We start from the raw sequence: 56,416 nt of genomic DNA, 5'->3' as shown, positions 1-56,416 counted from the left end.
ATAAGCGCCCATGATGCCCGGGATGGTGGCTGAAGTGGGCTATTTTGGGCCAATTCGGTACCTTTGCGCCGGGGCCTTGGGTTGTATTGTCGCAACTGTTGTTTCAGGTCCCGGCCGGGCGGGAGGAGACCACCGGCAGGTCATGACACGAACGCTCAATTTCGGCGCCGCGACATGCTGCGCCAGTCCAGGGAGGATCATATGAAAACATTCTTGCGCGCCACGGCTCTGTCGGCGGCCATGGCAATCGGCGTCGCGGGCGTTGCCCATGCAGAAGCCAAGTATACGTTCTACCACGTCCTGTGGAGCATGACCGATGCCAACGTGCAGTTCCACATCAAGGCCGGCGAGGCCTATATGGAAGCGCATCCGGACGTAGAGATCAAATATGTCGGTCCGGAAGCCTACGACCCGGCGGAACATGCGAAGTTTCTCGACACGGTGCTGAACGCCAATCCCGACGGGATCGCGATGCACATCTCTTCGGTAGACGCCATGCTGCCCGGCCTCAAGGCCGCCAAGGAAAAGGGCATTCCCTTCGTCTCGGTCACCTCGCACCCGCCAGGTGCAGAAGACAACGCCAAGCTGGAAGGCCTATATCTCACCTCCGTCGATGCCAATGAGAACGTCATCGGCCAGGTGATGGGCAAACGCATTCTGGAGGACGGCACGCCTACGCGCGTGGCCTATCTGATGGCGCATCTCGGTCATGCCGGGCACGAGCAGCGGGCGAAGGGCTTTTTCGAAACGATGCCCGAGGGCGTGGTGGCCGACAAGCTGGCCATTGGCGACGAGCCGCTGAAGGCGATGGACATCATCCGCTCCTACATCGTCAGCAACCCCGATGTCAGCGTCATCTGGGCAACCTCGCTGGCGAACAAGTGGATCACCGACGTGGTCCGGGAACTGGGGCGTGAAGACATCGCAATCCTGACCGACTCCGACTCGCCCTCGTCGCTGGAATGCGTGCTGGCGGAGCTCTGCACCGCGACCTTCTCCACCCTGTTCCCGCTTCAAGCGCCTTTCGCCTACGATGTCTTGCTGCATTACAACGAAACGCAAATGGCGCCGACGGCTCCCATCGTCACCGGGCCCCTGGTGGTCGATGCCGACAATGCCGAGCAGTTCAAGACGGTGGTCATGAACATCCTCGGTGAAGACGCCTATTACGATCTCTCGCCGTTCTGAGGGGTGCTCTAGGCGCTTTCAACTCCCCGGAGACGGCCCGTTCCTCCCGGCCGTCTCCACCCCGGGCGAGGCGCTCAGCCTCGCCCGATGACTTACTTTCAAGGGGCACGTCCATGGACATCACGAAGCTGATCCTCGGTCGCATAGAAACCGGCGTCGTCATCGGCGCGGTGCTGATCATCGCCTTCTTCATCATCTCGACCGGCGGGCTTTGGCTCGGTTCCATTCCCAGCGTGCTCCGGATCACGGCCGGGGTCGGCATCATCGCCATCGGGCAGGCTATTCTGATGACCTCCGGCGAGGTCGATCTTTCGGTTGGGTCGGTCTTTGCTTTCGTTGGCGTGGTGTTCATCTGGTGCATGGACACCATGGCCATCGGCGTCATCCCGTCGGCCCTTCTTGCGCTGGTCGTGGCCTGCGCCATCGGGTTTCTGAACGGGGTGCTGACAACGCGCTTCGGCGTGCCCTCGATGATTGTCACGCTGGGCGGGCTCTTCGTGTATCGCGGGATCACCTACATCGCCACGCGGGGCTTCAGCATGTCGATCCCGCGGGAGTATCGCCGCGACGGGGTGGTGGAGCTGCTCAAGAGCCGCATAGGCGATGTGAACGTCACCGTCATCTTTCTTCTCGTGCTGACGGCCTTTTTCGTCTTCGTCCTTGCCAAGACCCGCTTCGGCAACCACTTGCTGGCCGTGGGCGGCAACCCGCGGGCCGCACTGGCAAATGGAATTTCGCCGGCGGCGACAAAGATCAAATCTTTCATGGTCTGCTCCGGCCTCGCCGGTCTGGCGGGTGTTCTCGTCGTCTGTCAGGAGGGGTCGGTCTATTCCACCTCCGGCGTGAAGATGGAGCTTGAAACCATCGCGGCGGCTGTCATCGGCGGGTGCACGCTGCGCGGCGGCGTGGGCTCAATCTGGGGCCCGGTGCTGGGCGTCTTCGTGCTGTCCTCGCTCAAGGGCGGGCTGATGATGATGGGCGCGCCAACCTCATGGTATATCGCGCTGGTCGGGGCGATCCTGATTGGCTTCCTGATGTTCTCGCGTCTGCTCGACACCCGGCTGGGAGCACGCGCATGACCCGTTTCAGCTTTACCGGACGCCTCGAAGCTATCGCGATGGTCGCCGTGCTCGCCCTGTTCTTCCTGTTCTGGGCCCTGATCGGGAACGGCTGGATTGCAAACCTGCCGAGCCTGCTGCGAGACGCATCCTGGCTGGGCATCGTGGCAATCGGAACCGCGATGGTCATCGTCTCCGGCGAGTTCGATCTCTCGGTCGGGTCGGTCTATGCCTTTGTCAGCATGGTCTTCCTGCTGCTGATCACCGCCGGCACCGGGCCGGAGCTGGCCTTCGTGCTCTCGATGCTGCTCGCCGCCGCAATCGGATGGCTGAACGGTTTTCTGGTCTGGCGCTTCCAGCTGCCCTCGCTGCTGGTCACGCTGGGGTTCCTGTTCATCTACAGGGGCCTCGTGGAATGGGTCACGGGCGGCTTCACGCTGGTCACGCCGGAAGAGGTCCAGTCCAACTGGCTGCTCGGGGTGCTGGGCGGCAAGGTGCTCGGGCTGCACACGGCGGTTCTTATCTGCGCGCTGCTCATCGCCATATTCACCTTCGTCATGGCCAAGACCCGCTTCGGCAACCACGTGTACGCGGTTGGCGGCGACATAGCCGCCGCAACCGCCACCGGCGTTCCGGTCGGCCGGGTCAAGACCAGAACCTTCATGCTCGGCGCGATGCTGGCAGGCTTCGCGGGCATCATCACCGCCGCCAACCTGTCATCCGTCTCCACCACGACCGCAACCAACATGGAATTCGAGGCCATCGCCGCAACCGTCATTGGCGGGGTGCTGCTGCTGGGAGGGGCCGGCACCGTCTGGGGCGCGCTTCTGGGCGTCATCACCCTTCTGTCGCTGAAGCACGGGCTGATCCTGATGGGGATCAACATCTTCGCCTACCAGATCCTGCTCGGCACGGTGCTGGTGGGGCTCGTCGCGTTCCGCGGCGCCTTTCCCCGGCTGTTCGCCGCGCGTTGATCACAGAGGATAATCGCATGAAACCGATCGTAGAACTGAGAAACGTCGTGAAGACCTTCGGCGCGTTTTCCGCGCTCCGGGGGGTCAGCCTCGAGGTCTACCCCGGCGAGGTCCACGCGCTGCTGGGAGACAACGGCGCCGGAAAGTCGACGCTCATCAAGATACTGTCCGGCGTGTTCCGCCCCACCTCGGGCGATATCGTGGTGGAGGGCGCGCCCGTGCAATTCGCCTCGCCACGGGATTCCGCGGCCTGCGGGATCGGCACGGTCTATCAGGACCTTGCGCTTGCCCCGCTGATGTCGGTCAGCCGCAACTTCTTTATGGGGCGCGAGCTCTACAAGGGCCCGAAATGGTTGGGCATCCTCGACGATGCCGAGATGGAGCGCATCTCGCTTGAGCAGATGCACAAGATCGGCATCAACGCAGAAGACCCGCGCCAGCCGGTCGGCACGATGTCTGGCGGCCAGCGCCAGACACTCGCCATCGCGCGGGCCATCTACTTCGGCGCCAAGGTGCTGATCCTCGACGAGCCGACCTCGGCGCTTGGTCAGAAGCAGCAGATGGAGGTGCTGAAAACCATCATGCGGGTGCGGGCGCGCGGCGACATCGCGATCATCTTCATCACCCATAACGAGGTGCATGCCCAGCTCACCGCCGACCGCTTCACCTTCCTCGCGCTGGGCGAGGTCATCGGGCAGGGCACCACCGCCGACATCGCCCATGACCAGATCCGCCACCTGATGGCGGGCGGCGCTGAAATGGCGGATCTCGAACAAGAAATCCGCGCGATCGCAGCGGCATAGGAGGCAAGGATGCAGGCCAAACGAACACTTGCCGCGCTGCGCAAGCTCAAAGGCGTCCGGCAGTTTCTCACCGTTCATGTCGATACCGCCGCCGAAGCCGCCGCCGCGGCCGAGGCTGGCGTGGAGATGTTCACCTTCGAGGTCGATGACCGGCTCGACGCCGTGCGCGCCGCGGCGCCGGGCGTGTTCATTCAGGCGGGCTATCCGCAGGGCCACATGACCTCGGAAGAGATCGCCATCCGTGACGGCTTCGCGGCCATGGAACGCGGGGTCGATGCGATTTACTTCGCCGGGTCCCTGCGGATCGTCGAAGCCATGGCCAAGGAGGGCATCCCGGTGTGCGGCCACGTGGGCTACGTGCCGCGCTGGGGAACATGGACAGGCGTTCGCGCCGTGGGAAAGACCGCAGAGGAGGCCCTCGCCGTCTATCAGCGCGCCAAGGACCTCGAGAACGCGGGCGCCGTCTTCGTCGAGATGGAACTGGTGCCGGTGGAGCTGGCCGATTTCATCACCCGGAACACCTCCATGATCACCGAAGGCATGGGCTGCGGGGCCGTCTGTGACACCCAGTATCTGTTCTCCTGCGATCTGCTGGGCACGCACACCGGGCACTATCCGCGGCATTCCAAGAAATATGCCGACTTCGTCACCCTCGAGGGCGAGTTGCACGCCAAGCGCGTCGAGGCATTCCGGGCCTTCAGCGCCGATGTGAACGCCGGGGCCTACCCGGAAGCGGCGCATGAAATCAGGATGCCCGAGGCGGCCCTCGAAGACTTCATGACACGCGCGACACGAACCGGGAGCTGAACATGGACGACCTACGCCACGGAAGCCGCGACAAGCGCGGCCACTGGACCCCGAAAGACCCGCTGGAGGTGGCACCTATCTTCGTCTGGCCCTGGAGCATCGTGCGTTTTCTGCGTTGGCTGCCGAGCTACTTTCTGCCCTATAACGTGATCTTTCTCGCGCTGGGGGCGCTGTTCTGGTATCTGCTGACGCCCTCCCGAGAGACCATGCAGACCCTCTCATGGGGCTGGGTGCTCTGGATTCTCGCGCGCAATTCGCTGGCGATCCTGCTGCTCTACGGCGCCCTCGAGCTCAGGCTCTACGTGCGCCGCCGGCAGGGGACCGGCTTCAAATACAACCCGAAGTTTCCGGCCGACACCCCTTCGGACGTGTTCCTGTTCAAGAGCCAGAACATCGACAACGCGCTGCGCACCTTCGGCACCGGCCTGCCGATCTGGTCGGCCTATGAGGTGCTCCTGCTTCATGCCTGGGCCTCGGGCTGGGGCCCCTGGACGACCTTCGGCGAAAGCCCGCTGTGGCTGCTCGCCTTCGGACTGGTGATCCCGGTCTTTCATGAGGTGCACTTCTATTTCATCCACCGGCTGATCCATGTGCCGGTTCTCTACAAATACATCCACTCGGTGCATCACAACTCGGTCAACCCCTCGCCATGGTCCTCTCTGTCGATGCACCCGGTGGAGCACCTTCTTTACTGGTCCGGCGCCCTGATCCACATCATCCTGCCCTCGCATCCGCTCTTGCTGCTGTATCACCTGCAAGTCACCGGCACGGGCGCGGTCATCGGGCATGTGGGCTTCGACAAGGTCGAGACCGGCAAAGACACCGGCGTCGATACCCATGCCTTCACCCATTACCTGCACCACAAGTACTTCGAGGTGAACTATGCCGACGGCACCATCCCGATCGACAAGTGGTGCGGCACCTGGCACGACGGCACCTCCGCCGGCGACGCGCAGATGAAGGAACGCTTCCGCGCCAAGAAGTCGCGGCTGGCGGCAAAATCGGAACGCGATCCCGGTTCCACGCCATAGGTCTACATCCCAATTGCGAGGCGCTCCGACCGGTTCGCGGATGTCCGTGCAGTCCGGCTCGGAGCTGCGGGTCCCCAGCGCCACCCTCGCTTTTTTGTGTTGTTGCAACCGTCAAAAACCCGGCCAGACCGCAGACCAAGAAGGAGAAAAGACTATGGCGACTTGGGTAAATGCCTGCGCGACCACTGATATCGAAGCCGAAGATGTCATCCGTTTCGATCACGACGACCGCACCTTCATCGTCGTGAGAGACCACGAGGATAACTTCTATTGCAGCGACGGACTTTGCACCCATGAGGAAATTCATCTCGCTGACGGGCTAGTCGTAGAAGCCACCATCGAGTGCCCCAAGCACTCTTCCATTTTTGACTGCCGCACGGGCGAGGTAGAGACTCCGCCCGCATGCGAGAATCTGAGGAGTTACTCCGTCCGGGTCGAGAACGGCCGCGTCTGGGTGGAAATCTAGGTCCACCAAAATTGCGGCCAATCGGCCCTTCGGTACCAATGCGGCAGACACGCCTCGCCATCTGAATTCGTTTGGATATGAATGTGCAAGCTCTTCATGCTTGTTTTAAGAGTGTCAGCTTTTGCGCTCGGGATATAGCGACGCCCAATCACGGCGAACGACGGCTTTCCGCCCATCTTTTCCAACTCGCGTCTCAGCAGTAGCCGGCTCGCCTGATCCGCGACCGGGCCGCAGGTGTTTCCAGATGGGCATACCGCCCTCCGGAGTACCTGCGACAGTCGAGCGCATGACCGGCCGCAATGAGCGCAGCGCCGATGTCTTTTCCATCGACGAAACAGACGCCGACCCATCGATCATGGGTGCGCTCGCCATTAAGCTCGCAATCGACCTCACGCCCGGCGAGGAAGTTCACCATCCATCGACGAGCATCCCGGCCTGCCCGCGTCCCAAGCTCCGGCGCGTCTACGCCGTTCAGCCGCACAGGGGTTCCCGCGACGACGATGGTATCCCCATCGCGCACCTGGACCTGGGCGGCCAAGGGTGCTGTGTGCAGGATCACGGCAAACGGGATCAGATATCTTGTAGCCAGTTTCATTCTCAACCCGTCTCGTTGTTGTCGCCAGCCTGGTACCACACCTTTGTGGCCCGAGTTGGCCCGACCCGCACTCAGTGCCTGATCGCCTCTCCAGCTCAGCTACGCGTATCACAGGGAAGATATCGGCCCCTGGCCGATCGCGCATTCGGCCCTGCGGCCTCACCGCGGCGTTGTGCCCGGCCTCCCGGTTTGCCCGTCTCGCGAGCAGGTCGCGCCTCGGCCGCTCCGCCGGATTGCGCTCTGGTCTGTTTTGGCCGGGGGCCAAAACGATCCCGCCACTTCATCCGTCTTCCGCGTCCGGTCGCGCCCCTTGCCTGCTCGCGGCGGGCAAACCTGCTGTAGTTCACACACACATGAGCGTGGCAGCATATCCTCCGGATGGCCCCCAAATCCGCCCGCGTCAAGGATCGCAAAACTTTTCGGCGCGGGGGGTGCGCGCGGCAGCGTTGGTCCAGTGCGGACCGTTGCGCCCGTCTCGACAGACGCGCACGGAAAATTTTTGCGCCCGGCGGAGCCGGCGGCTGCGCCGTCCCTGACCCGACCGCATTTGGACACCGGACATTCGGCCATGCCACCACACTCACGTGGTGGTCCCCGAACATCTGGAGAAACGACCATGGCTTACGACCAGGCTTCCGCCTACGACACCATCGAACTTTTCGGGCTGACCGAGAAAGATGCCGACCTGCCGATCCCTGACGATGCCGTTCTGAAGGACGCCATCATTCGCGAGACCTTCGAGGCCCTGCTGGGTCAGCTGCACAGCACCGGCCTCGAGATCGAGATCGAACCGCTCGCGCATGGGCTCGCCACGCTCCTGCAGCGGCGCAAGGTTGCTCTCACGAAGGAGCTGGACCGGACCGCCGACAAGATCGGGGCGCTGGCCAAGTGCCACGACGGATCGGAGATCGCGGAAACATCGCTGGAGGAGGCGCAGGCCCGCTTCCTGCATCTGCGGGAGATCGTGGCCGCCATCGAGGTGATGAGCGACGCGGCGGCGGAGTGCTACGAGGTCGAGACCGGGCATGCCTTCATCCCGGCCGCGGGATCCCGGGCAAGCCTTCGCGCCCAGGAGACGGGTGCCGTCTTCGAGGCCCGGCAACTCCTTGAGCAGCATGACCGGGAGACAGCCGCCCGATCGAAGGTTGAGGGGCTTCCCCTGATCGTCTCGGGCGCCACCGACTGGACCGATATCGATCTCGTCTTCTCGTCGCTCGACAAGGTTCGGGAGCGGATCCGCCAGAGCCGCAACCAGGAGATCTTCCTCTGCCACAAGGGCGGCAAGCATGGCGCCGAGATGATCGCGGCCCGCTGGGCCCGGGCGCGCGGCGTCGCGCAGGCGCGGTTCGATCCCCGCTGGTCCGCCCATGGCCGCGCCGCACCCTTCAAGTGCAACGACGAGATGCTGGACGATCGCTTCGCCGCCGCAGGCGTCGTGCTCTTCGGCGGAAACGGGGTGGCGCTGAACCTCGGGCAGAAGGCCGAGGCGAAGGGGCTGACGGTGATGCGGGTCGCGGATCCGGCGAAGAGGTCAGCGGACAAGTAACACAGAGGAGGCCGCCTTCGGGCGGCCATTTCCTCATTTCCATCCGGTAGGTGCTCCCAGTCGTTCGGGAGCGCCTTCCTGGGCGCCCAACCTCCGCCGATCGGCCCTTGCGGGTGTAGATTGCTGGGGCGGGGAGGGCGCACCGACCAGGTCGCCAGCTAACGACCGTACGTCCCGGCGGAAGGACCTGGGCCCCCGGACAGGCAGCCATCGCTGTCCCTGATCGCGGTACGAGATCGTGCGCGGCTAACGACCACAACCTTTCCGCTCGAGTGACGACGAAGCCTCTGGCCAGGTCGTTGGAGGGTAGCGGCTCAAGGCACATCAGGTGGGACAGACCTCGACAGGACCGATGGCGTCTTGGGTGCAAGAGGTACATCCTGGTCTCCCCTCCTTGCGCAGAGATGTGGATCGCACGGGGTCGGGCCGCCCGTTCCCTCGGCGTTGCCTCGGCAAGGACAAATACGGCTTCCACGTGGGCGCGGACCCTCCGTGTATGGACGCCCCCAGGGATGCAAGCGATTTCTTCCGGTTGGACATGGTGGAGCGGTCGAGTTCTTCCGTGTATCCGGCCTCCTTATGCAGCAGTTTTCGCTGCGGGCCCTCATGGTGAGTTCGAGGAACGGGTCCAAAACGCATTTGCGGGGTCTAAGCCTCCGGGAGGGTCACTGGTTTTCCTATTCCTGATCTCGTCGACGCTTTGCCATGACCTCCGCTCAGAACTGCCGCTTCCCTTTGGGCCCCACCGCACTCAGGCGCGCGCCGGGGTTTCGTAAGCGCCGCCTCGGGTCATCAGGACCCAGGCGATGCGCGCCATCTTGTTCGCCAAGGCAACAGCCACGAGCATCTTCGGTTTGCGGGCGAGCATGCGGGCAAGCCATGATCCTTCGGGCGCCCCGCCCCGCCGCGCGGCGGATTGGATCGTAGACATCGCGCCGATAATCAGCAGCCTCCTGAGATCGCGCTGTCCCATCTTCGACGTTCTTCCCAGCTTGGTCTTGCCTCCGGTTGAGTGCTGGCGCGGGGCGAGACCTACCCAGGCGGCGAAATCTCGCCCTTTCGAGAAGGTTCCGGGCGGCGGTGCCAGAACGGACAGCGAAACTGCCGTCACAGGGCCAATCCCCGGCATGGTCATTAGACGTTTTGCGACATCGTCTTGCTTGGAGACCTGCCTCAGCTGCAACGATAGAGCTTCTATGCGCTCGGAAAGAGAGCCGATAAGCTCGAAGAGCACGCGGCAAACCGAGATGACCGTGTGCGGCAAGTCATCTTCGCAAGCATTCATCTCGTCTTCCAGGCGCGGCAAATGCTGTGGGCCTTTTGGCGAGACAATCCCGTGCTCCGAAAGATGTCCGCGGAGCGCGTTGATCGTTTGAGTGCGCTGCGCCGTCAATAGGTCGCGCACCTTCAGCACCATCGCTTGCCCCTGTTGTTCAGGGCTTTTCACGGCGACAAAGCGCATGGAAGGGCGAGAGGCTGCTTCTGCGATGGCTTCGGCATCAGAGGCATCGTTCTTTTGTCGCTTCACATACGGTTTGACATATTGTGGTGGGATTAGCCGAACGTCATGGCCGAGGGCCGTGATCTCCCGGCCCCAATGATGCGCCCCGGCACAAGCTTCGAGGGCAACGATGCAAGGCTGCAGCTTGCCGAGCACTTTCAATACCCGACCCCTCGGAAGAGCTTTGCTAAAAAGCGCAGTTCCGTCGACTGCGGCAGCATGTGCATGAAATGAGTTTTTCGCGATATCCAGTCCAATGATATGAACGTCTTGCATGGTTTCCTCCTAACCCAGTTCGACTTCTGACATCGCCACCTTGGCACATTGCGATGCCGGGCGGGGGCGTCCACACCATCGCATTTGCCCTTGCGGCTGGCCCTTGTCCCCCGAGCCGGTCGATCCCCATCGCAAAAAGGAGAGACCCAAATGACCAACCACTACGTCGCCACCGTTCCCGTCAAGTTCACCGACAGCGACGGCAAGGAACGCACCCGTTTCCAGCGCGTCGGCGCGATGTTCCGCAACACTCGCAACGGGGACGGCTCGGAGTTCTTCAGCCTCAAGCTGGACTTCCCCGTCGCAGTCCAGGAGCTGGTGATGTTCCCGCCGAGCTCGAAGGAACCGCAGGAGTAATCCTCTGATGAGGATGGGCCGCCCCCGGGCGGCCCTTTCCCCGTTCCAGGGAAGGCTGCGCCAAGATCGGGAACCCCTCCCTTCGGCCGGCGTCCCCGGGAAGGTGTCAGGACCGCAAGCGGTCCTGAAGGGAATATGAGAGGGCCTCTGAAACAGGTCTGACGGCCAGCCTCAAGGGGGCCATCCGGAATAACAGTCGGGCTGCGCCCGCCGGTTTTTCCGGCAGAGATTTGGCGGGACAAATCTGGCCGCCCTTGACCCTGACCGCCCGCCCCGTCGGGGAGATCATGCGCCGCCCCTCGCTTCCGTCCGAACACATGCGTGTTCGACCTGAACCTCGGGCGCGGGCATGACAAAAGGTGGCCGGTGTGCGGTTGGAGATGGCCGATTTTCCTGGGCCCTTTGGGCCGGACCTCGCCCCTGCGGTGCTCGGCGAGATGCGGAATTCAAGGTCGCCTGGCGGCTGTCTACGATAATATTGCATTGACCGTAACATATAGTTTCGTATGATGAGGGCGACCTTGAATGAAGGTGGCAGGAAATAGGGGTGCTTTCTTCGTATGAGCCGGACCAAGAGACTGACACAGACGGAGCGAGCGGAGATTGTCCGTGAGGCCGGAGAAGGTGTAGGGACTTCCGTGCTCGCGGAGCGGTTCGGGGTCACGCCGCGGACCATCCAGTACACGTTGAAGGCGGACGAAGAACGCCAGAAGGATGCGGCCATGGCGACGGCCGCGGTGACGGTGAAGCTGACACCAGAAGAGCTCGCGGCGCTCGATGAGGTGCTGTCCGCGGCGGGGATCGAGACCCGCACGGAGGGGGTCCGGCGGCTGATCCAGGCGGCGGGCGGAACCTTCGTTCCGGACGCGCAGCTGGCGGCTGAGATGGCGCGTTACCGGGCCTCCCTGCACGAGGTCGGCAACGGCGTCGTGCAGATCGCCAAGCAGATGATGAAAGCCAGCCGCACGGGGCAGGGGGAAGGCTCCGCACCGAACGCCGAGTTGTCCGAACTGCGCCTCGCGCAGATGCGCGGTCTGGCCCGTTTCATCCTTGATTCCGCTGATGAGATCGACCTGCTGCTGCGCCGCCGCCGGGATGCCATGCAGCTATCTGCGACCGCCGCGCTGAGGGAGTTCGCCCATGCGGCTGAATGATGCCGTCCATGACGTCACCGGAGAGATCTTCCGGGACGGATGGAGCCGCATCCGGGGCTCTATGCAGGGGCTGCAGGCGTCCCGGCAGAGGCAGCTCGTGCGGGCGGCGGCGGGGCATCGTGCAGCGGTCTTCAAGGCGATCCGGGGCGGGGGCACGCATACCAAATCGCAGCTCATGAACCAGCTCGATTACCTCACCACCAAGTCCTCGCATATCGTGGACAGCAGCGGCTTCCTGGACGGGAAGACGAAACTCGAAGGGTCGGAGATCAAGGACCTGACCGACCGCTTCGCCAAGCGCTGGAGTGCGGGGTTCAAGCCCAAGCTCGGACAGACGACGCATATGCTCATGTCCTATCCGATCGGCACCCGGGGCGAGGATGTGCGCGACATCACCGCCAATGTCGCGGAGCGGTTCTTCCAGTCGGACGAGGGGCATTTCGACTACATCATCGCGGTCCATGAGGATCGCGATCACCCCCACGCACATATAGTTTTGAATCGCCGGTCGCAGGAAGGTGAGTTCTTCTTTCTGGGCCGGGACCACCGCTTCAACTACGACGATTTCCGCCTCGCCATGGTCGAGGAAGCCGAGAAATTCGGCGTGCGTCTGGAGGCCACGCGGCGGCTGGATCGGGGCGTTGTGCATTATCCGCCGCGCACCCGCGAGGTCTATGCGGCCAAGGTTGAGGGGCGGGTTGCGGAGACGCGGCCACGGGTCGGGGCCGATCTCGACCGGGCGCTCGCAGAGATTGCCAATACCCGGATCATCTATCACTCGCTTGCCGCTGAGGCCTCCTCGGACAATCGCGAAGACATCGCCGATGCGCTGTTCCGCTCGGGAGAGCTACTGGCCAAGGGCGGCAAGCTGAATTTGGAAGGAGGCGTCTACATGGCAGAAGAGCAATCGTTCGAGGATTTGCGCACCCGCTATGCCGATCAGGTCGCGCGCGTCCAGGGCATGATTGATGCGAAGCCGGAGGCCGAACGGCCGAGGCTCGAGCGCAGCCTCAACGAGATCCAGTCGCGGCTCGCGCATATGCAGCCCTTGGGGCTGCGCTCCATGACATTGACCGAGAAGCCCTCGGAGGGCGGGGTCTATTCCGAGACGAATATCGATGCGGCCCGGCTCGACCGGTTGCGCGACCCCGAGGTGCGGGCGCAGGTCGATACCGCGCTGCGCGGGACCGGGATAAGTTCGTCCGTGGTGGTCGCCCGGATGGAAACCGGCGCGCAGAACGCCGCGCTCGAGCAGCAATGGATCGCCGACGATCTGGCGCGGGTGGCCGAGAGGGACGGTCTCAACCTCGAGCGTCGCGCGGACTTGGAGACGGCGCGCGAGAGCCTCAACCGGGCCCATGTCCAGCTCGGCGTCGCATTGGAGCGGGCGGGGGTCTTGCGTGAGGACGGTGTCGTGGAAGATCGCACGGTGATGGAGCGGGTCCATTATCATCGGGACGCCACTGAGGACATGGGGCGCGCGATCCGCCAGGACATGCGTTCGGAAGGCTTGACCGAGGACCAGATCGAGGCGCGGGAGTGGGAGATCGCCTCCCGGGCGGAGCGGCGGATCGAGGAGGAGCAGCGCGACTACCTCGATGCGCATCCGGAACTGCTCGCGCGCCCGGGCGACGTGATCGACCGGTCCGAACCCTACCGGGAGCGGATCACCGACGAGGCCCGGGCCCGCGAGATCACGCGCGAGGTTGACCGGATCATGGAAGGTCGCGACGCACGGACCCCCGTTGCGGATGCCGTCACGGAAGAGTTCCGCGCGCGCTATCCCGATATGCCGTCGCATCTAGCCCGCGGGCTTGGCGCGACCTATGCTTCCGTCATCGAGCGGCGCGACAGCGAGGCCATCGACCAGGTCCGCCGCGAAAGCGAGCTCCGGAAGGTGGCGCTCGACCTGCGCGACGGGCGGCTTTCGGGCGCACGCGAGGGGGAAGCTGTCGAGGGCGCACCGATTGCCGATCCGGACATCCGGCGGGTCGTCGACCATGAACGGGCCGGCAACCTGCACTCGCCGCTCCAGGATGAGGGTCAACGCCTGGCCTACCGTGAAGCGGTCGAGAGGGATCTCGACGCGGCGCAGATCGAGCGGCTGCGGGACGGGGATGCGGACGTGCTGGAGACGCAAATCGAGGACCGCCTCGACCGGCTCTACGCCGCCAAGACCTATCTGCAGTCGGATGCGGCGACCGCCAACAGCGAGGCGACCCGCGCCGTGGTCGAAGAGATCGCCGAACGCGAGTTCGAACTCCACCGCGCCGATCTTGTCGATGGCGAGAGCGAGCGTGGGGAGACCCACTGATGGGAGGGATGGGGAAAGGCCGCCTCGCCGTCGGTGTGGTGCTGGTCACGCTCGTCGCCATCGCGATCGGCTATGTCATCGCCTCGGCCGTGATCACCTTCCGCAATCTGGGCTTCCGGGCCGAGATCGACTTCTTCCACATCGCCGAGAACTATCTCGTGATACGGGCCGCCCGTCCCGATGATTTCCGCCTGATCAACCTGATCATGGGCGGGGCGGGGGTGGCGGGCCTCATGATGAGCCTTGCCATGTCCGGCTCGGCGCTCACCCGGTTCGGCTACACCCATTGGCAGACCCGCCGCGAGATGAAGAGGAATGGCTTTTTCGGCACACCGGGCACGGGTTTCATCATCGGCAAGCTGGGAAAGCCCACATCCCGCGCCCCGTTCCTCTGCTCCCGGACCTTCCCACACGCGCTGATCGTGGCCCCGACCGGGCGTGGCAAGACCACCGGATTCGTCATCCCGAACCTGCTGACCTGGCAAGGTTCTGCGGTCGTCCTGGACGTGAAAGGCGAATGTTTCGAGGCTTCGGCCCGCCACAGGGCGGCGCAGGGCGACGCGATGTTCCGGTTCGCGCCGACGGATTGGGAGGACAGGCGGACGCATCGCTACAATCCGCTCTTGCGTATCTTCGAGCTCAAGGACCCGGCCCGCCAGCAGATGGAGCTGCAGCTTCTGGCCACGCTCTTCCTTCAGAACGACAACGACCGGGTGCAGGGCCTCCTCAAAGGCGGGATCGATCTTTTCGTGGCCGCCGGCCTTCTGGCCTTTCAACGCCGCCGACCGACCCTCGGCGAGATTTATCGCATCGCCGCCTCGGGTGGTCAGAAGCAGAAGGAATATCTGGCGCGCGCCCACGAGGTCCAGAACGCCGCGGCGCGGCTGATCTTCACGCGGCTGGCCTCGACCAACAACGACACGCTGACCTCCTATGTCTCGCTCCTGATGACCTCGGGTCTCGATCAATGGCAGAACCCGGCCATTGATGATGCGACGGCCGTGTCGGATTTCGACTTCCGGACGATCCGCAAGAAGCCCTTCAGCGTCTATCTCGTCGTTCAACCCCTCATGGTGAAGCCGCTGGCTCCGCTGATCCGGCTCTTCTTCTCGGACCTGCTTTCGGCTCTGCAGGACAAGGAGCCGGGTCCGGACGAGCCCTGGCCGGTGATGATCATGCTCGACGAGTTCAACCGGCTCGGAAAGATGCCGATCGTGGCCGAGAGCATCGAGGTGCTGCGCGCCTATCGCGGGCACCTCGCGGTGGTCACCCAGACCATCCCGGCCATCGATGAAATCTACGGCGAAAACACGCGACGGGCCTTGCAGGGCAACGCCGGGATCAAGCTCTACCTCACGCCTTCGGACGAGAAGACCGTCGAGGAGCTGAGCAAGGCCGTGGGCAAGACCACCAAAACCGTCGTCACGCGCTCCCGCGCGGTCGGCAAGAACCCCTTCGAAGGCCGCAGCCAGTCTGAGAGGACGGAAGAGGTCTCGCTCTTGCCCGAGGACGAGGCGCGGCGCTTGCCTCTTGACGATATCGTCGTCGTCGTGGACGCGCAGATGCCGGTCCGGGCCAAGCGGGTGGTGTATTTCGAGGATCCGTTCTTCAAGGGCATTCACGCGGCGCAGGAGGGGGATCTGCCCTTCCCGACGGGGCCGGTCCCTCCGATGGGGGAATTGCCTCTGAGTGTCCGGGCAATGCCCACGGCGCCGCGGGGGTCAGGTCTGTCGGAACGCGATTTCGAGGCCAGGATGGGACTTACGGAAACCGGAGGAAATGCACCCATTGAGCCCGGCCCGGCTCAAGCGCCTCGGCGCGGTCGTGCCGCAGTCCTCGCGGACGATCAGCGGCAGTTCGAGATGGATTTCGGGCGGCAAGCAGACCTCGAGGTGAACGTTCCGACCGAAAACGACGTCGTCCGGGTTCAGGACGCGGTGAGTGATCTTGAGCGGCTGGAGGCGGAGATGTCCGGTTCGGAACAACATGTCGGTGAGGCGGGCGAGAAGGGTGGGCTTGGCTAAGCCGTTATTCGATCGGCCGATAGTGCGAAGTGAACTCGTACCTTGAGCGCAGCGCGTTCACCTGAACAGCCAGGAGTGTTTGGCCTGCCCAATTTCCGATGGGCCATGCCGCGTCCCCCGACGGCAGGGCCATGTAGCTTGCCGCCGAGGTGGTCCCCACGTTGGCCCGTGGCAGGTAGGGGTAGACGTCGAGGTCAAGCTTCGGTGGTCGCCTCTCGACGTCGCAAAGCACAAGGTGTTCGTCAGCGTCGAAGCTGACAGCTCCCAGCTTCAGGGCCTTCTTCAAGGCGGTATGCTCGTCGGCAAGCTCGAAGGTCTCCAGCAGGCGCAGCACCTGCGCATACTCGCGGCGGCCCATATTCTGCATCCGCGCTTCCGTAACTCACCTAGGCACATCGATGCCTTCGGGGGCGGTCACATCATTAACACCTGACAGCTGTAAGGTCACCGGAGCAGACAACCTGCACTTATCGAAAACGAGCCGACCATGGAAGCGAGCGGCCGAAATGCGTTCATAAATGGAAATTTCTATTCAACTTACGGAACAATCCTGCTATTCGCGCTCTGCGATCAATCGCCACTGATTTGAGGGAGGGTGCGGTGTTATTTGAACTGAGAATATACGAGGCGATGCCGGGGCGGCTGGGCGATGTGCTGGCGCGGTTCAGGGACCATACCGTTCCGATCTGGGAGAGCATGGGGATTGAACCGGTCGGATTCTGGACGACGCAAATCGGCGCTTCGACGAACAACCTTTACTACATGCTGCGTTGGGAGTCGCTTGCTGCAAGAGAGCAGCTTTGGGCGACATTCGCAAAAAGCCCCGAATACGCCGAGGCAAAAGCGGCATCTGAAGCGAACGGACCCATTGTCGCCTCGGTCAGCAATCAGATCCTGTCGCCGACAGCATTCTCGAAGCTGAAGTAGCGGGAGTTTCTCATGCGGATGCTGATAACCGGTGCGGCCAGCGGGATCGGTCGTGCTGTCGCGTTGCGGGCTGCGGAATTGTTTCCAGATGCAGCGCTGTTTGTGACCGATGCGAATGCGTCGGCTCTGGAGGAGACCGTCGAGGCCATTTCGAAGGCGGGCACAAAAGTCTGGAGTTCCGCTTCCGATCTGTCCGATCCGGCAGTACCGGAGCGGATCGTCCGGGAGGCCGTTGGCGTCTTGGGCGGGCTGGACAGTCTCGTCAGCAATGCGGGTCTCTTGCGGCCGTCGTCGCTGTTGGCGTTGGACATGGAAGAGTATCAGCTCGCTTTTGACGTCAACACGCGCCCGACCTGGCTTCTTGGGAAGGCGGCGCATGCCGCGCTGTCGGCTTCGGGTGGGACGATTGTCGCAACGGCTTCAATTTCAAGCGATCAGCCGTCTTCCGGTCTAGGGGCCTACAGTCCCAGCAAGGCTGCGTTGGTCATGCTTGTACGGCAGATGGCGCTGGAATGGGGATCCGACGGCATTCGTTGCAACTGTGTCTCTCCTGGTCCGACCTTCACCGGTATGACCGCGTCTGCGTTCAACGACGAAACCGACCCCGTCCAGATGGAGAACCGCCGACGCCGCGAGGCCTTCATTCCTCTGCGTAAGATCGGCCTGCCCGAAGAGGTCGCGAATACTATTCTCTTCCTTGCTGGGCCGTTGTCCTCACAGATCACCGGTGTGAACGTGAATGTCGATGGTGGGCAGACCTTGTCGCTTATGCCCGCCACCGGCGGGGGGAGCGGGCATCGCTGAGGGATCAGTCATTGCCAAAGACCGGCGGGCGCTTTTCACGGAATGCAGCCTGCGCTTCGGCAAAATCAGGGCCGGCCGACAGGGCCTCGGTAAGGGTCTGCTCATGGCGATAGGCTTCGTTCAGTGGCAAGTCTTCACCAAGGATGAACGACTCTTTCGCGGCGCGCACGGCAGAGGGGCTTTTTGAGGCAATTTCGGAGGCCAGTCCTGCTGCGTAGTCGGAAAGCTCATCCTTGCTGACGCAGGCGGAGATGACGTTCATCCGATAGAGATCCGGCGCTGAGATTCGTCGGGCCGTGTACATCATCAGCCGGGCGTCTGACTGGTGGAAGTGGCGCATCATGTGGCGCGGCCCGCCAGCCAGCCCGACTTCCACCTCCGGCATAGAGACCCAGGCGCCTTCCTGCGCAACGATGATGTCGCAGCAGGTTGCCAGAACAAGGCCCGCGCCTATGGCGGCACCGTTCAGGGCGGCGATGATCGGTTTCGGGCATTCGATAGCGCTGTTGAAGCAGGTGCGGACGCTCAGGTTGTGGTCGGTATAGGCGCCAGGATGCGAAGTGTCGGGCCGGTCCTTGAGGTCGGCTCCGGCACAAAACATCTTGCCGTTGCCTGACAGGACAATCGCGCGGACTGCCGTGTCGCCGCCCAGGGTTGCAAATGCGGTGACCAATTCATCTCGCATGACGCGATTCATTGCGTTGACCGGCGGACGATCTAGCAGAATTTGTCCGACGCCGTTGGTTGTCGTCACACTTATAGTTTTAAAATCATACATTTACGTCTCCCTCATGTTCGCAGTGTAGCGCGACTCTCCGATTTCGACAGAAGCTAGATGAAGTACCGACATCATTCAATATTGTGAATGTAGCTTCAGTAATGAAAAGTTAATGTTGACGCTTGTTGCCTCGGGTGCAAGAAAGAATGCGTTCGAGATCGGGACGGGGCAGCCGCGAGTCGGCTAGACCCGGTGCGGTCAGATTTGGGAGGAATGGGAATGTTGAGACTACTACAGGCCGGCGCAGTTGCGGGCCTTGCCATTGCCGTGGGCGCCGCTCCGTTGGCCGCGCAGGATGCGCAGGAGACCTTCAAGATCGGTGGTCTTCTGGCGCTGAGCGGCCCGCTGGGCGTTCTTGGTGAAGATGCGCAAAAGGGGATGGATCTTGCGATCGAAGAACGCGGCGGCATGCTGCTGGGCGTTCCGGTCGAGATCACCTGGGAAGACACCGAAAGCAAGCCGCAGGTCGCCGTTCAAAAGGCCACGCAGGTCATGTCGAGCGGCGCTCAGTTTCTGGTGGGCTCGGTCGGGTCCAGTGAAACACTCGCGATCATGAAGGTATCTGGCGCGCGGAAGGTTCCGATGCTTGTGCCGCTGTCTTCCGATCCGTCAATTACAGCCGAAAACGGCAACGATTACACCTTCCGCACGGCCTCCTCCGGGGACACGCTCGCGCTTGTCGCCGCGCGCTATCTGGAGCAACTTGAGCCGTCGAAAATCTATGGTGTCGCATCCGACTACGCCGTGGCACGGGCCGGATGGGAATTCGCAAAGGGCGAGCTGGCGGGCAGCGCCGAAGCGGTGGGCGAGGATTTCCCTTCCTACGGGGAGACCGATTTCTCGGTGATCGTCAACAAGATCAACGGCTCCGGCGCCGAGGCAGCCTATATCGGCACCGGCGGCAGCGACTCGATCGCCTTTATCAAGCAGGCGGGCGAGATCGGTCTTCTTGAGCGCGTGAAGCTCGTCGGTCCCAACCTGGTGGACACCACCGTTGCAGCCGGTGCGGGCGATGCATCCATCGGCGTTGCTACCGCACTTCGCTATGATCCCAGCATCGATACGGAGGCGAACAAGGCATTCGTCGCCGCATACAAGGAAAAATACGGCACGCTGCCTTCGCAGCTGGCGGGCGACGCCTATGACGGGCTGAAATGGTGGATGGACGTCGTCGATTCCACAGGGTCCTGGAACCCGGAGGACTGGATGGCGGCATTCAGCGGACACACCTGGGATGGCTCGATCCTCGGGACGCGGACCATGCGCGACTGTGATAACCAGTCCCAGCATCCCAGCTTCATCGCAGAAGCGGCTGCCGGCAGCGGCGACCAGCCCTACGAGATGAAGATCCTGCAGAAGTTCGAAGCAGAAGACATCGCGACGGCCTGTCCGGAGTAGATCGGTCTTCTCGCCGGGGCGGCGGCCTGCCGCCCCGCAACTTGGCCTGATCTTGGCCGGCGAAACTCCTTCGAGGTGAATATGGGTGTCCTTCTGATCGGGCTTGTGCTCGGCATGATCCTCTTTTTGCTTTCATCCGGTGTGACAATCATCTTCGGGGTGCTTGGCGTCATCAATTTCGCTCATGCCACCTACTTCACCCTTGGCGCTTTCATCGCATTCGCTTGTGTGAGCGGGACCGGCAGCTACCTTCTTGCCTTCCCGGTTGCGATCCTTGCCGGTGCGCTGGTCGGTGCGCTGCAGGAGGTGCTGACTTTCCGACCCATCTACAAGCATGACCACGCCTTTCAGCTTATCGTGAGCCTCGGCGTTGCAACGGTGTTCATGGCAGTGCTCCACGCCATCTGGGGCCTGGACTACAAGAACGTACCGCAGCCGCAGATGTTCTCGTCGGCGATCGAATTTGCCGGAACACAGCTTTCGACCTTCCGTCTTCTGGTGGTCGCAATCGGAGTGGCCTTCTGCGCCGCTCTTCTTTTCGTGATCGAGCGGACGCCGGTCGGCCTGATGATCCGCGCGGCAAGCACCAACAGCGATATGCTGTCCAGCCTCGGCGTGAACGTGAATCGCCTGCGCACCTGGGTGCTGGCGACAGGGTCCGCGGCAGCCGCGCTTGCCGGTGTCATCGTCGCGCCCATCACCGCAGTGCAGCTCAATATGGGAATGACGATGCTGCTGGACAGCTTCCTCGTCGTCATTCTGGCGGGGTTGGGAAGCGTCCGGGGCGCGATCTTCGTGTCGCTTCTGATTGGCATGACGCGGGCCTACGGCCAGCTTCTGTTCCCCGAATGGGTACAGTTCATCGTCTACGGCGGCGCGCTGGCTTTCCTGATGGTTCGGCCCAACGGAATGTTCGGGCAAAAGGTGCGCGCGGCATGAGTTTCGGACTGAAAATAGCCCTCGGCCTCGTTGCCAGCATTGCGGCAATCTGCTTTCCGCTGTTGGTTCCGGCTGAGATCCAAGCCTACTTCATCGCACTTGCCGGAATCTGGATCCTTTTCGCGCTGGGGTTCGATTTTGCCTTTGGAGTGGCCGGGTTGCTGTCCTTCGGTCACGCGGCATTCTTCGGGGTTGGCGGATATGTCGTTGGCATTCTGACGCTGAACTACGGCGTCGGGTTTTTCCCGGCCCTTGGGCTGGCGATGATCGCAGGCGCCATTCTCGCGCTCGCTTTCGTGGCGGTCTCCCTGCGGGCAAGCGGGATATTCTTCGCGATTTTCACGCTGATCCTCGCTCAGCTCATCCTGATCCTTTTCAGCGTGAAGCTGAGAAGCTGGACCGGTGGCATCGACGGCCTTGCCGGTGTGCTGCGTCCTGAATTCTTCGGGATCGATATGTGGAACAACTGGAACTACGCCGCACTTGTCATGGGCTTCGTCGTGGTGATCGTATGGCTGTCGCTTCTGGTGCGAAGCTCTCCGCTAGGTCAGGTTCTGCACGCGATCCGGCAGGAGCCGGTCCGGTCCCGCCAGATCGGCTATAACAACCACCTTTATTCTTCCGTGGCCTTCATGATTTCCGGTGCGATCTCTGCCATCGCGGGCGGTCTGAATGCTGGGCTGATCTCATTCATCGGGCCGGAAGCGCTTCACGCGACGGTCTCGCTGGACGTGATGATCGCAACGCTCATCGGCGGGGCTGGCACGACTTTCGGGCCGATCATCGGCGCGGTTCTGATCCAGGGAATGTACAGCATCCTGAGCAAGGACAGCGTGGTCGCGCAGCTTCTGTTCGGGCTCGTTCTGATCCTGGTGGCGATCTACCTGCCGAAAGGGCTGTGGGGGACGCTGAAGGCCAGGTTCATGGACAGAAACGGGGGTGGAAAATGACTGCGATCCTCTCATGCTCTGACGTGACTGTCGCTTTTGGGGCCTTCAAGGCAATCAACGGATTGTCGCTGGATTTCGATGCTGGCAAGACCAGCGCGATCATCGGGCCCAACGGGGCCGGAAAAACCACGCTGATCAACGTGCTGTCGGGTATTTACAGGCCCACTGCGGGATCGGTTCGGCTGGAAGGCGAAGACATAACCAGCCTTCGTCCCGACCGGCGCACCCGCATGGGCATCGCGCGCAGCTTTCAGATCGTGAAGATTTTCCCCGAGATGTCGGCCCGCGAAAATCTGCGGATTGCCGCCCAGCGCTCTGCGTACCGCATCCAGCCCTTCTGGAAGCTGGCGGGCCGCGACACCGAGATCGAGAGGCGCATCGAGGAGATGCTGACCCTTGTCGGTCTGCGTGACCTAGCCGACCGGGAGGCCAGCTATCTTTCCCATGGCAAGCAACGGGCGCTCGAACTGGGGCTGACCCTGATGGGAGAGCCGAAGATTCTGCTGCTTGATGAACCGCTTGCCGGGGTGGGCCATTCCGAGCTGGGGTGGATGACGGAGCTTCTTCAGACCATCCGGCGTCGGCACACCACGATCATCATCGAACACAACATGGACGCAGTCCTGAGCCTTGCCGACGAAATCGTCGTGCTTGTCGCCGGGCAGGTACTGGCGCGGGGTGAACCCTCTGAGGTTACCGCGGACCAGAAAGTCAGGGAGGCCTATCTTGGAACGTAGGTCGATATTGGATGTCCGGGACATGAGCTTTGCCTATGGCAAGGCCGCGGTCCTGCACGGGATCAGCTTTGATCTGGGCGAGAAGGATATCGTCGCGCTCGTCGGGCGCAACGGAGCCGGAAAGTCCACGACGATGAAGGTCATCGCGGGTCTACTAACCCCGATGTCGGGAGAGGTTCTTTACGAGGACCAGGATATAGGTCGCTGGCAGCCGCATGAGGTGGCTCGCCACGGCATTGCATATGTGCCTGAAGACCGGCAGATTTTCCCGAACCTGACCGCGCTGGAAAACTTGCGCGTGGCCCAGCTGTCCGGCCGGGCCGGGACCTTCGGTCAGGACGACGTGTTCGACATCTTCCCGCAACTGAAGGCGAAGGCCCGCACCCTTGGTGAGAACCTGTCGGGGGGTGAGCAGCAGATGCTTGCCGTGTCCCGCGCGCTTCTGACCAACCCCAAGGTGCTGTTGCTGGATGAACCGACTGAAGGCCTGGCACCGGTGGTAGTGGATGCGATGATCCGGGCGCTGAAGCTGATCCATGAAGCCGGCGTTTCGCTGCTTCTGGTGGAGCAGAACTTCAAATTCACCACCGAACTGGCCAAGCGTCAGTGTCTGCTCGATGGCGGACGGATCGTGTGGTCGGGCACCACGCGCGAATTTCAGGACAACCGGCAAGAGATCGAGGCGTTGCTGCTGTGATGACGGACGTGATGGAAAAGATGTCGGAAAACAACGATGTGGCCGACTACCGCGCCGCCGTCAGCGGCTGGCTGGACGAAAACCTCCCAGCGGGCTTCCTTTCGGACAGCCCAACGTTTGCGGATCCGGGCACCGAGGAAATCCGCGACTGGGAACGGCGGCTCTACGAGGCCGGATATTCCGGGATGACCATCCCCAGGGCCTATGGCGGGCAGGGGCTTAGCTTTGACGAGCATCTGATCGTCAATCAGGAAGTCGGTCGACGGGCGCTGCCCGAAAGCGTGAATTCCATCGGCAAGGAGATTATCTCGACCATCCTGATGGCGATGGGTACCGAGGAGCAGAAGCGGACCTACCTGCCGGGCATCTTCAGCATGAAGCATATCTGGTGCCAGGGCTTTTCCGAGCCGCAGGCCGGGTCCGACCTTGCTGCCGTGCGCACGAAGGCAGTACGCGACGGCGGCAAATGGCGCATCAATGGCAGCAAGATCTGGACGAGCTATGCGCAGCGGGCGGATTTCTGCCTTCTGCTGGTTCGCACCGGCGACCCGGCGGACCGATATCGCAGCCTCAGCCTGATCATCGTTCCGATGGGGACGAAGGGCATCGATATCCGCCCGATCCGTCAGATCGACGGGTCGGATGAATTTTGCGAGGTCTTTTTCGACGACGTTCTGGTCGATGCCGACGGGATCGTGGGCGAGGTGGATGCGGGCTGGTCAGGCGCTGTTTCCGTTCTGAGCGTCGAGCGTGCCACCAACCGGATGTATCGCGGCTGGCGCTTCGAAAACGAGCTGCGCCATCTTGTTTCCGTCTGCGAGGCCGAACCGGTTCTGAAGGTCAGGCTCGCCGATAGCGGCACGGCGGCGGCGCTGCGCGCGCTGTCGACCGACGCGCGGGTTGTCCAGCTATATGCCGAGAAGATCGTGGCGATGATCCGCGAGGATCGTTCGCCCGGCCCGATCGGCAGCCTGATGAAACTTCACTGGAGCGAAGCGCATCAGCGGCTGGCCGACTTTGCGCTGCGACTGCTGGGCGCGCAGGTCCCCGATCCATCGCCCGCGTTGATGGCGGCCCGCCGACGGTTCCAGACCATCTACCTGCGGGCAAGATCAGAAAGCCTCATCGCAGGTTCTTCAGAAATCCAGTCGGCGATCATTGCTGACAGGTTCATGGGCCTGCCGAAAGGGAGGGCTGCGCAATGAACATTCTCGACCAGACCGATCGCACGATCCTGTGCAATTCCGTTTCCGAAATGGCGGCCAGCCTCGACGGTGCCGATTTTGCGGCGACCATGACGGCGATAGCCGAGCAGGAGCTGATCGGCGCGCTTGTCTCCGAAGCGGCGGGGGGCATGGATCTCGACCTTGTCTCGGTTGCGGCAATCGCGGCGACGCTGGCCCGGTTCCATCTCAGAGAGAATTTCGTCGATGCCATTCTGGCAGCTCAGGTCGCCGAGCTGATCGAACCGGAGGTTTGCGCAGCACTTCTGAACGGCAAGAAAACCGCGACTGTTGCGTCTGCCGGTAGCCTCTTTCTGGCGAGCGGAAAGATGTCGGGCGGGCTCGAACACGTCGCGCTGGCCGGTGACGCCGATATTCTTCTCGCCTGTGTCGAGACGGAAGCTGGGCAGGGTCTGGCGCTGATCGATCTCTCCGCTGACGGGATCGAAATTTCCCGGATGGCCGGGCTCGATCTGGAACGACCGAGCTACCGCGTTACAGCGCGTGCGGCGCCAGTTATCGGCGAGGCGCGTGGCGAGGCCATGGCAACCTATCGTCGCGCTTCGGCCGTAATCACGGCAGCCTGGCTTCAGGCGACCGCCGGTTATTGTCTGGCCGAGGCGGTCGAGCATGTTTCGACCCGGTCCCAGTTTGGCCGCCCTTTGGTGGCCCTGCCGGTTCTGAGGGACACGCTCGCCGGTCTGCAACTCAAGCTGGAGAATGCGCGCCTTCTTGTCGATGACGCGCTGGTCCGGCCAGAGGCGGCTGCGGCGGAAACGGCGCTTGCCTATGCAATGTCGGTCTGTCCGCAGATCGCCGAGAAGTCACTGCACCTGTTCGGGGGCATGGGCTACACGTGGGAAGTTCCCCTTCATTTCTACCTGCGCCGCCTTCGCGACGTTGTCGATACCGCACCTGCGGCACGTTCTTCGGACGTGCTCGCTCCGTTGGTCGGCGAAGTCGCATGACGATCGCACCGCCATTGCGGCGGGTCCGGCACTGAACCGAGAGAGAAACCATGAGTGACAACGTATACATCGTCGGTGCGGGCATGACGCCCCTGGGCAAGCACCTGGACAAGTCGGTGAAGGATCTGACGGCAATGGCGGTGCAGGCCGCGCTGGACGATGCCGGTGCGGACAAGGACGCGATCGAGGCGGCGTGGTTCTGCAACACAAGGCAAGGCGCCCTTGAAGGACAGCACGGGGTGCGCGGTCAGGCCTCGCTGCGCGCCTTTGGCTTTGAAAGCATTGCGATTTTCAATACCGACAATGCCTGCGCAAGTTCCAGCTCTGGCCTTTTCCAGGCCTATGCGGCGGTAAAAGCGGGGCTGTTCGAGGTGGCGCTTGTCGTGGGCGCGGAGAAGATGAACTACCCAGAGAACCGAGAGGGGATGTTCGAGGCGTTCAAGGGAAGCTGGGACAGGGGCCTTGCCGACCAGCATCTGGCCGCGCTTCTGGCGACCGGGGACGGTGTCGAAATTCCTGAAGAGTACCGGGATACCGGCGAGCATTCGGTGTTCATGGATATCTACGCAGCCCAGGCGCGGTTCCACATGCAGACTTTCGGAACCACCCAGCGCCAGATTGCAGCGGTGGCGTCGAAGAACCACAACCATTCGGTCCTGAACCCCTACGCACAATACCGCTTTTCCCAGACGGTCGAGCAGGTGCTCGAGGACCGCATGATAGCCTGGCCGATCACCCGGGCAATGTGCGCGCCGATGAGCGACGGGGCAGGGGCGCTGATCCTGGCTTCCGAGTCGGCGCTCAAGAGGTTCGATCGTGCCCGTGCGGTGCGTGTGCGGGGGATGGGGGTGTCTTCCAGCAGCAACCGGACGCCGGAGCAGTACGACCGCCACCTGACGCGGATCGCAGCACTGAAAGCCTATGAGGCCGCCGGGGCGGGGCCGGAGGATATCAACATAGCCGAACTGCACGATGCCTCGGCGATCGCCGAGATCCTGCACAGTGAAAACGTGGGCTTCTGCGACTACGGCGACGGTGGCGCGCTGGTCGAAAGCGGCGATACCAAGCTGGGCGGCCGTCTTCCGATCAACGTGTCAGGCGGGCTTCTGTCCAAGGGGCATCCCATTGGGGCCACCGGCGCGATCCAGGTTTTCGAACTTGTCACGCATCTGCGCGGCGAGGGCGGCGAACGGCAGGCAGGCAAGCCTAAATTGGCACTCGCCGAAAACGGCGGAGGATTTCACGGGCTGGAAGAGGCGGCCTGCGTTGTCACCGTGCTCGAGGCGCCGGAGCAGGTCTGATGAAGGAACTGCGCGCGGCCGATCTACTGTCTTTCGAGGTCCCCGAGGCCCGGCAGCGGCTAACCCCGTTCCAATGCGCGCTTTACGCGATTTCTATCGGCTTTGCTCGCGACCCGATGGAGGCGCGGGAACGGACCTTCGTCGATCCGGACCCGGACATGCCGGTCGTGCCGTCGATGGCACTGGTTATGGGGTATCCGGGCTTCTGGCTTGGTCTGCCGGCGACCGGCGTCGATGCGACACGGGTTATCCACGCAGACCAGTCGATCACGCTTCACCAATCCCTGCCGAGTTCGGGTGAAATTGTCGGGACGACGCGCGTTACGGGAATTGGCAGCCGAGGCGAGGGCAAGGGTCTTGCCATGACGTCGGAGCGGGATATCCGGGACGACAGTGGCGCGCCGATCGCGACAGTCGCGCAGACGCATTTCCTGCTAGGAAACAGTGCCAAGATCGAAGACGCGCCACGAGCCTATGACAATGGGCCGCCGGACACCGCTCCGGATCATGAAGTGGTTTTCGAAACCCGTGCGGATCAGGCGCTGCTCTATCGGCTGAACGGGGATCTCAATCCGCTCCATTCCGATCCGGAGGTTGCGGCGCGGGCCGGGTTCGAGCGCCCGATCCTGCACGGGATGAGCACCTTCGGCGTTGCCACGCGGGCGATCCTTGCCGCCTGCCTGGACTATGACTGCGCCCGGCTGCGCCGGATCTCGATGCAGTTTCGCGCCCCGGTCTATCCCGGCGAGACGCTGGTGACAGAGCTCTGGTCGGAGGGGTGGTTCCGGGTGCGCGTCGTCGATCGGGACGTTGTCGTTGCCGACCGTGGCCGGTTCGAGCTTGGCGACCTGCCCGGTAGCGCAACGCCGTAACATGATTGGTTGGGAGATTTCCGAATGGAATTGGGATTGAAAGGCCGCACGGCCATCATCACCGGGGGGGCGAGCGGGATCGGTCTGGTCACCGCACGCATGATGCATGCCGAGGGCGCCAATGTGGTGCTTGCCGATATCTCGGCCGAAGCCGCAGAAGCACGCGCGGCAGAGCTGAATACCGATGGGCCGACACGCGCGATAGGGGTGAGATGCAATGTGACCGATCAGGAAGATGTGCGCGCCATGGTCGCCCACACTCTGGAAGAGTTCGGCGCGGTGCATATCCTGGTCAACAATGCGGGGCTGACCCGCGACATGCGGATCGAGAAGATGGAAGAAACCGACTGGGACATCGTCATCGATGTGATCCTAAAGGGCGCTTACATGTGCACCCGCGCCGTCGTGCCCCATTTCCGGGAACAGGGCTGGGGCCGGATCGTCAATATTTCGTCCCGCGCGCATCTTGGGAATGCAGGGCAGGCGAACTATTCCGCCGCCAAGGCAGGGCTAATCGGATTTACCCGCGCGATGGCGCTTGAACACGGCCGGAACAATGTCACGGTCAACGCGGTGGCGCCGGGTATCATCCGGACCGAAATGGTTGAATCGCTTCCGCATTTCGAGAAGATCAAAGCGCGCGCAGAGGAACAGTTGCCGATCCGGCGGCTGGGCGAGCCGGAGGACGTCGCCGAAGCGATCCTCTTTCTGGCCTCGGACCGCGCCTCATACATCACAGGGGATCTCTTGCATGTCTCAGGCGGTCGATATGGCTGACGTAACCAGTTCGCAGGATGCCGACGCGCCCCTGTCGCATATCAAGGTGCTCGATCTGTCGCGCAGTCTGGCGGGGCCCTGGGCCTGCCAGGTCTTCGCCGATTTCGGTGCGGACGTGATCAAGTGTGAGCGTCCAGGCGTTGGCGACGAAGCCCGGATCTGGGGGCCGCCGTTTTTGAACGACGCTGATGGAAACAGCACGGGGGACTCGGTCTATTTCCTGACGTCCAACCGGGGCAAGCGGTCTATCACCGTCAACCTTTCATCTCCCGAAGGGCAGAAGATCATCCGGGCGCTTGCCGCCGACGCGGATGTTCTGGTCGAAAACTACAAGGTCGGCGACATGGGGCGCTTCGGCCTGTCCTACGATGACCTGAAAGAGATCAATCCACACCTCGTCTACTGCTCGATTTCGGGGTTCGGTCAGTCGGGGCCACGGAACCGTCAGGCCGCCTACGATTTCGCGATTCAGGGGATGAGCGGGCTGATGAGTGTGACCGGAGAGGCGGACGGACGCCCCGGTGCCGGTCCGCAGAAGGTCGGTGTGCCCATCGTCGATATCATCACCGGTCTCTATGGTGCAATCGGGGCTCTGGTCGGACTCGTCCAGCGCGGCAAGACCGGCAAGGGCGACTTCGTTGATGTCGCGCTTCTCGACTGCGCGATTGCCGGCATCACTTCTCAGGTCATGTCCCATCTGCTGTCCGGGAAAACGCCCGGCCGGCTCGGAAACCGGCACCCGACAATCCAGCCGCAGGATCTCTTTTCTTGCCGGGACGGAGATATTCTGATCGCGGTTGGCAATGATGCGCAGTATCAGAAATTCTGCGCGGCTATCGGTCGCGCGGATCTCGCTGCCGATGAGCGGTTTATCACGAACCGGGGGCGGACCGACAATGTCGAAGCTCTGCTGCCCCTGATCCGTGTAGAACTGGCGAACTGGGAAAAGGCCGATCTTGCCGACACGCTCGACAAAGCCGGTGTGCCGTGCAGCCCGATCAACACCATCCCCGAGATCCTCGCCGATCCGCAGGTCGTCCATCGCGGTGTCATTCGCGAAGCGCCGCATCCGGTGACCGGCTCCGTGAAGCAGGTGGTCTCCCCTGTCAGGATCGGTTCACGCGCAGATGCCGCTCCGCGCGGTCATCCTGCGCTTGGCCAGCATGTGGGAGAGGTTCTCGGTCAGCTTGGCTACAGCGAAGAAGACATCGAGGGCCTGAAGGCCAGGGGGGCGATATGAGCGACGATAGCGACTCTGCACCAGTTCTCTGGGAGCAGCGCGGCGGGCTGGTGATCCTGCGACTGAACCGTCCCGACGCCATGAACGCCATGACGCTGGAGATAAAGAACGCGTTGAACGAATTTGTGCCGCGTTTCTTCGCCGATCCCGAGTGCCGGTGCCTTATGATCACCGGCACGGGCCGCGCGTTCTGCGCCGGTGGAGACGTGCGCAACATGAAGGGCGAGCAGGTGCCGGCAGAGGTGCGCGCCAGGTTGACGATCTCGCATAACGGATGGGCGCGGGACATTCTTCAGGGTGAGAAGCCGGTTGTCATGGCGGTGAACGGCCCTGCGGTCGGTGCGGGTTTCGGTCTGGCCATGCTGGGCGATATCGTTCTTGCCTCGAAGTCTGCCATGTTCATGGCGGGTTTCTCGAGCATTGGCGCAGCGGCGGATATGGGGCTGGCCGCGACGCTTCCGCTGGCGGTAGGTTCGCTTCGGGCAAAGGAAATCCTCTTCACGCCGAAGAAGGTAAAGGCAGACGAGGCAGAGCGCATCGGAATTGCCAATCAGGTCTATGACGATGCGAGTTTCGAGGCCGAGGCGATCGCCTTTGCGCAAAACCTGGCGGAAGGTCCGACCGTGGGCATCGGTCTGACCAAGGCCCTGATGGCGGCGGGGACCGGTCTCGACATGACATCGTTGCTGAAAATGGAGTCGTTGGCACAGGTGCTGGCCTTCGCCTCCGAGGATCGCGCGGAAGGGGCGGCAGCATTTGCCGAAAAGCGTTCCCCAAAGTTTCGCGGGCGATAGACTATTCAGTAAGATGAATGATTATCCACTATTGAAAATTAATCATTGCGGCTTCCGGGCTGGCGACGTAACCTGTCCAAAGCTTTCGATGCCGTGAATCATCCGCCGTTCGAAACAGTGGATCGGCTGGATGAGAGGGAGGAAAAATGACGAATTCGCTTGATGGCCGGGTGGCGATCGTAACCGGTGCCGGCTCGCTTCCGGGCCGGGGGATCGGGCGCGGTATCGTGCAGTCGCTTTGCGACAAGGGCGCCAGCGTCCTGTGTGCCGATAAGGACGAAGCCACCGCGGAAGACACAGCCGCAGAGATGCGCAAGGCGGGGCACTCCGCCAAGTCCTTCCGTGCCGATGTAACCTTAAAGGAAGACGTCGCCGCGATGGTCGAGGCAGCGGTTGGTGAATTCGGTCGCCTCGATATCCTGTGCAATCACGCAGGTTTCGGCAGCTTCTATGCGCTTACCGAAACCGACGACGAGCATTGGGACACGATGCTCACGCTCAACCTGTCGAGCGCGTTCTGGGCCAGCCGGGCCGCCGTGCCGCATATGCTGAAGAACGACACCGGCGGCGTCATCATCAATACGATCTCGAGCGCCGGGATGGGCGGGGCACGGGCAGGTATCGGCTACACCGCCGCCAAACATGGGCTTGTCGGGCTGACACGCAGTATCGCGACCACCTATGCGACGCGCGGCATCCGCTGCATCGGTGTCTGCCCCGGTTACACGCGTTCGCCGCTGCCCGAAGGGATGAAGCCGCAGATCCAGGTCTCGGACAGCCAGGACGAGGCGGTGCAGTTGCTGCACCAGCTTGCCGATCTCAGCTTCCGCCAGGGCAAACCGCATGAACTGAGCGAAGTCATCGGCTTCCTTGCGACGGATACTGCGAGCTTCATCAACGGCGCGATCCTGCCCGTCGATGGCGGCTGGACCGCACTCTAGGGGCAGGCCATGACATCCGCTATCACAGGTTTCAACCATGTCCTTCTCGTCACGCGCAAGATGAACGAGACGGTCGATTTTTTCGTCAATGTGCTGGGCCTAAAGGTCAAAGGCACGACACGGCGGACGATGAACGTCTATCCCGCCGGTGATGACGCTGCCGACGGTGTGGCGGTTGAACGCCTCTATTTCCTGCAACTTCCGGACAACTCGATGGTCGTCGTGGCCGAGGTGCCCACAGTGGAAACGCCGGAAGTGATCCCCTGCCTGCCGGCCTATTGGCCCGAAATCGACTATCGGGACCCGAAACCCGGGAAGATTGATCACCTTGCTCTGAACGTCGATAGCCGGGCGGACCTTGTGCACTTTCGCGACAGGTTGCGGGACCATGGATACGAGGTGTCGGAGATCAACGAGCGAATGGGCGACCCCAAATTCGTGAAGTCGATCTACTTCCACTCACCCGACGGCTTTCCGATGGAAATCTGCACCTGGGATTTTGGCGATCCTGAATGGGAAACGGCCGAAAAAGCGAACTATCTACGCGACCCCGATCCGGTGCCGGCCCTGTCCAAGGGCTGAGCCGCTGGGCGGGCGAGGAATGGTGGAGGAAACCATGACGACGTTGGAACTGAACACGGACCGGGCGCTGGACGAAGAGATTGCGAAGCTGCTTGCCGGCGATTTCGACACGCTGCAGGATCCGTATCCGCTTTTCGCCCGCATTCGGGCAAAAGGGCCGGTTTACTGGTACAAGGGTGAAATGCCGATCATTGCCAACTTTGCCGATGCCGCAAAGTTGTTCCGCGACAGCAACCACTTTCATACCTATCGCGGGCCCGAAAGGTTCGATCCCGACCGCCTGTCAGATGAAGATCGCGCGAAGGTCGATGAAATCGTCGCTTTCGAAGCGCTGCAGATGAACGAGATGAACGGCGATATGCACCGCCGTGTGCGCATGGTCGCACAGCGGGCGTTCCCGCCCAACAGGATCGCTGCCCTCGGCGAGCAGGTACAGTCCGTTGTCGATGATTTACTTGATGAGATGGCCAAGGAAGACGTCGTCGATTTCATGCAGCTCGCCTATCGACTGCCACTTTCAGTGGTGTCTGCCTTCATGGGGCTGGACCGTGAGCAGATCGACGCGATCAAGACCTGGGGCGACGCCATCGCCTCGGTCAAGCCGTTCACTGGCGGCAAGCTTCCGGTCGAGAAGATTCGCGCAGCGCACGAAGGCGTGCGGGCGACACAGGCCTATGTCCGGGAGTTGATCGAGGAACATCGCCGCAACCCCGATGCACGGACCGACTTCATGGAGTCGCTGCTGTCTTCGGAAGAGACCGAGAAGTTGACGCCGGAAGAGATGGGCGGAACGATCTCTCTGATCATCTATGCCGGCCATGAATCGACGACGAACCAGCTCGGGAACAGCCTGTTTGCGCTGCTGAGCAACAAGGACCAGTGGGAGGCGCTCAAGGCGAAACCGGACCTGGCTGATAACGCCGTTGCCGAGCTACTGCGTTACAATACGCCGGTCCAGATGATGACCCGCCGCGCGGCAGAAGACGTCGCGCTGAGCGGCGTCGATATTCCGAAACATACCCGCGCGCTGATCTTTTACGGTTCTGTCAACCGGGACGAGGCAGAGTTCCCGAATGGGGACGCGCTGGACATTACACGCGAGAAGGTCTCGCACATGTCCTTTGGCTTCGGCGTTCATGTCTGCATCGGTTCGGCGTTGGCGCGGCTTGAAGGCCGCACCGTGCTTGAAACACTCGCACGGCGTTTCCCCGATGCGGAGCTGGCGGTTCCGGCTTCTGAGCTCCAATGGAACCCGCATCCCGTCTTCCGCGGACTGAAGTCCCTGCCGATCCGCCTTGGTGCCGATCGCGGGCGGGGGTAACCGGTTTTGGTTTCGTTCGACAACTACCGGAATCGTTTCGAGACGATCGCATTTCGGCGTGAGGACGGCATTCTCGAAATGCGGCTGCACAGCGATGGCGGCCCGCTTCAGTGGAGTCTGACAGCGCATGACGAACTGGAGCAGGCCTTCCTGGATCTGTCGCGTGACGCGGAAAACAAGGTACTTCTTCTGACCGGGACGGGGGGCGAATTCAGTGGGCCGGAAGTGCCTGCGGGTGCTTCCGCCGCGCGCCGGATCAGCGCGGCTGAATTTGCCGAAATTGTCAGGGTCGGGCGCAGGTTGCAGCTCAATTGCCTCGAGGTGCCTGTACCGATGATTGCGGCGGTCAACGGTCCGGCCCGGCGCCATCCTGAATTGCCGCTTCTTGCCGATATCGTACTGATGTCCGAAGACGCGCTGTTCCAGGATTCCGCCCATTTCCGGGGTGGCATGGTGCCCGGCGACGGGGTGCATGTCGTCTTCCCCCATCTGATGGGGAAGATCCGCGCGTCCTATTTTCTGATGACGGCACAGGAAATCGGGGCGACCGAGGCAAAGGCGCTTGGCCTTGCCAACGAGGTTCTGCCCGCCGCGCGACTGATGGATCGCGCCTGGGAACTTGCGCGCGAAATTGCCGCTCAGCCAGACGCCGTCCGGCGTGAAACGAGGGCTGTTCTGAACCGGGAATTGAAAGACCTGATGCACGCCTATCTGGAGCACGGTCTTGAGGCCGAGGCGCGGGCCCATCAGGAACAACAGGAAGAACGAGAGTGACGCTGCCGTCACCGCGCGACGATCGGAGAGAATTGGAATGAGTACGATAAAGGTAACGTGGATCACGTCAGCCGAAGAACGGATCGAGGCCGATGTGCCGCTCGGCGAGCCACTGATGAACGCGGCGCAGAACAACAACGTGCCCGGCATAATCGGCGAATGCGGCGGGGCGTTGTCCTGTGCCACCTGCCACGTTTACGTTGAGAACATGGATCAGCTTTTGAAAGAACGTGAGCCGGGCGAGGATGACATGCTCGAATTCTCGGTCACGCCTCCTTTGCCCAGCAGCCGATTGTCCTGCCAGATCGTCGCGAGCCAGGATATCGACGGTATCGTTTTGCGGGTACCCGCGGAGTAGGGACCGGGTCTGCCAATCGTTCAGGCTTCCGAATCCATGCTTGTGTCGCCCGTTGCTTCACGGTTTCATCCTCGGGGCGAACCCCATGAGAGGAACATGTGTACCGATTCCAAATCCTGCATTATGATTCCGGATACGGGACCGCATCTGTTGGAGGTAAATGTGGACGCTAGCTTGGAAAACGAAGGTGAGACTGACGATTCCGGTGCGGAGTCCGAGCGCGGCCCGAAGTCTCCCGGTGTCGTTAATTCCGTCGTTCACGCACTGTCCGTTCTGCGGTTCCTGGCCCATGCGGGCACACCTTACGGGGCGACGGCGATTGCCAGGGCGATCGGTCAAAGTCCAAGTTCAACCTTCAATATCTGCCGTACCTTGACGGCGGAGAACTTTCTGCATTTCGATGCAAGCAGAAAGGTTTACACGCTCGGTCCGGGTGCAATCGAGCTTGCCGAAGCGGCGTCTGACGGCGAACGCGCCTTTTCGCGGGCGCGGGAGGCGATGGAGCGCATCGTCAGCCAGTTCAGCGTTACATCGGCGCTGTGGCAACTGACCGGGGACGAGCGGCTGGTGCTGAAGGGCATCGCCGAGGGCCGGGGGATGATGCGGATCCAGATGACTGTCGGCGCCCGGATCCCTGCCATGAGCGGAGCGATGGGCCGGTGCTATGCGGCGATGAGCGATCTTGACGAAAAACAGCTCAGGAAAAAATTCAAAGCCGTGCGCTGGCAGAACGGCCCGGATTTCGACGTGTATCTCGCCGAGGTTGAAGAGACGGGGAAGAAAGGCTGGGCAATTGATCCGGGAGAGTTCATCCGGGGTGTGACAACGATCGCCGCGCCGATCTTCGACACCAACGGCATCATCCGGTTCATGCTGGCCAATTCCAGCTTCACCGGACAGCTCGACAGCGACGATCTTGAGCGCGTGGGAGAAGCGACGCTGAAATCGGCTGAAACGATGCACAGGCTTATTTTCCGGCAAGGCTAGCGCCGGAAACTTTTGGGCAGGGGCTCGGCGGGCGGGGTGGCATCCGTCGCCGGGGCAGGACGGGAGAGTTTGATGAAACAGGTGGTCATCATCGGAGCCGGACAGGCGGGTTTTGCCTGTGCGGCCAAATTGCGTGCCGAAGGTTTCGAGGGCGACATTACGCTTGTCGGCGACGAGGCATTCGCCCCGTATCAGCGCCCACCTCTTTCCAAGGCCTATCTTCTTGGAAAGCTGGAGGCAGGGCGGCTCTTTTTCCGACCCGACCCCTGGTACGAGGCTCAGAATATCCGGCTAATGCTGGGGGCCGGGGTGACGCAGATTGATCGTGTGTCGCGGCAGGTGGCTCTCTGCGATGGGAAAGCGTTGGAGTATGACGCGCTGGTGCTGGCAACCGGCGCGGCGCCGCGCAACCTGCCGGACAGTCTTTTGCGCGGGTTGGGCGGTGTCTTCACGATCCGGGACCGCGCGGATGTGGAACTGCTTCGGCCCGAGCTCGATGCCGCCAGAAATGTGCTGGTGATCGGCGGCGGCTATATCGGGCTGGAGATGGCGGCGGTGGCCAGCGGTCTGGGCAAGAACGTCGTCGTGGTCGAGGCGGCGCCAGCGATCCTCGGCCGTGTAGCCGGCGCCGAAACGGCGGGGGCGATTGCCGCGCTGCATGACGATCACGGCGTGAAGATTATCTGTGGGCAGGGCGTTTCCGGGCTGATGGGCGAGACCCGTGTGACCGGCGCACGGCTGGCTGACGGCGAAGAAATTGCCGCGGATCTCGTTGTCGTGGGGGTCGGTGCCGCGCCTCGCACCGCGCTGGCAGAGGCGGCAGGTCTGGAAATTTCCAACGGAATTCTTGCCGACCCCTCGGGACGCACGTCCGACCCTGCGATCTACGCGGCTGGAGATTGCGCCTGCTACCGGCTGGAAACCGGCGACCTTCGTCTGGAAAGCGTCGGCAATGCTATCGATACCGGCGAGGTGGTTGCGCGGAAAATTCTTGGCGGCATCGATGTCTACGTGCCGAACCCGTGGTTCTGGTCGGACCAGTTCGATCTGAAACTTCAGATCGCGGGCAGCGGATCGCCGGGGGACGAGATCGTGACGCGCGAGGCGGCTGGCGAAGGGTGGTCCCACTGGTATTTCCGGGAGGGTCGTCTCGTCGCTGTCGATGCGCTGAGTTCACCGCGTGCCTACCAGGCCGGACGCAGGATGATCATTGAAGGCCTTACCCCCTCCGTGGCGGAGCTGGCCGATCCGGCTAAGTCGATTAAAGACGTTTTCGACAGGGCGCGGGCCGCCAGCGCCGTTTCCTAAGTCATTTTGAAAAAGGAATCCTCCTCGGACTTGGGGTGTGATTCAAGCTGGCATCTGCTTTGGAGAGCAGCTTAGAGCGAAATTTCATGTCGGACCAGAAATGGGTGTTCTTAGAGCGCTTCATCCTTGCCGCCCGAGCCCCGAACGAACGCAAGCCAACAAACTTCCGCCTCGTCCTCAATGGCATTTCCTGGATTGCCCAAGCCGGTGCGCCATGGCGGGACCTACCCGCCGAGTTCGGCAAATGGTCAAGCGTCTATCTATCTCGGTATCACGGTGTGATTGGCAAACGTTGGCTCGGAAGTGACGTATCCTACGAACGCCTTCACGGGTGCCGGAAAACAGGTTCGTCGCGCTCGGGTCGAGGCGCCCGCTCGATCGTCGCAGGGTCAATCTCACGCATTGCTAACCGAGCGTTCACCCGACGGGCCGCGGGGCCCGCACGAAACCACTTCGCGGCGGAAGCGAGATTGAAGCGAGGACGACGCTGCCCCTTTGCCGGCTTTGAGGCCTCCATCAGCACCTCGAGCATCTCATCGATGCGGTAAAGACCACCCGCAACGGGAAGGGGCATCTTGCGCTGCTGCAGCGCCTGTCGCTTCACCTCAAGTTTCTCGGCTACATCCGCAAGAGACACTAGGTCGGGACGGACCTCGCGCAGGACTGTGCCCGCCGGCAGCGCCTTGATCAGCGCCCTCGCCGCTTCAAGGATCGTGCTTTCGGCTTCATCCCCTTCAAGTTCCAGTTCCACTCCCAGCAGACCGGCATGGCCGGTGCCCACGAGCGCATCCTCAAAGCCCGCCTCAAAGACCGCGTCAGAGAGCGCGAACGCATCGTGCTCCTCATCGGGGAGTGCAAAGACCAGTTCGAATTCGAATTCTTCAGCCATCGGATTTACCTTCGTCGTTCTTCTGAAGCTTCACACAGGCCAGAGCCTTCTGTCGGATCCTTTTCGCGAACTGCTGTGGATTCTTCGGGGTCGACCAGACAGACATCTGACAAAACTCGCCACAGCGGCAATCCTTATCGTTGGCCGGGCATCGGAGGATCCCCCACGCGTGCCCCTTGCCCTCAATAAAGTCCCATCCCAGCTCTTCGAGCTCCTGGATGACGGCCTCGATTTCCTTTGATGTGTGCTTCTTCCTTGGCACCTTAGATACTCCACTCTCTTAAATTGTCAAGTGACAAGTTAAAAACTCAGCGAGAACATCGCTGCAATTTACTGCCCGCTACCGGCAATTTCCCATAGGAAGCTTGCCCTCAAATGCTCTGATGTGAGAACGGGATACAGGATAGACGTCTCAGACAGCAACACCGGCGCCGATGCCGTTGCGCCTGATCCTGTAGCAATGCGCCGTCCCCAGACGCGGCACGCTGCCACCAACGCAAAACAATTCATGCTGTTTGCCACGGTCCCAGCAGGCAGCAAAGATTTTGCCCGCGGACAGCCTGTTCCCGGTAGACTTGCCTCGTCCGGTCTGCGCTACCGTCGACCCAGCCTGCTCAGCCGTGCTAGTTGCGCAAGCATGCGGGCACCGGTGCCGGATGAGTTGCCTGAAGGTGCAGCGGGCGCGCCACCCGCGGCATTAGGGCGGGTCGGGAGCGCTTGGACGCCGAGAAACTGCCTGGCCCGAAGCGCGGCATATTCGGCACCAGTCGTGCCTCCGATGGCGTATCGGTTGTAAACCTGCTGGCTGCCTGCCAGGCCCCGCGCGAAAGCATAGCTCCCGCCAAAGCCTGCCGAAAGCGCCGGCATCATGATGTTTCCGGAGACCGACCGGACGATAAACGGGGTGGCGATGATGAACCCCTTGGCCATGAGGACCATCATGAAGAAGGGCAGGAGGGCGCCGATGTTCGAAGCCCCCTCCGGATCACCAAGTTCGGCGAGCAATGCGCGCGAGACTCCGGTGATGGTCGCGAAAACGCCGGCGATGACGATGGGGTAGATCGCGAAGGAGATCAGCGCCGAGAGCCAGCGTGCGAAATAATCCTTGGTCACCTCGAAGAGGGTCAGGAAGATCATCACCGGAGCGATCCCGATCAAAAGCGTGATCATGAGCCTGGAGGCGACAACGATGAAGGCCGCCAGCCCTCCGAGGATCGACAGCAGGAGAACGCCGAGCGTGTCGAGAAGCGCGCCAGCCATCCAGTTCAACTCGGACCCCGCAGCGTTCAGGTAATCCCCAAGCGCGGCTATCAGCTGATCGAACTCTTCGGCGAAGGTCCCTGACGGTCCTGGCGTCCCGCCGCCGACCGACGCGACCAGCGATCCTGCGATGCTGTCTATTCCGTTCAGGATGGCGGATGCGAGTGCGTTGAACTGGACCCAGTTGGTCGCGAATATGCCAATCAGGCCGATCTTCACGGCGAGCCAGAAGGCGGTCCGGCCGTCCATGGACCGGTATTGGTAGATCATGTTGAGACAGACGAGGATGACCACGAGCGTCGTTCCGAGGACCAGCATCGTTCCGACCGTGGCGGCTACGGCCCCGAACTGGGTTTCCGCCGCCGAGTCCAGATAGCCTTCGGCCGTTTCCACGAAATACGCGACGACGCTCATGACCCGCTACCAGTTGCCGGCCGCTTCGCAGATCGGCATGGCCTGCTTTCGGAGATCGTTCGCCTGCCGCCGAAAGTCTGACGTCGCCTCGACCACGCCCCAATAGTCTGCCGAGGAATAGCGATCAAAGTAGACCGCCTCCGCGGCCTCCCAGGACGGATACCGGGTGGCGCAGGTGCAGCTTTGCGCGTCGATGATGCGTCTTATGCTCTGAAACGGCATCGCCAAGTTGTTCGGCGGGGAATGTGAAGGGCGTGGCTTTCCAGAGATCAGGCGGTCATCTCGGCGGCATAGCCATCCCATAGGTCGAACGCGTCGGTTCTGGCGTGGCGGTAAGAGATGGTGGACAGTCGGTAGCGGCGGGGACGGAAGATGGTGTTGATCTGGTCGTGGGACGCGAGAAACCTCTGCGCCTGTCTCGGCGATTTGAACCTTCCCTGGATCTTCTCCCGTCGCCGCGTAGGCCGGTGTGATCCCTCGATCCGATTGTTCAGGCCTTATGCGCACGATGATCCGCGCCTGGCGCAAGATCTTTGATCGGCTTGAAGTAGCTGCGCAGCTTGTCCGTGATGACAACGCGCGGTTCGCCGAACTGGGCGATCAGCCGCTTCAGGAAACGTCGCGCGGCCTTCGCGTTTCGCCGTGGCTGAACGAGAATATCGAGCACATCCCCGCTTGCATCGACCGCCCGCCAGAGCCAGCCTTTCACCCCGTTGATCGGCACCACGACCTTATCAAGGTGCCACTTGTCTGCCGGTGCCGGCCGATCCTTCCGGATGCAAGCGGCAAAATGGGCACCAAACCGGTTCACCCATTGCCGAACCGTTTCTCGACTAACGACCACGCCACGCTCGGCAAGCAGATCCTCGACATCCGCAGTGCTGAGAGCGAACCGATTGGGCAGTGTCCCGGGTGGTGGTGTAGGAGGCTGCGCGCGGAGCCTCCGGCGTAGCGCAGCGCGCGGCCGGGCGTGACGCTGGCGGTCCCCGCCGATCTTCGGAGAAGGTTCGGGTTGCGAGACCTGGAACCGACAACGGAGATGACGATGACCGAAGAGAGAATGGCTCTGATCGAGCTGGTTGAGAAGCAGGCTGATGGCGATCTCGTGCGCGAGATGCTGGCCTTCGCGGCCGAACTGAACCGCCCCGGTTTTACCGGAGAGTTTTTTGTTCAAAACTTACGCGGCTTTTTCAAGGGCATTCATGTTCGCATAGAAGACCTCCTCTGCTTCTTGCGGCGTGACATAGCCGATGGCGCTGTGTAGCCGCTCTGTGTTGTACCAGCTGACCCATCTGAGGGTTTCCCACTCGACCTGGCTGATGGATTTCCACGGGCCGAGGAAGTTAATGACCTCGGTCTTGAACAATCCGATGGTGCTTTTGGCCAGGGCGTTATCGTAACTGTCGCCGACGCTGCCCACCGAAGGATCAATCCCGGCTTCCTCCAGCCGCTCAGTGTAGCGGATCGACAGATACTGGCTGCCACGATCCGAGTGATGGATCAGTTGCTCCTGCTCATCCGGGCAACGCTGACAGATCGCCTGGTTCAGCGCATCGAGCACGAAGCTGGTGGTCATCGAGGTCGAGACCCGCCAGCCGACGATCCTGCGGGCGAAGACATCGATGACGAAGGCCACATAGACCATGCCGGCCCAGCTGGAGACATAGGTGAAATCCGAGACCCAGAGCTGGTTCGGCGTCGCAGCTGTAAATTCCCGGTTCACCTTGTCGTCCGGGCAGGCCTGGCCGGGGTCCGGGATTGTCGTTTTTTTCTTCTTGCCGCGCACCACGCCCTGCAAATCCAACGCTTTCATGAGCCGTTCGACCGTGCAGCGGGCGATGTCCCGACCTTCCCGGCGCAGCTGATGCCAGATCTTGCGGGCTTCGTAGCGGCCGCGACTGGCATCAAACGCGCGTTTGATTTCCGTGCTGTCCCGTCCATCCCGTTTCGCCCGATCCGAGGCCCGGTCAGGGTCGCGGATGATTGCACTGCGCGCATAATAGGTCGACGGGGCGATCGGCAGCACACGGCAGATCGGCCCGACCCCGAAGACCTTGCGATGCGCATCGATGAACGCGATCATTTCCGGAACGGGCGGTCGAGCTCCGCCTGAGCTAAATACGCGCTCGCCTTCTTCAGGATCTCGTTGGCTGTGCGAAGCTCGCGGTTCTCGCGCTCCAGAGCCTTGATCCGCGCCTTCTCCTCGCTGGTCGGCCCGGACAATTCTCCGGCATCGCGAGCGGCGCGCAGACACCGGTCCCGCAGAGAATGCGAGGAGCAGCCCAGCTTCGACGCGATGGCACGGTGGGCGGCATTGTCGCTGCTGTAATCAGCGCGATGCTCATGAAAAAGCCGAACGCCGCGCGCGCGGAACTCGGCCGTGTAACTCGGGGTAACTTTCTTCTCTGTCATGTGGCTCACCTTTTGAGAGTTCTACTCTCCGGTAAACCCGGGGCGGTTCACTGGCGAACCAAGCTGCGCCCTTCGGCGAGCATCAGGCGGAACATGCGAACAGCGTCAGAGTCCGGTTCTACGGGCAAACCAACAGAGTCTACGGTCGTGGCGTAAATGTCTGAGAGCAAACGCTCTTTTGAGACCTTCCGACCGACCACCTGCCACGCATCTGCACCGAAGGCCTCGCGGCTCATGGTCGTGATCATCCTCGGTGTCGGATACTTCTCGAGGAATGCCAGGAACCAGTCGGTCCGGGAACTTCGATGAAATCGCTCCGCCTCGGGGAAGTAGAGTGGCAGGTAATGCGTCAGGATGCGGTGCCAGAGCTCGGTCTTCGAACGCGAGACAATCTCGTGGGTCTTCGATAGCTCCTGGATGTCGGCCAATCCCGTCACCAGTGGATCATGGAAAAACTGGAGCGCGCCGATCTCCAGCATGTGCAGGATCACCTAGGCGTCCTTCGGATTGTTCTTGTCCCAACTGTTGTGCAGGGCCTCGCGCGTCCGCGCCAGCCCGACAGAAGAGACCAGCTTCAGATCAAACCCTGCCTGTCCGAGATGATGTGCCAGCGGCCGGTGATAGTTCCCGGTGGCCTCAAAGCCGATCCGGACCGGAAGGTCGTAGCTCGTGAGGGCAGCCGACAGCCGACGGAAGTCCTCCATCGTGTTGGTGATGGTCATGCGACGGCGGCGTACCTGCCCGGAACAGCGATGAGCACTTCGTGGCGGTGCTTGGAAATGTCGATGGCGACCAACAAGGTCGAGGCGGTAGTATCGGTAGCGGTCATAGCCGGTCTCCTCAGCGGTGTGGTTCGTGCAAAACCACTGTTGAGACCTGGGACCCGGTTATGGCCACCCGCTACGCAATGTGAGGGCTTCGCGCGTGGCGATAACCTCTCGGCAGCCCTTCTTCCCAAGGTGCTACCGGGAGCGAGCTGAACTCGAACGCCATCCTCAAATGGCAGGAGGATCGTCGGGTCGAATGGCATTACATCGCGCCGGGGAAACCGATGCAGAACGGCTTTGTAGAAAGCTTCAATGGCCGCCTTAGGGACGAATGCCTCAACGAGCATCTGTTCGCCAACCTGCGCCATGCCCGCGGCGTGATCACGGCGTGGAGAGACGACTACAACCATCACCGTCCCCACACGAGCCTCGACGGGCAAACTCCGTGGGAGTATCACCAAAGGTCGAAAGAGGACCAAACCCTGAACAGAGCTAACCTATAAACGCGGACTCCGAGGGGAGCAGGTCAGAGTTTATCTCGCGCGACATGGACCTCTGGGCCTATCAGCGCGGCGTCACCTTGGGTTTCTCACGGCCGGGCAAACCTACAGACAACGCTTTCATTTAGACGTCCAACGGCAGGTTCCGGGCGGAGTGCCTGAACAGCCATTGGTTCATGAGCCTTGAAGATGCGGCCGAAAAGTTGGAGGCTTGGCGTAGAGACTGCAATGAGGAAAGACCCCTCAGCTCCATCGGGCATAGGGTCTCGGCGGAGCTGATGAAATCAGCGCACGACACCAGCCCGTGCACCTGATCAAACGGTGGAAACTTTGACAACGACCGAGGGCGCGTTGGGGATCACATCAATGGTTGAGCAGACACTACATCAGACTGAGGGATCTCGCGTGGGGCAGGTCAGTTTCTATCTCATTTCCACTCCTTTCCGGGTACGATGAGCCAGAAACTCTCCGTTACGAAATCAAATCAGATGTCCCATGAGTCAAATCAGATGTCCCATGAGTGTAGACGGGTGACACGTGGTGAGGACAGTATTGCCGAGCTCTGCAGGGGTGAGGGGAGCACGACGAGCCTCGACTAAATTTGGTCGAAGGAGTTGCGCGAGGCTGGCAAGAAGTGACTCGTGGGCGATTCCGCACCCGACTGCAGGTAGGGGCCCACGGTAGGAGGCGCGTGCACTGAAGGAGACGGTGGCAACTCTCACCCTGAAGAACCGTTTGCTTACAGAGAGCATGCTCGGGGATGGGGGTAGTTATGACCTTAGGCTATCCCCATCTTGGCCCGTTCCACATAGACCGCGTCGTCCAGATCTCTTCGCTGCGTAAGCCAACTCGCCTTAGCTTCCAAGTTATTGGCCGGCGCAGGCCAGAGCTGCTTCCAATCTTGGCTGAGTTTCCGATGCGTGATCTTCCAACTTCCTTGCCGTTTCTCAACCCGATCCAGATAGCGCGATGATGTCATGAGATCGGCACTCAATCCATCGGGGATATCAGGCGCACCGGGCATCAACTGCCGTAGCAAGGCAACCGTCTTGGCGGGATATCTTTGCAAGGTTCGCACGTAGCTTTCAACGAATGCGGTATCTTGCGTCACAAATTCGATCAGTACATTTGAGACCTGATGGCTGGAGAAGGGAATCTCGCGGTGGCGCTCACTGATCCATTCAACCAGGCCGGATACGGGGCCGTTAAAATGGCCGTGCTCATCGATTGCGTCGTCATGAAAGACATCCAGCATTCCTGCGGAGTCCAGCCTGTCAACGGCGCGGCACCACTTGAAAAGGTTATCCTGAATTTCTAGGCGGTCGGCAATTCTATCCAGGCTGTACTGGTCCATCGTTCCTCCTGATGATTTCCGGCTCTCCACTCATCCCACCGACGATAGATCTAATGGGATACCGAGAAGCCCGGTGCCGATCATTGTAGCTGACGAAAGAACCACTTTGAAACAAGAACTCGGGCCGGCTCATCACACAGGATTTCACAACGACCCTAGGGTACTTTCTGACCTATGCGCACCGGACAACCATCGATCAGGAATGGAAGGCGCGGCACAGCGACTGTGCCACTGTCGTCCGCGGTAACCCCAAATCGCGACCTTGCCCCGAGGCTCCGGTCGTCCAACGCCTCCTTGACGGTATTGTAACGCCCGCAGGGGACACCCGCCTCAATCAGCGCATCTTCGCAAGCCTGTGTTGTACGCTGCTCCGCCCAAGCCTGCACAATTTCCATGAGTTCGTCCCAATGGGCGTAACGTGCGTCAACCGTTTCAAACCGCGGATCATGCGGAAGGTCCGGCCGGCTGATGACCCGGCAGAGCGAGAGAAAGTTCTTCGGCGTCGTCGGCGCGACCAGAACAAAGCCGTCGGCGGTTTTCATCGGCGCGTAGCTCGGGCGCTGGTTCAATTGCGGGAACTGAGCTTCCTGAACTTCGTAGACCATCAAGTTGTACATCGTATCCAGCAGCGAAAGATCGATGTGGTGCCCCATTCTATCGGCATCGCGTTGTCGCAACGCGGTCAGTATCGAAGACAGCGCGAATGATGCCCCGAGCGTATCGGCAACGAAGAGGACACTGTTGGAGGGGCTGGACTGGTCGCGTTGGTAGGACATATGCGCCATGTCGAAACCCGATAGCGCATGTATCGCCTGCGCGTAGGCGGGACGTTGGGCGAAAGGGCCGTTCTGGCCGAAGCCCGAGATGGAGCAATAGATCATGCTCGGGTTGCGCGCCTTGATGTTCTCATACCCCAGGCCAAGTCGGTCCATGGTTCCGGGCCGAAAACTTTCGAGCACGATGTCGGCATCGCTTGCGAGGTCGAGGACCCGCGCCACCCCCTCCGGCGCCTTCAAATCGATGCGAAGGCTTTCCTTGCCCGCGTTGAGTTGGGCGAAGTAGGCGCTGCGGCCATCCCGAAGCGGCGGTCGTGAGCGCATGTAATCGCCATCAGGCGGTTCGATCTTGATGACCCTCGCGCCAAGGTCGGCGAGGTATCGTCCGCAAAGCGGGCCAGCCATCATCGAGGTGAAGTCCAAGACAGTCAGGCCCGAAAGCGCGCTTGAATATTCTTTGGTCATCGGTTGGGAATCGCGGGCCGCCGGAGCGGCGGCACCGCGCCTTCTGACTACATCTTGCTGTAGATTTCCTGATACATGGCGTCGGCCAGCGCTTCGGTATCGTCGCCCGTTTCTTCCACGATCGCGTTCCACTTCTCGAGCAAGGACATGAAGGTATCGACGGTTTCTTTCGCATCGGGAATGCCCCGGCGCTCTGCGTCGGCCACGACCTTCGCCGAGCGGTCGGCGCGGAACTGCTCCAGCACCGCAAGGATGTCTTCGCCCGGCTGGAAGATCGTCAGTCCATCCTCCTCCGCGCTTGCGAGCACTTCCTCGTCGGCGGCTTCGTAGCCGGCCGCGGCGCTCGCGGTCCCCAGGGCTGCGGCCCGTTTGAGCGCATCTTTCTGATCGTCATCCAGCTGTCCCCAGATATCCAGGCTCACATCAAGCATGGGGCCACCAAAGGCGGTGCCGGTTTCCAGCATCAGAATGTTCGTTGCGACATCACGGATTGAAAAGGAGTCCATCCACCCGGGAGAGCCCATCGTGCAATCAAGCTGTCCGCGCTGAAGGCCCTCGTAGACCTCCGTGATCGTGGTGTTCACCGGTGTCATTCCGAGTGCAGTCGCCAGGTCGCTGAACGAGCCTGCTGCACGCACCCGCAGCCCCTTGAGGTCTTCCAGTGTCTGTACCGGCTTGGCGCAGAGAAGGGAGAAGGAGCTGACCCCGTATCCCCCGAGATACTGAATGTTCCATTCCTCAATCTCGGCTTTGCATCCCGGGCAGCCCAGAAGGTTCAGCTCCGTGGCCGCGGCGGCAACGGCCCGTGTATCGGCAGAAATGCCCGGCGAAAGATCGATGGCCACATTCAGTTGCGGAAGCTCCGACGGGAAATAGATCGACGAGACCTGCGCCGCATCCACAAGAGAATCCCGCACCCCGCTCAGCGCCGTGCTGGACCCGACTAGCGAGCCGCCCGGGTGAAGCTCGAAGGTGAGGGAGCCTTCCGTGAGACGCTCTGCCTCGGCAATGAACGGCATGATGCCATGCTTTACGTTCGTCGATGACGGTGAGCCATAGGCCCCATAAACGACATGAACACTCTCGGCGGTCGCTGCGCTTGCCAGGAGCGCAGTTGTTGCGGCGAGCAACGCGCTGATCTTTCTCACTCCGGTTTCCTCCCTGAATTGTATGCCTTGATCCAAACTATCCGAGCGCTGAGGATGTTAGACAAATACTCACGAACAATGCGTTCGATACGACAAAGCTATGTTTGAGCCTGTCGACCCTGGCTCCGCCCGGCGCAGCCCGCCACACTCTACCTGATCCTCTGGGGCGCTTGCATACCGCGGGACTATGAGTTCCGCGCCAAAAACATATTGGCCACGCCGCGCCCCCGTCGACTTGAATGCTTTCGCCGACTTCGTTCCGGACTTGCCAGTGATAGCTGGGGCCCTCGCGGATGTCTCGGCTAAACCTTGGGGAGGACCTTCATGAAGAAATCAAAGACATCCACTCTCGCGGCGATGTCCATGCTCGCAATGGCGAGCGTTCCGGCCTCGGGAGAAAACATCACGCTCCAGTATGGCGCTTACGGTGCTCCCAGTTCAACGCTGGTAGAGCATGGTGTGATCCCGTTTCTGGAGACGGCCAAGGCCGAGAGCGAGGGCACCCTCGACTACGTGCTTCACGCCGGGGGTGCCTTGGTTGGGGCTTCCACCACCCTCGCAGGGATTGCCGATGGCCTCGTGGATGGCGGTCAGCTGCTTGCCGTGTACCATCCGTCCGAGCTTCCGACCATCAACCTGGCCATGGGTCTTGGCCCTTCGCTTACCAATGATCCCGTAGCCGTCGGGGCTGCGATCACAGAGTTCGCGCTGCTGGCTTGTCCGGGGTGCACGAAGGAACTCGAAGAGTGGAACATCCAGTTTCTCGGGGGATATTCGAGCTCGCCCTACGCCTTGCTGTGCGTCGAGCCCTACCAGTCCCTCGACGATCTGAAGGGCAAGCGCGTGCGAGCCTCCGGGGTCTGGGGGCAGGTGGCTGCCCGTCTGGGCATGACGCCGGTCAACCTGACGATCGGGGAGACCTATGAAGGCCTTCAGAGAGGCCAGCTGGATTGCACCTTCGGCTCCCCCAACTGGCTCGACAGCTTCTCGATGGGCGATGTCGCCCCGAACTTGGTGAAGCTGGATTACGGGCTGTCGTTCAGCGGACCCATCACCAATGTCAGCCTCGACATCTGGGGCCGGCTGACCGACGAGCAGAAGCAGGCCCTCAAGGACGGCGCAGCGCTTTCGGTGGTGCGGGCGTCAACGGCCTACGTTGAATCCGATTTTGCCGCCATCGACCGGGCGGAAGCAGAAGGCTGGACGATCATCGAACCGGATCCGGAAGTGCTGGGTGCCATGGACGGGTTTTCCGACGAGCTGGCCGCCTCCGTTATCGAGCGCGGCGTCGAGCGGGGTATCGAGAACTCCGAAGAGCTCATCGCCACCTTCCGCGAGCTTGTGGTCAAATGGGAGAAGATCGTGGCCGATGCCGAAGGCGACGAAGCAACCATCGTCGAGGCGCTCAAGACTGAAGTCTACGACAAGCTCTAGGTTCGGCTCGCAAGCCAGCATCAAGGCGCCCCCCGGTTTCCGTGGGGCGCCGTTTTCGTTGCGCGCCGGGCTCAGCGGGGTGCGCGCCCATGCGGCAGCCGTGACCACGCATGCCCGCTGAGTGCTCCAAGGAGCATCATGGCCGGAAAGACCGTTGCCAAAGCAACGACCGCGTCATCGAGCACCCCGGCAAGCGAACCAATCAGAAAACCCAGGCCCATCTGACCGAAGCCCAGCAGGGACGAGGCCATTCCGGCGTCTTCGGCAAAGTCCCGCATTGCCCCGGTCATCAGGATCGGCATCACATAGGCCGCCCCCCAGGCGATCAGTGAAATTGGCCCCATCACGGTGAAAATTCCGGTCACGGTCAGCAGGTTGGCAGACAGTAGCACCGCGCCAATCGTGACCATGCCGAGCCCAAGACGAAAAGTCCGAAGCCATCCAAGCTTCCGGGCGACGAAGCGATAGCTCAAGGAGCCCGACATATACATGCCGGACTGGCAGAACATCAGCGCGCCAAAGGCCGCTGGCGACAGTCCGAGTTCGTCGATCATGATGAAGGGAAGAACGCTGGCATAGGCAAACATGCTTCCGCCAATCCCGGCGACACCCAGCGTCGACAACACGAAAGCAGGAGCACCAAAGAGCCGGCGAGAGGCCTTGATCAACTTGCCTGGCCTCAGCGCGCTGCGGTCCGGCTGCCGGGTTTCAAGCAGCCCGACGGTGATCGCCACGACAAGCAAAACAGACCACAGGGCCAGAGCCGAGAAGATCGCGTGCCAGTTCGCCACCTCTACGATCAGGCCGCCCAGCGTCGGAGCAAGGCTGGGCCCCACCGAGAGTATCACCGCCATCAGGCTGAGCACGCGGACTGACTGTTCGCCCTCAAAATTGTCTCGAACGATCGCGCGCCCGACAGAGACGCCAACGGCGGCACCGACGCCCTGAAAGAACCGGGCGACCAGCAGCACCGCAAAGCTTTCGGCGAAGAGCGCGAGCAGCGTTGCACAGCCGAATACCGAGAGGAAAAAAATCGCCACGGGTTTGCGCCCCAGTCCATCGGACAGCGTTCCGCAGATCAATTGAAAGACGGCATACCCGGCGAGAAAGAGCGTTACCGCGGAGCCCGCCTCATGTCCGGTCACACCGAACTCCCGTCCGATCACAGGCAGAGCCGGTGAGAGAATCGAGACCGAGATGGGGCCGAGCCCGACCATCATGCCACCAATCAGACCGACACGTAATTCGCTTGGAGGGTCATTCACCATGACTGGTTCCGTTCGACTCGGGATGGGCTTGCAGTCTTGGCGTGCCGGTGGGGCGGGCCCGGCCACCCGGCAATGCGATGCATCTTCTTTAAGCGGCGGTGCCCTCGAGGTGCGAATACCTTTTTCGTGTGACGCAGAACCGACCGGATATTTCCGGTTGTCGCCCCGGTTCCCTTAGCTGGAGGCCAGTGAAGGGAATGGGAGGAGACCCGACATGCGCGTCAATACCGTACTGGGGCCGGTAGATTCGGCAAACCTCGGCCGCACGTTGATACACGAGCACCTCTTTGCATCGTGGCCGGGCGCCATGCTCGATCCCGAGCTTTGGATCGACCGCGAAGACCTTCTAGGCAAGTGCATTCGTCGCATGGGCAAGTTGAAGGATGTCGGAATTCGCACCTTCGTAGACCCATGCCCCAATGAACTCGGCCGCGATGTTTCTCTCATGGTCGAGGTTGCCGAGAAGACCGGCATGAACATCATCTGCGCAACCGGCTTTTACCACGAGGGCCCGGGCATTCCCTACTATTGGCGCGACCGCGCCGTCGAAGACATCGCGGCGTTCTACATTCATGAAATCGAGAATGGCGTTGGCAATACGGGCGTGAAGCCCGGCGCAATCAAGTGTGCGACCAGCGCCACGCCCACGCTGCTGGAAGAAAAATTTCTGACCGCCGCCGCCATTGCCCACAAGAAGACGGGCGTGCCGATCATCACCCATACCACGCAGGGGCTCGGTGGGCCGGAACAGCAGAAACTGTTCGCGTCGAACGATGTCGCCCCTCATTGCTGCCTGATCGGCCACTGCTCCGACAACACCGATCCGGCATATCACAGGGCCATTGTTGAAGGCGGCAACTACATCGGCTTCGACCGGATCGGTTTTGACGTGCCCGTTCCCGAGGTGATTGCCGACAACTCGGTCAAGCTCGTGCAGGATGGCTTTGGGCCGCAGCTGATGATGAGCATGGACAGTTGCTGCTACTTCGCCGGTCGCACCATCCGAAAGCCCCCGACCGAAGATCGGGCCGAACTCAGGCGGCTGATCGACGAGGGCATATGGCCCCCCGATCAGACCTACCTGTTCCACACCTTCTTCCCGCTTCTGCGCGAGCGCGGGCTGACTGACGCCGAGATCCTGCCGATCCTCGACGAAAACCCGATCCGCTTCTTCTCGCACGGCGCGCTGTGATCGGCCCTGACACCCTGACACTGGAGGAATGTTTGATGAAGTTGGTATCACCAAAGCGGCGCCTTTCACGGTTGCTTGTAACCCTCGCCCTCGCGCTCTGCGGCCAGCAGGCTTTGGCTCAGGTCTCTGACGATGTGGTCAAGATCGGCTTTCTGAGCGATCTGAGCGGCGGTGCATCGGCATTGTCCGGCGAAAGCACGGCCGAGGCCGTTCGGATGGCGATTGAAGATATGGGGGGCGAAGTGCTGGGAGCCCCGGTCGAACTGCTCGTGGCGGACCAGCTGAACAAACCCGATGTCGGGCTAGCGATCGCCCGGGAGTGGTTCGATACCGAGCAGGTCGATCTGCTGCTCGACGTGAACAGTTCGGCCGTTGCTTTGGCGGTGAACGATCTTGCTCAAGAGAGAAACAGGGTTTTTGTCACCGGTTCGTCCGCTGCCGAGCTTGTCGGCGAACGCTGTGCGATCACCACCACCGAATGGATTGCGGACACCAAGACATTGTCCCGCTCGATTGCGGCGCCCCTTGTTGCGGAAGGTTTCGACAATTGGTTCTTCATCACGATCGACTACGCGTTCGGGCATGCGCTTGAAGAAGAGGCGAGCAAGTCGATCGAGGCCGGGGGCGCCAGCATCGTAGGCAGCGTTTCGCACTCGCCGCAAACAACCGACTTTTCTTCTTTCTTGCTGGAGGCACAGGCGCGCGGCGCGCAGACACTTGCTCTGGCCACCTTCGGCACCCACACGACCAACATCATCAAGCAGGCGCGCGAATTTGGTCTTGATGTGAAGATCGTGCCCTTTTTCCTTTCGCTGGTCGACATCAAGGCCATCGGGCAGGAAAACCTCGCAGACACCTACTCTTCCACGTCCTTTTACTGGAACCGCAACGAGGCCAGCCGTGCATGGGCCGCGCGCTTTCAGGAAAGGTGGGAACGCGCCCCCACCTTTGCCAATGCGCAGCACTACAGCTCGACCTTGCACTACCTGAAGGCAGTCAAAGCAGCCGGCACCGACGAGGCTCAAGCGGTGGCCAAGGCCATGCACGACATGCCGATCGAAGATGAGACCGGCATCGTCGCCTACCTGCGCGAAGACGGCCGCGTGGTCCGCGAGATGTACTCGTTCAAGGTCAAGACGCCTGATCAGTCAGAGTCGGAATGGGACGTGATGGAAATCATCGCCACTCTGCCGGGTGATCAGGCAGCGCCGCCGCTCGAAGAAAGCGGATGCGCCTACGAATAGTCCTATCCCTGGGGGCGGGGGCAGTGCGCCGCCCGCCCCGTTCTTCTCCACGCTGATCTCAGAACACCCTCGCCACCTCGGAGGCTCGAGTTCCAATGTCGCAATCGATCCTTGAGGTCACAGGGCTTACCAAGAGGTTTGGCGGGTTCCTCGCCGTCGACAACGTCGACCTGTCGATCAAAGATGGCAGCATTCACGCATTGATCGGGCCAAACGGGGCGGGCAAGACAACCTGTTTCAACCTCCTGACGGGCACGATCCCGCCAACGGGCGGGCAGATCAGGTTTCGCGGAAAAGACATCACCGGCTACGGCGCTGCCAAGGTGGCGCGGAGCGGCATCGTGCGGAGCTTCCAGATTTCTTCCGTGTTCGGAGGGTTCACCGTTATCGACAATCTTCGGCTGGCCCTGCAGCAGCGGCGGCGTCACAACTTCGACTTCTGGCGGTCCGACAAGGTTCTCAAGCGATATGACGACCGCGCCGAAGAGCTGATCGGCGAAGTCGGATTGAATGGCTACATGGATCGTGTCGCCAACACGCTTTCATATGGCCAGAAGCGCGGCCTCGAGATCGCCACGACACTTGCCCTCGACCCGGACCTGCTTCTTCTGGACGAGCCCACCTCGGGCATGGGGCGTGAAGACATCGGGCGCCTTGTCGAATTGCTCAAGCGCATTCGAAAGGGCCGGACGATTCTCATGGTCGAACATAATCTTCCGGTTATCGAAGGGCTGTGCGATCGCGTCACTGTCCTTGCGCGCGGCAGCGTTCTGGCCGAAGGCGGCTACGCCGAGGTGGCCAGCGACCAGAATGTCCGCGAAGCCTATTTGGGGGCGGCGGATGCTTGAGGTTCACGAGCTCAACGCATGGTATGGCGACAGTCATGTTCTGCACGGCATGACGCTGAACATTGCCGAAGGTGAGGTGGTTACGCTGCTCGGCCGCAACGGCGCGGGAAAGACCACCACGCTGAAGGCGATCATGGGTCTGGTCGCCAAGACCTCCGGTCAGATCCTGCACAAGGGAACCGACATAAGGGGCGTCAGGCCCGATCGGATCGCGAGACGGGGCCTGGGCATCTGTCCTGAGCATCGGGGGATCTTCGCTTCCCTCTCTGTCCGCGAAAACCTGCTGCTGCCGCCGCGCCTTGCGCCCGGGGGCATGAGTCTGGACCATATCTACGAGCTCTTCCCAAATCTGAAAGAGAGAGAGACCAGCCGGGGCACCCAGCTCTCGGGCGGAGAGCAACAGATGCTGGCCATCGCCCGGATCCTGCGGACCGGCGTGCGCTTTCTGCTCTTCGACGAACTGACGGAAGGGCTGGCGCCGGTGATCGTGTCGCAGATTGCGACTGCCCTGCACGAGCTGAAATCGCTTGGCTACACGATATTGCTGGTCGAGCAGAATGCCGCCTTCGTCAGCCGGATCGCCGACCGGCATTATCTCGTGCAGGACGGCCGGGTGACAGATTGCCTCCCCGCCTCCGAGTTCGGGCGGAACATCGAAAAAGTTCACGCAACCTTGGGTCTCTGATGGATTTCAACGTAACACTGATCTTGGGGCAAATGGTTCTGGGCGTTGTGAATGGTGTGTTCTACGCGCTTCTTTCGCTCGGGCTTTCGATCATCTTCGGGATGCTCGGCGTCATCAACTTTGCCCATGGCGCGTTCTTCATGGTGGGCGCGTTCCTGTCATGGGTTTTGCTCGAGTATCTTGGCATAGGATATTGGGCGGCGCTTGTTCTGGTTCCATTGATGGTCGGCGCGGTCGGCATGGCAATGGAACGAACCCTCATCCGTCCGCTCTACAGCCTCGACCACCTTTACGGCCTCCTTTTGACCCTTGGCCTGACGCTGGCACTCGAGGCAGGGGCACGTCTGCTCTTCGGCGCACAGGGCATGCCCTATGCGGTGCCTGACTCGCTCAGGGGGGCTGTGTCGCTCGGCTTCATGTTCCTGCCGACCTATCGGGTTTGGGTTGTGGTGATAGGTGTCACGATCTGCCTGATCACGTGGTTCCTGATAGAGCGCACGCCGCTGGGCGCCAAGCTCCGCGCGGCGACGGAAGACCCGGCGATGGTGCAGACATTCGGCGTCAACGTGCCGCGTATGCTGACCCTGACCTACGGAGCGGGGATCGGGCTTGCGGCGCTGGGCGGGGTTCTGGCCGCGCCGATTTATTCGGTCGATCCCTTCATGGGCACCAACGTGGTGATCGTTGTCTTCGCCGTCGTGGTGATCGGCGGCATGGGGTCGGTCATGGGGTCGATCGTGACCGGGCTTGCCGTCGGCATTCTTGAAGGGCTGGCCAAGGCGGTCTTCCCCGAAATCGCTTCAACAGCGGTCTTCATCCTCATGGCCATCGTGCTTCTTGCCCGGCCCAACGGCTTGTTCGGAAAGGTCTGAAACATGACACCTCAGGTTGAGCAAACTGCATATGATGAAGGCGGGCGAGCCCGGAAAGTTTTGGTGTTCGGGTTCTCCGGGGCCAGCCTGATTGCCATGCTCATGCTGTGCGTTGCCGTGGTTCTGTTGCCGACAGTAGTCTATCCGATCTTCCTGATGAAGGTGTTTGCCTTCGTGATCTTCGCTTCTGGTTACAACCTGCTTTTCGGCTATGCAGGGCTCATGAGCTTTGGCCAGGCCGCCTTTCTGGGTGCCGGTGCCTACACCACTGCCATTCTTGCCGCGCAGCTGGCGATTCCACCGGTCCTGGCCGTGTTGGTTGGCACAGCGGCGGGCGCCCTTCTGGGCGCGGGCTTCGGCTTTCTCGCCATTCGCCGTCAGGGCATCTACTTCGCGATGATCACCCTCGCGCTGGCACAGATGTTCTACTTCCTCTGCCTGAGATCGCCCCTGACGGGCGGAGAGGACGGGGTGCAGGCTGTACCTCGTGGCACATTCGCCGGCGTTGTCGATCTGTCAGACGACAACCTCCTCTACATCGTCTGTGCCGCCGCGATGCTGGGCGTGCTCGTGCTGATCAACCGCATCATCCACTCGCCCTTTGGCCGCATTTTGAAGGCCGTGCGCGACAACGAGGCCCGCGTCGAGTCGCTCGGGTTCAACGTGAAGCCCTACAAGCTGGCCGTCTTCGTGATCGCCGCAGCACTCGCAGGATTCGCGGGCGGCATGAAGTCTATCGTCTTTGGTATCGCAACTCTGACCGATGTGTCGCTTGTGACCACTGTCGAGGTGGTACTGATCGTTCTGGTCGGGGGCACGGGCACTGTCTTCGGCCCCGTGGCAGGCGCTTTCGTGGTGCTCGCGCTGGAGCATTACCTTGCGCCCTTCGGCGCCTGGTTTGCGCTTATCCAAGGGCTGATCTTCATGATCATGGTCATCCTGATGCGCCGGGGCGTCATCGGGACTCTGGCCGACAAATGCGGCTATCGCCTCTAGGAAAACCCCGAGCTCCGGTCACGCAGCTCGCGTGCAACTTCCAACAGCCGGGGCAGCGTTTTCGACGGAGAGCTGGGTTTCCACGCAAGCTGGATGGAGGTGGTCGGAGTCGTCTCGCCGAGCGGAATATACCTCAGGCGGTCGGTGTGGATCACGTTCAGGGACTCCGGAACGATCGACAGCCCGAGGCCCGACGAGACCAGCCCGAGCAGGGTGTGCGTGTCCGAGACCTCGTGAACGATGTTTATCGGCTTTCCGAGGTCTTCAAGCACGCTGAACATCTGCCGGCTGTAGTTGCGGTTGACCGAGGGAATGACCCGGATCATCGGCTGATCGATCAAATGCTCGACGGAAAGCTGGGCCTCGCCCGCCAGCGGGTGTGTCTTGGGAACGACCGCGACAAAGCGCTCTTCGAGCAGCGAGAGTGTTTCGAGGTCCGGTTCGGGAATCGGGCCGCGCAGAATGCCCACGTCGATCCTGTCTTCCCTCAGGGCCGTCACCTGCTGGGCAATGATCATCTCCTGAAGGTGCAGCCGGACCTTCGGAAATCTCGATGCAAAGACCTCGATGAGTTGCGGAATGACGGTATAGATCGACGAGAAGACCGCCCCGATCGAAAGCGGGCCATTCTCTCCGCGGGTAATGGCGCCCACCAGCTCCGCCGCGATCTGGGTGTTGTTGATGATCCGGCGTGCATAGACGATGAACGCGTCGCCTTCAGGTGTCAGCGAAACCTGTCTGCGGCTTCGAGTAAACAATTTAACCTTGAGCTGGTGTTCGAGGTTCATGATTTGCTGGCTTAGCGGCGGCTGGGCGATCCCCATTTTCTCCGCCGCCCGCGTGAAGTTCAGTTCTTCCGCGACGGCGAGAAAGTAGCGCAGCTGTCGAAGTTCGATTCGAGGCAGATTGCTGTAGACTTCAGTGCGGTTGACCATCGGGTCGCTTGTCCTCTGGTCGCCTTCGTCTTCGCCCTTGTCTTGTTCCTTCGCCATCCTGAACGTCCTCCTGCCGCCGACCACGGTTGAGGCCGGAAAGTTTCGCCGAGTCTGTCTAGGCCAAACCTGACGGCAACTCCATGGCCAGAATGTCGGGCCGCTCCCGCGTCTTCCCGAGAAAGTGCCG

At 61.7% G+C, this 56,416-nt stretch carries 53 protein-coding genes, 6 pseudogenes and 1 other annotated feature; of the genes and pseudogenes, 43 read left to right on the top strand and 16 right to left on the bottom strand.

The features are described 5' to 3' along the window. Nucleotides 1–201: 201 nt before the first annotated feature. The 7 genes from GTH22_RS21830 to GTH22_RS21800 all read left to right on the top strand — a co-directional run bounded on the left by GTH22_RS21830 (nt 202) and on the right by GTH22_RS21800 (nt 6,327). On the top strand, nt 202–1,188 hold the full coding sequence (locus GTH22_RS21830) for a substrate-binding domain-containing protein (protein ID WP_252947828.1): 987 nt from the start codon (nt 202–204) through the stop codon (nt 1,186–1,188). Between the two features lie 113 nt (nt 1,189–1,301). Continuing rightward, nucleotides 1,302–2,267: an ABC transporter permease gene (locus GTH22_RS21825; protein WP_252947827.1), complete on the top strand. Its 966-nt coding sequence runs from the start codon at nt 1,302–1,304 to the stop codon at nt 2,265–2,267. Then, the gene (locus tag GTH22_RS21820) at nt 2,264–3,220 is read left to right on the top strand and encodes an ABC transporter permease (protein ID WP_252947826.1); all 957 of its coding nucleotides are present in this window, start codon (nt 2,264–2,266) and stop codon (nt 3,218–3,220) included. Before GTH22_RS21825 ends, GTH22_RS21820 begins: the two co-directional genes overlap by 4 nt. A 17-nt stretch (nt 3,221–3,237) precedes the next feature. After that, nucleotides 3,238–4,023 carry an ATP-binding cassette domain-containing protein gene (locus GTH22_RS21815; protein ID WP_252947825.1) on the top strand — a complete coding sequence of 262 codons (786 nt, stop codon included), beginning with the start codon at nt 3,238–3,240 and terminating at the stop codon, nt 4,021–4,023. A 9-nt stretch (nt 4,024–4,032) separates the two neighbouring features. Next, complete coding sequence (locus tag GTH22_RS21810) at nt 4,033–4,830, top strand: 3-methyl-2-oxobutanoate hydroxymethyltransferase (RefSeq protein WP_252947824.1); 798 nt, start codon at nt 4,033–4,035, stop codon at nt 4,828–4,830. Between the two features lie 2 nt (nt 4,831–4,832). Further along, complete coding sequence (locus GTH22_RS21805) at nt 4,833–5,861, top strand: sterol desaturase family protein (RefSeq protein ID WP_252947823.1); 1,029 nt, start codon at nt 4,833–4,835, stop codon at nt 5,859–5,861. Nucleotides 5,862–6,015: 154 nt separating this feature from the next. Continuing rightward, nucleotides 6,016–6,327: a MocE family 2Fe-2S type ferredoxin gene (locus GTH22_RS21800; protein WP_252947822.1), complete on the top strand. Its 312-nt coding sequence runs from the start codon at nt 6,016–6,018 to the stop codon at nt 6,325–6,327. 193 nt (nt 6,328–6,520) lie between these two features. On the opposite strand, the gene GTH22_RS21795 is transcribed toward GTH22_RS21800, so the two are convergent. Beyond that, nucleotides 6,521–6,922 (bottom strand): thermonuclease family protein, encoded by a 402-nt coding sequence (locus tag GTH22_RS21795; protein ID WP_252947821.1) that lies wholly within the window; start codon nt 6,920–6,922, stop codon nt 6,521–6,523. Nucleotides 6,923–7,538: 616 nt separating this feature from the next. Between GTH22_RS21795 and GTH22_RS21790 the strand changes: the two genes are divergently transcribed. Further along, nucleotides 7,539–8,468 (top strand): DUF2493 domain-containing protein, encoded by a 930-nt coding sequence (locus tag GTH22_RS21790; RefSeq protein ID WP_252947820.1) that lies wholly within the window; start codon nt 7,539–7,541, stop codon nt 8,466–8,468. 751 nt (nt 8,469–9,219) lie between these two features. Here the strand turns inward: GTH22_RS21790 and GTH22_RS21785 are convergent. After that, nucleotides 9,220–10,245 carry an IS110 family transposase gene (locus GTH22_RS21785; protein ID WP_252947819.1) on the bottom strand — a complete coding sequence of 342 codons (1,026 nt, stop codon included), beginning with the start codon at nt 10,243–10,245 and terminating at the stop codon, nt 9,220–9,222. Between the two features lie 150 nt (nt 10,246–10,395). Between GTH22_RS21785 and GTH22_RS21780 the strand changes: the two genes are divergently transcribed. From GTH22_RS21780 to GTH22_RS21765, 4 genes are all read left to right on the top strand, one after another. After that, complete coding sequence (locus tag GTH22_RS21780; RefSeq protein ID WP_068117809.1) at nt 10,396–10,602, top strand: hypothetical protein; 207 nt, start codon at nt 10,396–10,398, stop codon at nt 10,600–10,602. Between the two features lie 560 nt (nt 10,603–11,162). Further along, a complete protein-coding gene (locus GTH22_RS21775; protein WP_252947818.1) occupies nt 11,163–11,756 on the top strand; it encodes a transposase in 594 nt (197 codons plus the stop codon). After that, the gene (locus tag GTH22_RS21770) at nt 11,743–14,070 is read left to right on the top strand and encodes a relaxase/mobilization nuclease domain-containing protein (protein ID WP_252947817.1); all 2,328 of its coding nucleotides are present in this window, start codon (nt 11,743–11,745) and stop codon (nt 14,068–14,070) included. Before GTH22_RS21775 ends, GTH22_RS21770 begins: the two co-directional genes overlap by 14 nt. An 8-nt stretch (nt 14,071–14,078) precedes the next feature. Continuing rightward, complete coding sequence (locus tag GTH22_RS21765) at nt 14,079–16,094, top strand: type IV secretory system conjugative DNA transfer family protein (protein ID WP_252947872.1); 2,016 nt, start codon at nt 14,079–14,081, stop codon at nt 16,092–16,094. A gap of 4 nt (nt 16,095–16,098) precedes the next feature. Here GTH22_RS21765 and GTH22_RS21760 read toward each other — a convergent pair. Next, a pseudogene (locus tag GTH22_RS21760) lies at nt 16,099–16,470 on the bottom strand (hypothetical protein); the annotation flags it as partial. Nucleotides 16,471–16,694: 224 nt separating this feature from the next. On the opposite strand from GTH22_RS21760, the gene GTH22_RS21755 reads away from it, so the two are divergent. Further along, complete coding sequence (locus GTH22_RS21755; RefSeq protein WP_252947816.1) at nt 16,695–17,021, top strand: NIPSNAP family protein; 327 nt, start codon at nt 16,695–16,697, stop codon at nt 17,019–17,021. 12 nt (nt 17,022–17,033) lie between these two features. Beyond that, nucleotides 17,034–17,825, top strand: a complete 792-nt coding sequence (locus tag GTH22_RS21750) for an SDR family NAD(P)-dependent oxidoreductase (protein ID WP_252947815.1) — start codon at nt 17,034–17,036, stop codon at nt 17,823–17,825. 4 nt (nt 17,826–17,829) lie between these two features. Here the strand turns inward: GTH22_RS21750 and GTH22_RS21745 are convergent, their stop codons facing one another. Continuing rightward, complete coding sequence (locus GTH22_RS21745; protein WP_252947814.1) at nt 17,830–18,603, bottom strand: enoyl-CoA hydratase/isomerase family protein; 774 nt, start codon at nt 18,601–18,603, stop codon at nt 17,830–17,832. 219 nt (nt 18,604–18,822) lie between these two features. Between GTH22_RS21745 and GTH22_RS21740 the strand changes: the two genes are divergently transcribed. The 20 genes and pseudogenes from GTH22_RS21740 to GTH22_RS21645 all read left to right on the top strand — a co-directional run. After that, complete coding sequence (locus GTH22_RS21740) at nt 18,823–20,001, top strand: ABC transporter substrate-binding protein (protein WP_252947813.1); 1,179 nt, start codon at nt 18,823–18,825, stop codon at nt 19,999–20,001. A gap of 81 nt (nt 20,002–20,082) precedes the next feature. Further along, on the top strand, nt 20,083–20,940 hold the full coding sequence (locus GTH22_RS21735; RefSeq protein ID WP_252947812.1) for a branched-chain amino acid ABC transporter permease: 858 nt from the start codon (nt 20,083–20,085) through the stop codon (nt 20,938–20,940). Then, a complete protein-coding gene (locus GTH22_RS21730; RefSeq protein ID WP_252947811.1) occupies nt 20,937–21,890 on the top strand; it encodes a branched-chain amino acid ABC transporter permease in 954 nt (317 codons plus the stop codon). The genes GTH22_RS21735 and GTH22_RS21730 overlap by 4 nt, the downstream gene beginning before the upstream one ends. Next, entirely contained in the window at nt 21,887–22,627 is a 741-nt protein-coding gene (locus GTH22_RS21725; RefSeq protein ID WP_252947810.1) for an ABC transporter ATP-binding protein, read from the top strand. Before GTH22_RS21730 ends, GTH22_RS21725 begins: the two co-directional genes overlap by 4 nt. A gap of 22 nt (nt 22,628–22,649) precedes the next feature. Further along, complete coding sequence (locus tag GTH22_RS21720) at nt 22,650–23,324, top strand: ABC transporter ATP-binding protein (RefSeq protein WP_252947809.1); 675 nt, start codon at nt 22,650–22,652, stop codon at nt 23,322–23,324. Next, the gene (locus tag GTH22_RS21715; protein ID WP_252947808.1) at nt 23,324–24,529 is read left to right on the top strand and encodes an acyl-CoA dehydrogenase family protein; all 1,206 of its coding nucleotides are present in this window, start codon (nt 23,324–23,326) and stop codon (nt 24,527–24,529) included. The genes GTH22_RS21720 and GTH22_RS21715 overlap by 1 nt, the downstream gene beginning before the upstream one ends. Further along, a complete protein-coding gene (locus GTH22_RS21710; protein WP_252947807.1) occupies nt 24,526–25,515 on the top strand; it encodes an acyl-CoA dehydrogenase family protein in 990 nt (329 codons plus the stop codon). The genes GTH22_RS21715 and GTH22_RS21710 overlap by 4 nt, the downstream gene beginning before the upstream one ends. Nucleotides 25,516–25,565: 50 nt before the next feature. Further along, nucleotides 25,566–26,816, top strand: a complete 1,251-nt coding sequence (locus tag GTH22_RS21705) for a thiolase family protein (protein ID WP_256471811.1) — start codon at nt 25,566–25,568, stop codon at nt 26,814–26,816. After that, complete coding sequence (locus tag GTH22_RS21700; protein WP_252947805.1) at nt 26,816–27,688, top strand: MaoC/PaaZ C-terminal domain-containing protein; 873 nt, start codon at nt 26,816–26,818, stop codon at nt 27,686–27,688. Before GTH22_RS21705 ends, GTH22_RS21700 begins: the two co-directional genes overlap by 1 nt. 24 nt (nt 27,689–27,712) lie before the next feature. Next, a complete protein-coding gene (locus GTH22_RS21695; protein WP_252947804.1) occupies nt 27,713–28,465 on the top strand; it encodes an SDR family NAD(P)-dependent oxidoreductase in 753 nt (250 codons plus the stop codon). Continuing rightward, nucleotides 28,458–29,705, top strand: coding sequence for a CaiB/BaiF CoA-transferase family protein (locus GTH22_RS21690; protein ID WP_252947803.1), 1,248 nt, complete (start codon nt 28,458–28,460; stop codon nt 29,703–29,705). Before GTH22_RS21695 ends, GTH22_RS21690 begins: the two co-directional genes overlap by 8 nt. Next, nucleotides 29,702–30,499, top strand: coding sequence for an enoyl-CoA hydratase/isomerase family protein (locus GTH22_RS21685; RefSeq protein WP_252947802.1), 798 nt, complete (start codon nt 29,702–29,704; stop codon nt 30,497–30,499). Before GTH22_RS21690 ends, GTH22_RS21685 begins: the two co-directional genes overlap by 4 nt. Nucleotides 30,500–30,645: 146 nt before the next feature. Further along, nucleotides 30,646–31,440, top strand: coding sequence for an SDR family NAD(P)-dependent oxidoreductase (locus GTH22_RS21680; protein WP_252947801.1), 795 nt, complete (start codon nt 30,646–30,648; stop codon nt 31,438–31,440). Nucleotides 31,441–31,449: 9 nt separating this feature from the next. After that, nucleotides 31,450–32,022: a VOC family protein gene (locus tag GTH22_RS21675; RefSeq protein ID WP_252947800.1), complete on the top strand. Its 573-nt coding sequence runs from the start codon at nt 31,450–31,452 to the stop codon at nt 32,020–32,022. 34 nt (nt 32,023–32,056) lie between these two features. Next, on the top strand, nt 32,057–33,343 hold the full coding sequence (locus GTH22_RS21670) for a cytochrome P450 (protein ID WP_252947799.1): 1,287 nt from the start codon (nt 32,057–32,059) through the stop codon (nt 33,341–33,343). Between the two features lie 6 nt (nt 33,344–33,349). Beyond that, nucleotides 33,350–34,117: an enoyl-CoA hydratase/isomerase family protein gene (locus tag GTH22_RS21665; protein WP_252947798.1), complete on the top strand. Its 768-nt coding sequence runs from the start codon at nt 33,350–33,352 to the stop codon at nt 34,115–34,117. 37 nt (nt 34,118–34,154) lie between these two features. Further along, nucleotides 34,155–34,475: a 2Fe-2S iron-sulfur cluster-binding protein gene (locus GTH22_RS21660; protein WP_252947797.1), complete on the top strand. Its 321-nt coding sequence runs from the start codon at nt 34,155–34,157 to the stop codon at nt 34,473–34,475. Nucleotides 34,476–34,571: 96 nt separating this feature from the next. Next, entirely contained in the window at nt 34,572–35,462 is an 891-nt protein-coding gene (locus GTH22_RS21655) for an IclR family transcriptional regulator (protein ID WP_252947796.1), read from the top strand. A gap of 72 nt (nt 35,463–35,534) precedes the next feature. Next, nucleotides 35,535–36,770, top strand: coding sequence for an NAD(P)/FAD-dependent oxidoreductase (locus GTH22_RS21650; RefSeq protein ID WP_252947795.1), 1,236 nt, complete (start codon nt 35,535–35,537; stop codon nt 36,768–36,770). 59 nt (nt 36,771–36,829) lie between these two features. Further along, nucleotides 36,830–37,030: pseudogene (locus tag GTH22_RS21645) on the top strand (transposase); the annotation flags it as partial. 65 nt (nt 37,031–37,095) lie between these two features. Here the strand turns inward: GTH22_RS21645 and GTH22_RS21640 are convergent. The 7 genes and pseudogenes from GTH22_RS21640 to GTH22_RS21610 all read right to left on the bottom strand — a co-directional run. Beyond that, nucleotides 37,096–37,659, bottom strand: coding sequence for a hypothetical protein (locus GTH22_RS21640; RefSeq protein ID WP_252947794.1), 564 nt, complete (start codon nt 37,657–37,659; stop codon nt 37,096–37,098). After that, a complete protein-coding gene (locus tag GTH22_RS21635; protein WP_252947793.1) occupies nt 37,652–37,921 on the bottom strand; it encodes a hypothetical protein in 270 nt (89 codons plus the stop codon). The genes GTH22_RS21640 and GTH22_RS21635 overlap by 8 nt, the downstream gene beginning before the upstream one ends. 332 nt (nt 37,922–38,253) lie before the next feature. Continuing rightward, nucleotides 38,254–39,333: a type IV secretion system protein gene (locus GTH22_RS21630; protein ID WP_252947792.1), complete on the bottom strand. Its 1,080-nt coding sequence runs from the start codon at nt 39,331–39,333 to the stop codon at nt 38,254–38,256. A gap of 6 nt (nt 39,334–39,339) precedes the next feature. Further along, on the bottom strand, nt 39,340–39,555 hold the full coding sequence (locus GTH22_RS21625) for a hypothetical protein (protein ID WP_252947791.1): 216 nt from the start codon (nt 39,553–39,555) through the stop codon (nt 39,340–39,342). Nucleotides 39,556–39,602: 47 nt separating this feature from the next. Then, nucleotides 39,603–40,231 (bottom strand): annotated as a pseudogene (locus GTH22_RS21620) (IS6 family transposase); the annotation flags it as partial. A gap of 279 nt (nt 40,232–40,510) precedes the next feature. Further along, a protein-coding gene (locus tag GTH22_RS21615) for an IS3 family transposase (protein WP_252947790.1) occupies nt 40,511–41,745 on the bottom strand; the annotation gives its coding sequence in 2 pieces (ribosomal slippage) (nt 40,511–41,448 and nt 41,448–41,745; 1,236 coding nt in all). Further along, nucleotides 41,342–41,458: a sequence feature (AL1L pseudoknot), on the bottom strand. (Overlaps the previous gene by 117 nt.) A 50-nt stretch (nt 41,746–41,795) precedes the next feature. After that, nucleotides 41,796–42,574 (bottom strand): annotated as a pseudogene (locus tag GTH22_RS21610) (transposase); the annotation flags it as partial. A gap of 138 nt (nt 42,575–42,712) precedes the next feature. Here GTH22_RS21610 and GTH22_RS21605 point away from each other — a divergent pair. Next, a pseudogene (locus GTH22_RS21605) lies at nt 42,713–43,015 on the top strand (transposase); the annotation flags it as partial. Nucleotides 43,016–43,038: 23 nt separating this feature from the next. After that, nucleotides 43,039–43,326 (top strand): annotated as a pseudogene (locus tag GTH22_RS21600) (integrase core domain-containing protein); the annotation flags it as partial. A gap of 464 nt (nt 43,327–43,790) precedes the next feature. On the opposite strand, the gene GTH22_RS21595 reads toward GTH22_RS21600, so the two are convergent. From GTH22_RS21595 to GTH22_RS21585, 3 genes are all read right to left on the bottom strand, one after another. Then, nucleotides 43,791–44,366 carry a nuclear transport factor 2 family protein gene (locus GTH22_RS21595; protein ID WP_252947789.1) on the bottom strand — a complete coding sequence of 192 codons (576 nt, stop codon included), beginning with the start codon at nt 44,364–44,366 and terminating at the stop codon, nt 43,791–43,793. Nucleotides 44,367–44,521: 155 nt separating this feature from the next. Continuing rightward, the gene (locus tag GTH22_RS21590) at nt 44,522–45,607 is read right to left on the bottom strand and encodes a CaiB/BaiF CoA-transferase family protein (protein WP_252947788.1); all 1,086 of its coding nucleotides are present in this window, start codon (nt 45,605–45,607) and stop codon (nt 44,522–44,524) included. 47 nt (nt 45,608–45,654) lie between these two features. Further along, nucleotides 45,655–46,755 carry a TRAP transporter substrate-binding protein DctP gene (locus GTH22_RS21585; protein WP_252947787.1) on the bottom strand — a complete coding sequence of 367 codons (1,101 nt, stop codon included), beginning with the start codon at nt 46,753–46,755 and terminating at the stop codon, nt 45,655–45,657. Nucleotides 46,756–47,079: 324 nt separating this feature from the next. Here GTH22_RS21585 and GTH22_RS21580 point away from each other — a divergent pair, with 324 nt between their 5' ends. Further along, nucleotides 47,080–48,189 (top strand): C4-dicarboxylate TRAP transporter substrate-binding protein, encoded by a 1,110-nt coding sequence (locus GTH22_RS21580; RefSeq protein ID WP_252947786.1) that lies wholly within the window; start codon nt 47,080–47,082, stop codon nt 48,187–48,189. A 71-nt stretch (nt 48,190–48,260) separates the two neighbouring features. Here GTH22_RS21580 and GTH22_RS21575 read toward each other — a convergent pair whose 3' ends face one another. Next, the gene (locus GTH22_RS21575) at nt 48,261–49,457 is read right to left on the bottom strand and encodes a multidrug effflux MFS transporter (protein WP_252947785.1); all 1,197 of its coding nucleotides are present in this window, start codon (nt 49,455–49,457) and stop codon (nt 48,261–48,263) included. A 214-nt stretch (nt 49,458–49,671) separates the two neighbouring features. On the opposite strand from GTH22_RS21575, the gene GTH22_RS21570 reads away from it, so the two are divergent. From GTH22_RS21570 to GTH22_RS21545, 6 genes are all read left to right on the top strand, one after another. Continuing rightward, nucleotides 49,672–50,649: a phosphotriesterase gene (locus GTH22_RS21570; protein WP_252947784.1), complete on the top strand. Its 978-nt coding sequence runs from the start codon at nt 49,672–49,674 to the stop codon at nt 50,647–50,649. Nucleotides 50,650–50,684: 35 nt separating this feature from the next. Then, nucleotides 50,685–51,893 (top strand): ABC transporter substrate-binding protein, encoded by a 1,209-nt coding sequence (locus tag GTH22_RS21565; RefSeq protein WP_252947783.1) that lies wholly within the window; start codon nt 50,685–50,687, stop codon nt 51,891–51,893. 95 nt (nt 51,894–51,988) lie between these two features. Further along, nucleotides 51,989–52,741, top strand: a complete 753-nt coding sequence (locus GTH22_RS21560; RefSeq protein WP_252947782.1) for an ABC transporter ATP-binding protein — start codon at nt 51,989–51,991, stop codon at nt 52,739–52,741. After that, complete coding sequence (locus GTH22_RS21555; RefSeq protein ID WP_252947781.1) at nt 52,734–53,426, top strand: ABC transporter ATP-binding protein; 693 nt, start codon at nt 52,734–52,736, stop codon at nt 53,424–53,426. Before GTH22_RS21560 ends, GTH22_RS21555 begins: the two co-directional genes overlap by 8 nt. Then, the gene (locus GTH22_RS21550) at nt 53,426–54,298 is read left to right on the top strand and encodes a branched-chain amino acid ABC transporter permease (protein WP_252947780.1); all 873 of its coding nucleotides are present in this window, start codon (nt 53,426–53,428) and stop codon (nt 54,296–54,298) included. Before GTH22_RS21555 ends, GTH22_RS21550 begins: the two co-directional genes overlap by 1 nt. Nucleotides 54,299–54,415: 117 nt before the next feature. After that, on the top strand, nt 54,416–55,294 hold the full coding sequence (locus tag GTH22_RS21545; protein ID WP_252947871.1) for a branched-chain amino acid ABC transporter permease: 879 nt from the start codon (nt 54,416–54,418) through the stop codon (nt 55,292–55,294). Here GTH22_RS21545 and GTH22_RS21540 read toward each other — a convergent pair. Continuing rightward, a complete protein-coding gene (locus GTH22_RS21540; protein ID WP_252947779.1) occupies nt 55,291–56,286 on the bottom strand; it encodes a LysR family transcriptional regulator in 996 nt (331 codons plus the stop codon). The two genes, GTH22_RS21545 and GTH22_RS21540, sit on opposite strands and share 4 nt — an antisense overlap. Nucleotides 56,287–56,416: the final 130 nt, after the last annotated feature.

Source organism: Oceanicola sp. 502str15 (genome assembly GCF_024105635.1).
Lineage (GTDB): Bacteria > Pseudomonadota > Alphaproteobacteria > Rhodobacterales > Rhodobacteraceae > Vannielia.
This window is presented reverse-complemented; position numbering and strand designations above follow the sequence as displayed.

Bases quoted from the DNA above. Each gene is read 5' to 3' on its own strand.
- GTH22_RS21565 (WP_252947783.1), top strand. From the start codon at position 50,685: ATGAAGTTGGTATCACCAAAGCGGCGCCTTTCACGGTTGCTTGTAACC.
- GTH22_RS21675 (WP_252947800.1), top strand. From the start codon at position 31,450: ATGACATCCGCTATCACAGGTTTCAACCATGTCCTTCTCGTCACGCGC.
- GTH22_RS21725 (WP_252947810.1), top strand. From the start codon at position 21,887: ATGACTGCGATCCTCTCATGCTCTGACGTGACTGTCGCTTTTGGGGCC.
- GTH22_RS21540 (WP_252947779.1), bottom strand. From the start codon at position 56,286: ATGGCGAAGGAACAAGACAAGGGCGAAGACGAAGGCGACCAGAGGACA.
- GTH22_RS21695 (WP_252947804.1), top strand. From the start codon at position 27,713: ATGGAATTGGGATTGAAAGGCCGCACGGCCATCATCACCGGGGGGGCG.
- GTH22_RS21670 (WP_252947799.1), top strand. From the start codon at position 32,057: ATGACGACGTTGGAACTGAACACGGACCGGGCGCTGGACGAAGAGATT.
- GTH22_RS21825 (WP_252947827.1), top strand. From the start codon at position 1,302: ATGGACATCACGAAGCTGATCCTCGGTCGCATAGAAACCGGCGTCGTC.
- GTH22_RS21805 (WP_252947823.1), top strand. From the start codon at position 4,833: ATGGACGACCTACGCCACGGAAGCCGCGACAAGCGCGGCCACTGGACC.
- GTH22_RS21590 (WP_252947788.1), bottom strand. From the start codon at position 45,607: ATGACCAAAGAATATTCAAGCGCGCTTTCGGGCCTGACTGTCTTGGAC.
- GTH22_RS21810 (WP_252947824.1), top strand. From the start codon at position 4,033: ATGCAGGCCAAACGAACACTTGCCGCGCTGCGCAAGCTCAAAGGCGTC.
- GTH22_RS21785 (WP_252947819.1), bottom strand. From the start codon at position 10,245: ATGCAAGACGTTCATATCATTGGACTGGATATCGCGAAAAACTCATTT.
- GTH22_RS21560 (WP_252947782.1), top strand. From the start codon at position 51,989: ATGTCGCAATCGATCCTTGAGGTCACAGGGCTTACCAAGAGGTTTGGC.
- GTH22_RS21660 (WP_252947797.1), top strand. From the start codon at position 34,155: ATGAGTACGATAAAGGTAACGTGGATCACGTCAGCCGAAGAACGGATC.
- GTH22_RS21685 (WP_252947802.1), top strand. From the start codon at position 29,702: ATGAGCGACGATAGCGACTCTGCACCAGTTCTCTGGGAGCAGCGCGGC.
- GTH22_RS21740 (WP_252947813.1), top strand. From the start codon at position 18,823: ATGTTGAGACTACTACAGGCCGGCGCAGTTGCGGGCCTTGCCATTGCC.
- GTH22_RS21680 (WP_252947801.1), top strand. From the start codon at position 30,646: ATGACGAATTCGCTTGATGGCCGGGTGGCGATCGTAACCGGTGCCGGC.
- GTH22_RS21575 (WP_252947785.1), bottom strand. From the start codon at position 49,457: ATGGTGAATGACCCTCCAAGCGAATTACGTGTCGGTCTGATTGGTGGC.
- GTH22_RS21750 (WP_252947815.1), top strand. From the start codon at position 17,034: ATGCGGATGCTGATAACCGGTGCGGCCAGCGGGATCGGTCGTGCTGTC.
- GTH22_RS21595 (WP_252947789.1), bottom strand. From the start codon at position 44,366: ATGGACCAGTACAGCCTGGATAGAATTGCCGACCGCCTAGAAATTCAG.
- GTH22_RS21820 (WP_252947826.1), top strand. From the start codon at position 2,264: ATGACCCGTTTCAGCTTTACCGGACGCCTCGAAGCTATCGCGATGGTC.
- GTH22_RS21780 (WP_068117809.1), top strand. From the start codon at position 10,396: ATGACCAACCACTACGTCGCCACCGTTCCCGTCAAGTTCACCGACAGC.
- GTH22_RS21655 (WP_252947796.1), top strand. From the start codon at position 34,572: ATGTGTACCGATTCCAAATCCTGCATTATGATTCCGGATACGGGACCG.
- GTH22_RS21735 (WP_252947812.1), top strand. From the start codon at position 20,083: ATGGGTGTCCTTCTGATCGGGCTTGTGCTCGGCATGATCCTCTTTTTG.
- GTH22_RS21720 (WP_252947809.1), top strand. From the start codon at position 22,650: ATGAGCTTTGCCTATGGCAAGGCCGCGGTCCTGCACGGGATCAGCTTT.
- GTH22_RS21800 (WP_252947822.1), top strand. From the start codon at position 6,016: ATGGCGACTTGGGTAAATGCCTGCGCGACCACTGATATCGAAGCCGAA.
- GTH22_RS21570 (WP_252947784.1), top strand. From the start codon at position 49,672: ATGCGCGTCAATACCGTACTGGGGCCGGTAGATTCGGCAAACCTCGGC.
- GTH22_RS21555 (WP_252947781.1), top strand. From the start codon at position 52,734: ATGCTTGAGGTTCACGAGCTCAACGCATGGTATGGCGACAGTCATGTT.
- GTH22_RS21625 (WP_252947791.1), bottom strand. From the start codon at position 39,555: ATGCCGTTTCAGAGCATAAGACGCATCATCGACGCGCAAAGCTGCACC.
- GTH22_RS21795 (WP_252947821.1), bottom strand. From the start codon at position 6,922: ATGAAACTGGCTACAAGATATCTGATCCCGTTTGCCGTGATCCTGCAC.
- GTH22_RS21640 (WP_252947794.1), bottom strand. From the start codon at position 37,659: ATGGCTGAAGAATTCGAATTCGAACTGGTCTTTGCACTCCCCGATGAG.
- GTH22_RS21775 (WP_252947818.1), top strand. From the start codon at position 11,163: ATGAGCCGGACCAAGAGACTGACACAGACGGAGCGAGCGGAGATTGTC.
- GTH22_RS21745 (WP_252947814.1), bottom strand. From the start codon at position 18,603: ATGTATGATTTTAAAACTATAAGTGTGACGACAACCAACGGCGTCGGA.
- GTH22_RS21705 (WP_256471811.1), top strand. From the start codon at position 25,566: ATGAGTGACAACGTATACATCGTCGGTGCGGGCATGACGCCCCTGGGC.
- GTH22_RS21730 (WP_252947811.1), top strand. From the start codon at position 20,937: ATGAGTTTCGGACTGAAAATAGCCCTCGGCCTCGTTGCCAGCATTGCG.
- GTH22_RS21630 (WP_252947792.1), bottom strand. From the start codon at position 39,333: ATGAGCGTCGTCGCGTATTTCGTGGAAACGGCCGAAGGCTATCTGGAC.
- GTH22_RS21580 (WP_252947786.1), top strand. From the start codon at position 47,080: ATGAAGAAATCAAAGACATCCACTCTCGCGGCGATGTCCATGCTCGCA.
- GTH22_RS21815 (WP_252947825.1), top strand. From the start codon at position 3,238: ATGAAACCGATCGTAGAACTGAGAAACGTCGTGAAGACCTTCGGCGCG.
- GTH22_RS21770 (WP_252947817.1), top strand. From the start codon at position 11,743: ATGCGGCTGAATGATGCCGTCCATGACGTCACCGGAGAGATCTTCCGG.
- GTH22_RS21715 (WP_252947808.1), top strand. From the start codon at position 23,324: ATGACGGACGTGATGGAAAAGATGTCGGAAAACAACGATGTGGCCGAC.
- GTH22_RS21830 (WP_252947828.1), top strand. From the start codon at position 202: ATGAAAACATTCTTGCGCGCCACGGCTCTGTCGGCGGCCATGGCAATC.
- GTH22_RS21690 (WP_252947803.1), top strand. From the start codon at position 28,458: ATGGCTGACGTAACCAGTTCGCAGGATGCCGACGCGCCCCTGTCGCAT.
- GTH22_RS21710 (WP_252947807.1), top strand. From the start codon at position 24,526: ATGAACATTCTCGACCAGACCGATCGCACGATCCTGTGCAATTCCGTT.
- GTH22_RS21550 (WP_252947780.1), top strand. From the start codon at position 53,426: ATGGATTTCAACGTAACACTGATCTTGGGGCAAATGGTTCTGGGCGTT.
- GTH22_RS21790 (WP_252947820.1), top strand. From the start codon at position 7,539: ATGGCTTACGACCAGGCTTCCGCCTACGACACCATCGAACTTTTCGGG.
- GTH22_RS21765 (WP_252947872.1), top strand. From the start codon at position 14,079: ATGGGGAAAGGCCGCCTCGCCGTCGGTGTGGTGCTGGTCACGCTCGTC.
- GTH22_RS21650 (WP_252947795.1), top strand. From the start codon at position 35,535: ATGAAACAGGTGGTCATCATCGGAGCCGGACAGGCGGGTTTTGCCTGT.
- GTH22_RS21700 (WP_252947805.1), top strand. From the start codon at position 26,816: ATGAAGGAACTGCGCGCGGCCGATCTACTGTCTTTCGAGGTCCCCGAG.